Annotated in this window: 53 protein-coding genes and 1 pseudogene (1 of these 54 running past the window's edge); 17 read left to right on the forward strand and 37 right to left on the reverse strand. The window is 65.8% G+C overall.

The window, feature by feature from the left end:
• Window positions 1-650: IS66 family transposase (tnpC, locus tag ACGLHR_RS07960; protein WP_400093091.1), on the forward strand; the 650-nt coding region annotated here is incomplete at its 5' end.
• Window positions 651-734: 84 nt separating this feature from the next.
• On the opposite strand, the gene ACGLHR_RS07965 is transcribed toward tnpC, so the two are convergent.
• The 8 genes from ACGLHR_RS07965 to purB form a co-directional block, all read right to left on the reverse strand.
• Entirely contained in the window at window positions 735-1742 is a 1008-nt protein-coding gene (locus ACGLHR_RS07965; protein ID WP_400093092.1) for a response regulator, read from the reverse strand.
• A complete protein-coding gene (locus ACGLHR_RS07970) occupies window positions 1739-2872 on the reverse strand; it encodes an ATP-binding protein (protein WP_400093093.1) in 1134 nt (377 codons plus the stop codon). The genes ACGLHR_RS07965 and ACGLHR_RS07970 overlap by 4 nt, the downstream gene beginning before the upstream one ends.
• A gap of 7 nt (window positions 2873-2879) precedes the next feature.
• Window positions 2880-4211 (reverse strand): sensor histidine kinase, encoded by a 1332-nt coding sequence (locus ACGLHR_RS07975; protein ID WP_400093095.1) that lies wholly within the window; start codon window positions 4209-4211, stop codon window positions 2880-2882.
• Window positions 4212-4233: 22 nt separating this feature from the next.
• Window positions 4234-5625, reverse strand: a complete 1392-nt coding sequence (locus ACGLHR_RS07980) for a class I SAM-dependent methyltransferase (RefSeq protein ID WP_400093096.1) — start codon at window positions 5623-5625, stop codon at window positions 4234-4236.
• A gap of 502 nt (window positions 5626-6127) precedes the next feature.
• Window positions 6128-6709, reverse strand: coding sequence for a YceI family protein (locus ACGLHR_RS07985; protein ID WP_400093098.1), 582 nt, complete (start codon window positions 6707-6709; stop codon window positions 6128-6130).
• Between the two features lie 67 nt (window positions 6710-6776).
• Window positions 6777-7349, reverse strand: coding sequence for a YceI family protein (locus tag ACGLHR_RS07990; RefSeq protein WP_267604380.1), 573 nt, complete (start codon window positions 7347-7349; stop codon window positions 6777-6779).
• 59 nt (window positions 7350-7408) lie between these two features.
• Entirely contained in the window at window positions 7409-7999 is a 591-nt protein-coding gene (locus tag ACGLHR_RS07995) for a cytochrome b (RefSeq protein ID WP_400093100.1), read from the reverse strand.
• Between the two features lie 256 nt (window positions 8000-8255).
• Window positions 8256-9632 carry an adenylosuccinate lyase gene (purB, locus tag ACGLHR_RS08000; protein WP_400093102.1) on the reverse strand — a complete coding sequence of 459 codons (1377 nt, stop codon included), beginning with the start codon at window positions 9630-9632 and terminating at the stop codon, window positions 8256-8258.
• 450 nt (window positions 9633-10082) lie between these two features.
• Between purB and ACGLHR_RS08005 the strand changes: the two genes are divergently transcribed.
• Window positions 10083-10697 carry a glutathione S-transferase family protein gene (locus ACGLHR_RS08005; protein WP_400093104.1) on the forward strand — a complete coding sequence of 205 codons (615 nt, stop codon included), beginning with the start codon at window positions 10083-10085 and terminating at the stop codon, window positions 10695-10697.
• Between the two features lie 95 nt (window positions 10698-10792).
• On the opposite strand, the gene mnmA is transcribed toward ACGLHR_RS08005, so the two are convergent.
• The 5 genes from mnmA to ACGLHR_RS08030 all read right to left on the reverse strand — a co-directional run bounded on the left by mnmA (window position 10793) and on the right by ACGLHR_RS08030 (window position 14713).
• Window positions 10793-11893, reverse strand: a complete 1101-nt coding sequence (gene mnmA, locus ACGLHR_RS08010; RefSeq protein ID WP_400093105.1) for a tRNA 2-thiouridine(34) synthase MnmA — start codon at window positions 11891-11893, stop codon at window positions 10793-10795.
• On the reverse strand, window positions 11890-12393 hold the full coding sequence (locus ACGLHR_RS08015) for an NUDIX hydrolase (protein ID WP_400093107.1): 504 nt from the start codon (window positions 12391-12393) through the stop codon (window positions 11890-11892). The genes mnmA and ACGLHR_RS08015 overlap by 4 nt, the downstream gene beginning before the upstream one ends.
• 78 nt (window positions 12394-12471) lie before the next feature.
• Window positions 12472-13401: a 4-hydroxy-tetrahydrodipicolinate synthase gene (dapA, locus tag ACGLHR_RS08020; RefSeq protein ID WP_400093108.1), complete on the reverse strand. Its 930-nt coding sequence runs from the start codon at window positions 13399-13401 to the stop codon at window positions 12472-12474.
• Window positions 13388-13786, reverse strand: coding sequence for a hypothetical protein (locus ACGLHR_RS08025; protein ID WP_400093110.1), 399 nt, complete (start codon window positions 13784-13786; stop codon window positions 13388-13390). The genes dapA and ACGLHR_RS08025 overlap by 14 nt, the downstream gene beginning before the upstream one ends.
• Window positions 13787-13912: 126 nt before the next feature.
• The gene (locus ACGLHR_RS08030; protein WP_400093112.1) at window positions 13913-14713 is read right to left on the reverse strand and encodes a TorF family putative porin; all 801 of its coding nucleotides are present in this window, start codon (window positions 14711-14713) and stop codon (window positions 13913-13915) included.
• A 539-nt stretch (window positions 14714-15252) separates the two neighbouring features.
• On the opposite strand from ACGLHR_RS08030, the gene ACGLHR_RS08035 reads away from it, so the two are divergent.
• The 5 genes from ACGLHR_RS08035 (at window position 15253) to ACGLHR_RS08055 (ending at window position 20237) form a co-directional block, all read left to right on the forward strand.
• On the forward strand, window positions 15253-16374 hold the full coding sequence (locus ACGLHR_RS08035; protein ID WP_400093114.1) for a Re/Si-specific NAD(P)(+) transhydrogenase subunit alpha: 1122 nt from the start codon (window positions 15253-15255) through the stop codon (window positions 16372-16374).
• Window positions 16375-16580: 206 nt separating this feature from the next.
• Complete coding sequence (gene panD, locus ACGLHR_RS08040) at window positions 16581-16943, forward strand: aspartate 1-decarboxylase (protein ID WP_006157598.1); 363 nt, start codon at window positions 16581-16583, stop codon at window positions 16941-16943.
• A 164-nt stretch (window positions 16944-17107) separates the two neighbouring features.
• A complete protein-coding gene (locus ACGLHR_RS08045) occupies window positions 17108-17440 on the forward strand; it encodes an NAD(P) transhydrogenase subunit alpha (protein WP_267604392.1) in 333 nt (110 codons plus the stop codon).
• A gap of 2 nt (window positions 17441-17442) precedes the next feature.
• Window positions 17443-18897, forward strand: a complete 1455-nt coding sequence (locus tag ACGLHR_RS08050; protein WP_318230868.1) for an NAD(P)(+) transhydrogenase (Re/Si-specific) subunit beta — start codon at window positions 17443-17445, stop codon at window positions 18895-18897.
• A gap of 293 nt (window positions 18898-19190) precedes the next feature.
• Window positions 19191-20237: a two-component system response regulator gene (locus ACGLHR_RS08055; RefSeq protein ID WP_267604393.1), complete on the forward strand. Its 1047-nt coding sequence runs from the start codon at window positions 19191-19193 to the stop codon at window positions 20235-20237.
• 51 nt (window positions 20238-20288) lie between these two features.
• Here ACGLHR_RS08055 and ACGLHR_RS08060 read toward each other — a convergent pair whose 3' ends face one another.
• The 9 genes from ACGLHR_RS08060 to ACGLHR_RS08100 form a co-directional block, all read right to left on the reverse strand.
• Window positions 20289-21563, reverse strand: a complete 1275-nt coding sequence (locus ACGLHR_RS08060; protein WP_400093115.1) for a class I SAM-dependent RNA methyltransferase — start codon at window positions 21561-21563, stop codon at window positions 20289-20291.
• Between the two features lie 81 nt (window positions 21564-21644).
• Window positions 21645-22250 (reverse strand): 2-hydroxychromene-2-carboxylate isomerase, encoded by a 606-nt coding sequence (locus ACGLHR_RS08065; protein WP_318230912.1) that lies wholly within the window; start codon window positions 22248-22250, stop codon window positions 21645-21647.
• 142 nt (window positions 22251-22392) lie between these two features.
• Entirely contained in the window at window positions 22393-22815 is a 423-nt protein-coding gene (locus ACGLHR_RS08070; RefSeq protein WP_267604397.1) for a CopD family protein, read from the reverse strand.
• 88 nt (window positions 22816-22903) lie between these two features.
• Window positions 22904-24184, reverse strand: a complete 1281-nt coding sequence (locus tag ACGLHR_RS08075; protein WP_400093116.1) for a glutamate-5-semialdehyde dehydrogenase — start codon at window positions 24182-24184, stop codon at window positions 22904-22906.
• 111 nt (window positions 24185-24295) lie between these two features.
• Window positions 24296-25336: a DNA polymerase III subunit delta gene (gene holA, locus ACGLHR_RS08080; protein WP_267604399.1), complete on the reverse strand. Its 1041-nt coding sequence runs from the start codon at window positions 25334-25336 to the stop codon at window positions 24296-24298.
• Window positions 25337-25400: 64 nt separating this feature from the next.
• Window positions 25401-25922 (reverse strand): LPS assembly lipoprotein LptE, encoded by a 522-nt coding sequence (gene lptE / locus ACGLHR_RS08085; protein ID WP_052494686.1) that lies wholly within the window; start codon window positions 25920-25922, stop codon window positions 25401-25403.
• 49 nt (window positions 25923-25971) lie between these two features.
• Window positions 25972-28596, reverse strand: coding sequence for a leucine--tRNA ligase (gene leuS, locus ACGLHR_RS08090; RefSeq protein ID WP_400093118.1), 2625 nt, complete (start codon window positions 28594-28596; stop codon window positions 25972-25974).
• Window positions 28597-28742: 146 nt separating this feature from the next.
• Window positions 28743-29540, reverse strand: coding sequence for a 4-hydroxy-tetrahydrodipicolinate reductase (gene dapB / locus ACGLHR_RS08095; RefSeq protein ID WP_400093119.1), 798 nt, complete (start codon window positions 29538-29540; stop codon window positions 28743-28745).
• A 63-nt stretch (window positions 29541-29603) separates the two neighbouring features.
• Window positions 29604-30179 carry an outer membrane protein assembly factor BamE gene (locus ACGLHR_RS08100; protein WP_400093120.1) on the reverse strand — a complete coding sequence of 192 codons (576 nt, stop codon included), beginning with the start codon at window positions 30177-30179 and terminating at the stop codon, window positions 29604-29606.
• A 199-nt stretch (window positions 30180-30378) separates the two neighbouring features.
• Here ACGLHR_RS08100 and fur point away from each other — a divergent pair, with 199 nt between their 5' ends.
• Window positions 30379-30810 carry a ferric iron uptake transcriptional regulator gene (gene fur, locus ACGLHR_RS08105; protein ID WP_267604405.1) on the forward strand — a complete coding sequence of 144 codons (432 nt, stop codon included), beginning with the start codon at window positions 30379-30381 and terminating at the stop codon, window positions 30808-30810.
• A gap of 70 nt (window positions 30811-30880) precedes the next feature.
• Here fur and ACGLHR_RS08110 read toward each other — a convergent pair whose 3' ends face one another.
• The 3 genes from ACGLHR_RS08110 to tkt form a co-directional block, all read right to left on the reverse strand.
• Window positions 30881-31870: a LysR family transcriptional regulator gene (locus ACGLHR_RS08110; protein ID WP_267604407.1), complete on the reverse strand. Its 990-nt coding sequence runs from the start codon at window positions 31868-31870 to the stop codon at window positions 30881-30883.
• A gap of 282 nt (window positions 31871-32152) precedes the next feature.
• Window positions 32153-33151: a type I glyceraldehyde-3-phosphate dehydrogenase gene (gap, locus tag ACGLHR_RS08115; protein ID WP_174422980.1), complete on the reverse strand. Its 999-nt coding sequence runs from the start codon at window positions 33149-33151 to the stop codon at window positions 32153-32155.
• A gap of 97 nt (window positions 33152-33248) precedes the next feature.
• Complete coding sequence (gene tkt / locus ACGLHR_RS08120; protein WP_400093121.1) at window positions 33249-35285, reverse strand: transketolase; 2037 nt, start codon at window positions 35283-35285, stop codon at window positions 33249-33251.
• A 130-nt stretch (window positions 35286-35415) separates the two neighbouring features.
• On the opposite strand from tkt, the gene ACGLHR_RS08125 reads away from it, so the two are divergent.
• The 4 genes from ACGLHR_RS08125 to ACGLHR_RS08140 all read left to right on the forward strand — a co-directional run bounded on the left by ACGLHR_RS08125 (window position 35416) and on the right by ACGLHR_RS08140 (window position 38175).
• Window positions 35416-36252, forward strand: a complete 837-nt coding sequence (locus ACGLHR_RS08125) for a spermidine synthase (protein ID WP_400093122.1) — start codon at window positions 35416-35418, stop codon at window positions 36250-36252.
• A 72-nt stretch (window positions 36253-36324) separates the two neighbouring features.
• The gene (locus tag ACGLHR_RS08130) at window positions 36325-36765 is read left to right on the forward strand and encodes a glyoxalase/bleomycin resistance/extradiol dioxygenase family protein (RefSeq protein WP_267604410.1); all 441 of its coding nucleotides are present in this window, start codon (window positions 36325-36327) and stop codon (window positions 36763-36765) included.
• Window positions 36765-37520 (forward strand): 16S rRNA (uracil(1498)-N(3))-methyltransferase, encoded by a 756-nt coding sequence (locus ACGLHR_RS08135; protein WP_400093123.1) that lies wholly within the window; start codon window positions 36765-36767, stop codon window positions 37518-37520. The genes ACGLHR_RS08130 and ACGLHR_RS08135 overlap by 1 nt, the downstream gene beginning before the upstream one ends.
• 52 nt (window positions 37521-37572) lie before the next feature.
• Window positions 37573-38175: a YidB family protein gene (locus ACGLHR_RS08140; protein WP_318230856.1), complete on the forward strand. Its 603-nt coding sequence runs from the start codon at window positions 37573-37575 to the stop codon at window positions 38173-38175.
• 83 nt (window positions 38176-38258) lie between these two features.
• On the opposite strand, the gene ACGLHR_RS08145 is transcribed toward ACGLHR_RS08140, so the two are convergent.
• The 3 genes from ACGLHR_RS08145 to ACGLHR_RS08155 all read right to left on the reverse strand — a co-directional run bounded on the left by ACGLHR_RS08145 (window position 38259) and on the right by ACGLHR_RS08155 (window position 41943).
• Entirely contained in the window at window positions 38259-38858 is a 600-nt protein-coding gene (locus tag ACGLHR_RS08145) for a barstar family protein (protein WP_267604414.1), read from the reverse strand.
• Window positions 38855-39211 carry a ribonuclease gene (locus ACGLHR_RS08150; protein WP_400093196.1) on the reverse strand — a complete coding sequence of 119 codons (357 nt, stop codon included), beginning with the start codon at window positions 39209-39211 and terminating at the stop codon, window positions 38855-38857. The genes ACGLHR_RS08145 and ACGLHR_RS08150 overlap by 4 nt, the downstream gene beginning before the upstream one ends.
• 407 nt (window positions 39212-39618) lie before the next feature.
• Window positions 39619-41943 carry an NADP-dependent malic enzyme gene (locus tag ACGLHR_RS08155; protein WP_267604415.1) on the reverse strand — a complete coding sequence of 775 codons (2325 nt, stop codon included), beginning with the start codon at window positions 41941-41943 and terminating at the stop codon, window positions 39619-39621.
• A gap of 273 nt (window positions 41944-42216) precedes the next feature.
• Between ACGLHR_RS08155 and thiL the strand changes: the two genes are divergently transcribed.
• The 3 genes from thiL to ACGLHR_RS08170 all read left to right on the forward strand — a co-directional run bounded on the left by thiL (window position 42217) and on the right by ACGLHR_RS08170 (window position 44406).
• Complete coding sequence (gene thiL / locus ACGLHR_RS08160; protein WP_400093125.1) at window positions 42217-43197, forward strand: thiamine-phosphate kinase; 981 nt, start codon at window positions 42217-42219, stop codon at window positions 43195-43197.
• A gap of 106 nt (window positions 43198-43303) precedes the next feature.
• Complete coding sequence (locus tag ACGLHR_RS08165; RefSeq protein ID WP_400093126.1) at window positions 43304-43870, forward strand: phosphatidylglycerophosphatase A; 567 nt, start codon at window positions 43304-43306, stop codon at window positions 43868-43870.
• A 38-nt stretch (window positions 43871-43908) separates the two neighbouring features.
• Window positions 43909-44406: a CinA family protein gene (locus tag ACGLHR_RS08170; protein WP_400093127.1), complete on the forward strand. Its 498-nt coding sequence runs from the start codon at window positions 43909-43911 to the stop codon at window positions 44404-44406.
• A gap of 48 nt (window positions 44407-44454) precedes the next feature.
• On the opposite strand, the gene pyrF is transcribed toward ACGLHR_RS08170, so the two are convergent.
• Window positions 44455-45273, reverse strand: coding sequence for an orotidine-5'-phosphate decarboxylase (gene pyrF, locus ACGLHR_RS08175; RefSeq protein WP_267604420.1), 819 nt, complete (start codon window positions 45271-45273; stop codon window positions 44455-44457).
• A 172-nt stretch (window positions 45274-45445) separates the two neighbouring features.
• Here pyrF and ACGLHR_RS08180 point away from each other — a divergent pair, with 172 nt between their 5' ends.
• Both ACGLHR_RS08180 and corA read left to right on the forward strand, forming a co-directional pair.
• On the forward strand, window positions 45446-46348 hold the full coding sequence (locus ACGLHR_RS08180) for a DMT family transporter (RefSeq protein ID WP_400093129.1): 903 nt from the start codon (window positions 45446-45448) through the stop codon (window positions 46346-46348).
• Between the two features lie 500 nt (window positions 46349-46848).
• Window positions 46849-47811: a magnesium/cobalt transporter CorA gene (gene corA / locus ACGLHR_RS08185; protein WP_006162450.1), complete on the forward strand. Its 963-nt coding sequence runs from the start codon at window positions 46849-46851 to the stop codon at window positions 47809-47811.
• Between the two features lie 27 nt (window positions 47812-47838).
• On the opposite strand, the gene mtgA is transcribed toward corA, so the two are convergent.
• The 8 genes and pseudogenes from mtgA to mpl all read right to left on the reverse strand — a co-directional run.
• On the reverse strand, window positions 47839-48540 hold the full coding sequence (gene mtgA / locus ACGLHR_RS08190; protein WP_400093198.1) for a monofunctional biosynthetic peptidoglycan transglycosylase: 702 nt from the start codon (window positions 48538-48540) through the stop codon (window positions 47839-47841).
• Between the two features lie 92 nt (window positions 48541-48632).
• Window positions 48633-49508 (reverse strand): shikimate dehydrogenase, encoded by an 876-nt coding sequence (gene aroE, locus ACGLHR_RS08195; RefSeq protein ID WP_400093131.1) that lies wholly within the window; start codon window positions 49506-49508, stop codon window positions 48633-48635.
• Between the two features lie 17 nt (window positions 49509-49525).
• The gene (locus ACGLHR_RS08200; protein WP_400093200.1) at window positions 49526-50395 is read right to left on the reverse strand and encodes an energy transducer TonB; all 870 of its coding nucleotides are present in this window, start codon (window positions 50393-50395) and stop codon (window positions 49526-49528) included.
• Between the two features lie 161 nt (window positions 50396-50556).
• The gene (locus ACGLHR_RS08205) at window positions 50557-52725 is read right to left on the reverse strand and encodes a ribonuclease catalytic domain-containing protein (RefSeq protein WP_400093133.1); all 2169 of its coding nucleotides are present in this window, start codon (window positions 52723-52725) and stop codon (window positions 50557-50559) included.
• 182 nt (window positions 52726-52907) lie between these two features.
• Window positions 52908-53003: pseudogene (locus tag ACGLHR_RS08210) on the reverse strand (3-oxoacyl-ACP reductase); the annotation flags it as partial.
• A 70-nt stretch (window positions 53004-53073) separates the two neighbouring features.
• Window positions 53074-53715 (reverse strand): chorismate--pyruvate lyase family protein, encoded by a 642-nt coding sequence (locus tag ACGLHR_RS08215; RefSeq protein WP_400093135.1) that lies wholly within the window; start codon window positions 53713-53715, stop codon window positions 53074-53076.
• A gap of 7 nt (window positions 53716-53722) precedes the next feature.
• Window positions 53723-54352: a YqiA/YcfP family alpha/beta fold hydrolase gene (locus ACGLHR_RS08220; protein ID WP_400093136.1), complete on the reverse strand. Its 630-nt coding sequence runs from the start codon at window positions 54350-54352 to the stop codon at window positions 53723-53725.
• Window positions 54353-54364: 12 nt separating this feature from the next.
• Window positions 54365-55181, reverse strand: partial view of a UDP-N-acetylmuramate:L-alanyl-gamma-D-glutamyl-meso-diaminopimelate ligase gene (gene mpl / locus ACGLHR_RS08225; RefSeq protein ID WP_400093137.1) — the 3' portion only. The gene runs 587 nt beyond the window's last position; 817 of the gene's 1404 nt are visible here — the last part of the coding sequence; the start codon falls outside the window, past its right edge; it ends in the stop codon at window positions 54365-54367.

Here is a 55181-nt window from a genome sequence, read left to right on the forward strand (position 1 = left end):
AGCGGGCCCGAGAAGCCAGCACGGGCGCGCAACTCGCGACGCTACTCCAGATAAAATCCGACTCCGGATACTGCGCCTTATCCAGAGCTCTGGATAAGGCGCATGCCCGGCGCAAGTTCTACGACCTGCACGCCAACCATAAAAGCGAGGTGGCGGGTCAGGCGCTGGCGTACATCGGCATGCTCTACGACGTTGAGCGCGAGGTGGCGACACTCAGCCCAGAGGAGCGGCGGTGCGTGCGGCAGGAGAAGGCGCGTGCCGTGGCCGATGCATTGCATGCCTGGATGATCGGCCAACGGCAAAAAGTGCCAGACGGCTCGGCCATCGCCAAAGCACTGGACTACAGCCTCAAACGCTGGGAGGCGCTTATGCGCTACCTAGACGATGGCAATGCGCCGATCGATAACAACTGGGTGGAAAACCAGATCCGACCCTGGGCGATCGGGCGCTCGAACTGGCTGTTCGCGGGCTCATTACGAGCAGGACAACGGGCGGCCGCGGTCATGAGCTTGGTGCGCTCGGCACAGTTGAACGGACTGGATCCGTATGCGTATGCGTACCTAACGGACGTGCTGACCAGACTGCCGACCCAGCGCGCTAGCGCCATCGGTGAACTGCTGCCGCACCGTTGGACACCTGCCGTCTCCTGAAACCATACACCGTCAAGACGGCTTCGCCAGCCGCTTACCCCTTTTTTTTATGCCGTTGCTACTCGGAACTGGCTCGGGACTCGCTCAGAACTGCTCGATCCACACCGCCAGGCGATCCGCGGCAAATTCCGCGGTGCGATCGGTGGGGCGGTAGACGATGGAGTCGCCCTCGCGCACGGCCTTGAGCGCGCCGCCGTTTTCATCCAGCCACAGCAGCCCGGCCAGCCAGGTGGCATGTTGCGCGGACACATCCTTGTCCACGGGTTCGCCCAGGTACTCGGCAAGCGCGGCGCCCTGGATCCACACCAGGGCATCGCCATCGCGGCGCACGTTGGCCGCGCCTTCCGTTGCGGCGAGCGTCTCGGCCAGTGCCGCCACCGCATCGCCAGCGCCACGGCCGGCGAGCTGCGTGCGCAGCGCGGCGAGCTTTGCCGCCACCGCGTGGCCAAAGGTGCCGCTGCGGCGGCTTTCCGCCGCCACCAGGTCGGCATAGTCCATCAGCAGCCAGTCCGGCTCTGGATTCTGCACGCCGACCAGCGCGGCCGAGGCCAGGTAGGTATCCACCGGCTGGAAGCGCTCCGGGCCGATCAGGCTGGCCGACAGCGTGCGGATCAGGCCGATGCGCGCGGCAATGGTCTGGCGCTGCAGCACGCTCAGCTTCTCGCGCAGCAACTGGTCGCGCTCCTTGCGCAGGCCGGCCATCTCGAGCGCCTGCTTGAGCTCCATGCGCAGCGAAGTGATGTCCCACGGCTTCTTGATGTAGCGATGGATCTGGCCCTCGTTGACGGCCGCGACGGTATGCTCGATCTCCGAGTAGGCGGTGGTCAGGATCCGCACGATATGCGGATAGCGCTCGCGCGCGTAGCGCAGCAGCTCATTGCCGTACTCGCCCGGCATCCGCTGGTCGGAGACCAGGACCGCAAGGCTGTCCGCGTGCGCATCCAGCAGCGCCTTGCCCTCTTCGACCGAGCCACCGGTCACGACCGGCGCCAGGGCTCCGATGGCACGCTGGAAATACTTGACGGCCGTCGCCTCGTCATCGACGAACAGAATCGCCGGTGATGGTGCCTGCGTGGCATTCGGTTCGTTCATCGATCACTCCTATGCATTCGACTCTTGGTATTGGGGAAATCCAGCGTCACTGTGGTACCCGCACCAGACGTAGACTCGATCCGGATGCCGCCACCGAAAGACTGCATGACGCGGTTGCAAAAAATCATGCCCAGTCCGTTGCCGCCGGTACTCGCGTGGGTGGTGACCGGATCCACCAGAAGGCGCCCCATCACCTCTGCTGGTATGCCCGGCCCGTTGTCGCAGATGCGGATCGCGGCATCGGGCTCGGCCGCCACCACGAAGCGCAGCGAAGGCGAGTCGACGCCATCGAGCGCCCGCAGCGCATTGGACAACAACGACGACAGCACCAGCGCCACGCAATTGGGCAGCGTGCGCACGGCAAAGTCGTCATGCATTTCTATCTTCACCCACTCGCGCTGCGGCCCGGCGAACGGGTAGGTATCGAGCAGCGCGGCAATCAGGCCGCCGGCGGTCACTTCCCGGCTGGCGCCCGCTTGCGTGCTCGGCCGGCTGCCGCTGCTGCGCACCGATTGCAGGAACGACGAAATCACGGCCAGGCAATACTGCGCGTTGTCATGCATCGACGTGGCCGCCTGGCCGATCTCGCTCTGGCGCTGCGGATTGTATTCCGCCGCGATACGGCTTTCGATACCCCGCGCAAAATTTGCAATCGCCGCCAGCGGCGTGTTCAGTTCATGCGCCAGGAAGGCCAGCGTCTCGTCGATCGCCATCAGGCGCTGATGGCGGATCGAGCGTTCGCGATAGCGCTCGGCGGCCAGCCGCAGCGCTTCGCGCACCTGGCCCAGCTCGATGGGCTTCTCCAGTATGCGGAACACTTCGCCGGTGTTGACCGTCTGCAACAGCATGTCCTTGTCCGCGTAGGCTGTCACCAGGATGCGCACGATTTGCGGGTACTCGAGCGCCACCTGGCGCAGCAGGTCGCCGCCATCGCGGCCCGGCATGCGGAAATCCGTCACCAGCACGGCGATGCGCGCGTTCTCCCGGCGCAGGATGCGGACCGCTTCGTCGGCGCCGCTGGCGACCAGCACTTCGTACTCCGTGCCGACCGCGCGGGCGAAGTACTTGCATGCCATTTCCTCGTCATCGACGTAGAGCACGGTAAGCCGTGGTTGGCGGGCGTCGCTCATGGCATTCTCAGTCGGCTCGGGGCAGATCGAAGCTGAACGAGGCCCACTTGCCCAGTTCGCTCTCCGCAAACAGCGCGCCGCCGTGACGCTCGATCACCGCGTAGCTGATCGACAGGCCAAGGCCCAGGCCCTGGCCGACTTCACGCGTGGTGAAGAACGGCTCGAACACGCGCGCCAGGTGCTCTTGCGCAATGCCCGGCCCGTTGTCCTTGACGGTCACATGCAAGCGGCGCTCAACCCACTTCACGGTGGTATGGATGGCCGGGCCCTGCGTGCCGGCCTTGCGCATGGCCAGCGCGGCATTGGAGAACAGGTTGATCAGTACGCCGATCACCGCGGCTTCGTCGCCCAGCACCAGCGTATCGGTCGGCAGCTCGCGCGTGACGGCCACCCCGCGCAGCTCATGCGCGGTCAGCCGGATCGAGGAATCCAGCGCCTTCTCGAACAGGAATGGCGTGCCCTCCGCTTCAGCGCCGGGCTTGCGATAGGCGAAGGTCTTCAGGTCCGACACGATATGCTGGATGCGCTGCATCCCCTGCTTGGCGTCGACCAGGCACTCCTGCAGCATTGGTTCGTTCTTGGCCACCGGCTCTTCCAGCGCGACTTCGATCGCCATCAGGCAGAAGTTGACCGGGTTGTTGACCTCGTGCAGCAGGCCCGCTGCCAGCGTGCCGATGGCGGCCATCTTCTCCTGCTGCAGCATCTGGCCCTTGATGTCGACCAGCTTGCGGTTGATCACTTCGAGCTCGCCGTTCTTCTCCGCCACTTCGGCCTTCAGCCGGAACAGCATGAAGCGCGCCCGCTCATTGAAGAAGGTATAGACCGCGCTGGCCGCCGCGGCAAACAGCAGGAACAGTGAATTGACGATAAAGGTGCCGGCCGGCTCGATGCCACCGGAATGCAGCACGCAGGCGAGCAGGTAGAACAGGTAGGACAGCACCCCGAAGACCAGGTTCTGCCACAGGCCGAACGGCAGCGCGATGCCCGACGCGAAGATGGCGAGATTCAGCCCGACGTAATACGGCGACTCCACGCCATCGGTATGCCAGATCATCCACGAGATCATGATCTGCGGCAGCAGCAGCCAGGACAACGTCAGCCACGGCGCAAAGCGGCGCCCTGCCGTGCTGTACAACAGCATCACGATGCCGGCGATCAGCAGCGACACCAGCACGCGCGCCACGGCGAACGGCGCCTGCAGCTGCGGATACTGACCATAGTCCAGCCCCACGCCGAGCAGCACCAGCACGATGGCGGTATAGGCGCCGCCACGGCTGAAGGCCAGGCGGAAATCCGCCAGCTCGGTCTGGTATCCCGCGTAAAGTTGATTGGTGCTCATGGCTGGGCCGGCTACTGGCGTTTCAGAGGATGATCGCTTCCGCGAACACATTCACCCCAGTCTGGTCGACATAGAGCTTGTGATCGCGGGATCGTTCGGGCAGCAGCATACTCATCCTGGCCTCGTCGCGATAGATCAGGTACCACTCCAGCAGGTGTTCCATGCCGAATTTCTCCGGATTGGCCGAATGGACGTTGGTTACCAGCAACTGGCCGCCCGGGCGCGTACGCGCGGCAAAATAGCTCAGCAGGCGGGAACACACCTTATCGGACAGGTAGTCGAACAACCCCGCGCAATACACCGCATCGAACTCGCGCAGCCCGGCGTCGTCCGGCGCGATCTTGCGCTTGAGCAGCTCATGTACCGATTGATGCACCATTTCCACCGACACCTTGTGCCCCGCCGAGGCGGCTGAGCTCTCGATGGAGGACTTGGTGTAGGCCAGCGTCTCCTCGCTGAAGTCGACCAGCTGGAACGACAGGAACTCGGGCTGCGGATACTCGCGCACGAAGCGCTGGATCTCGAAGGCCGGGCCGCAGCCGACATTGAGTATGCGAAACGGCCTGCCCGCCGCGCGAGCGGCATCGGCCTGGCGCGACAGGAAATCGACCAGCAGGTCGATCCGGTTGCGGTGGGCAGTCGCCACGGCCGCCTTGAGGAAGGCCGTATTGACGATCTGGAAGTAGGTGGTCGGGCCCTGCTGCGGATCGCTCAGGATCTGGTTGACCATCTCATAGTCGCCCGCATAGCCCAGCGGCTTGGTGAAGGTGCGGTAGACAAAGGGGGCGCGCAGCAGCAGCGGATGCAGGGCCGACTGCGCGTAGGTGCGGTGCACGGGCGCAATCTCCGCTTCCACCTGCCCGGCCTCGCCTTCGAGCCGGTCGAGGTAGGTCTTGACCTTGAGCATGATCGGCGTGGCGAGCTCGTAGAACACATCCTCGCGCAGCCGCCCGTCGGTCTTGGGCAGGTTCTCGGTCAGGTCGACCTGCTCTACCCAGCGCGAGACTTCCGAGAGAAACGCGCGCATTTCGTTGACCACGATCTGGTAATCGCGCCGGATATTGAAGCGCGCATCCCAGTCGTTGATGAACAGTTCCGCCTCGCGCCCGACCGACTTGGGCTCGTTGGGCAGATCGCTCAGCTCGCGCCATTCGTCGATCAGCGTGAGCGATACCACCGCGGTGAGGCCGGTATTCACCAGGCTCATCACCACCGCCTTGCCCAGGTAGGCGTTCTTGCTCCCCATGCGCACACTCAGCTCGCTCAGCACCTCGCTGACCTGAACGATCGAGTATGGATTGTAGATTTCCATCACCAGAGCTTTTCTCTGGAGATTGATAATTGTGCCCCGCACCTGCTCGCCCTGCGAGTTGCGGAAACTAACCACCGGATCGATTTGCGTTTGGGAGTACACGGTATTGCGCCAGAGAAAACCGAGAAACGCTGCCGGCCGCCCAGTTCAACAATGCAACATTGACTGGCCGGGTACAGCTCGTAGGGCGATGGATCGCTGCGCTAGGCCAGTATCAGGGGGTACTGCTGGGATACATGTCGGTAATCGGTTGCGGGCATGGGCGTCCTGATGATGGCAGGCACGCGCGCGGCTACACCCTGGTAACTGTGACTAAGACTGAGACTGAGACTGAGACTGAGTGAGACTGTACTGAGTAGGACTGTAACCGAATCTTAGCGGATCATTGTACTGTGGGAGCCAAGTGCGGACAACACAACCTGCGCCAACCCGCCCGCCAAGCCGGAAACGACCGGAAACAGCAGTAAACAAAAAAGGCCGGGATTGCTCCCGGCCTTTTTTGTTTACTGCTTGCATGCGCAACGCTGCGGGACAAGCCCCGAGGACTCGCGATGCCTGTGTCGTCCGTCTTGGTCGGCCCCTGGCCGGCCCCGCTAGTCGACGCTTAGTCGGCCTTTACGCCTTCGACCTGGATCGCCAGCTTGACCTCGGGCTTGAAGCCCATTTTCACGCCGTAGTCGATACCGAAATCGGCACGGCTGAAGGTGCCCACCGCGTCAGCGCCACAGGCTTCGCGCTTGAGCATCGGATGCTGGATGCACTTGAACTCGCGGATCTGCAGCTTGACCGGCTTGGACACGCCGTGCAGGGTCAGCACGCCATCGACTTCGGTCGGCACATCGCCGTTGAACTTGGAGAACTTGCCCTTGTAGGTGGCTTCCGGGAAAGCCTCGACGTTGAACATGTCGGGGCCCTTCACGTGCTGGTTCAGCTTGCTGTTGCCAAAGTCGACCGAGGCGGGATCGATCTTGATGTCCACCGAGCCGGTCTTCGCAACACGATCCAGCGTCACCACGCCGCTCGACTTCTCGAACTTGCCGCGCCAGGTCGACAGGCCACCCAGGTGGTCGGCTTCGAAGCTTGGGTACGTGTGGGTGGGGTCGAGGTTGTAGGTGACCGTATTGGCGGATGCCACGCCGACGGCGGACAGGGCCGCGACAGCGGCGAGGATGGTGCGCAATTTCATGAGAGCTCCCGGCAAAAAGTTGGGGATGAACAGCAAAGGAATGGCAGGGAAGACAGGCGCTGCGCGCTTACTTCTTAGCCAAGGTCACGATACGGAATTTGATCTGGACATCGTCGGCCACCACGGAAGTGTCCTTCCATTCGCCGTCGCCGATGTTGTACACGGTGCGCTTGATCGGCAGCACGCCTTCAAACACCTGGCCGCCCGCGTCCTGGCGATAGCTTGCCGGAATCACGACGTCCTGGGTCTTGCCCTTGATGGTGAGCTTGCCCGCCACCTCGTACTTGCCGGCGGCGCCGGGCTTGATGCTGGTCGACTGGAACACCGCCTTGGGGTACTTGGCCGCATCGAACCAGTCGCGCCCCTTGACCTCCTTGGTGGTCTCGGCGTCGCCGATCTCGAAGCTGGACACGTCGATCTCGACCTTGGCCGAGGACGCTGCCAGCTTGGCGGGATCGAACGCGACCGTGGCATCGAACCTCTTGAACTTACCCTCCATCGGCACGCCGATCTGGCGTGCCGTCGCGGTGACCGAGCTCTTGGCTGCGTCGACCTGGGCCCAGGCGTAGTTGGCTGCGATGCCGGCAGTGGCCAGCGTGGCTGCCATCAGGAGCGCGCTCGGGCGGGGAATGCGTTTCATTAAAAACTCCTGTCGCTAAGAGGGCCTCGCGGCCCTCGGTCAATGTTCGGTTTGTCGGCTTACTTGAGGAACGGCAGCATGCGCGCCAGCGTGCCGTCGCGCTCGATGAACTGGTGCTTGATGGCAGCGGCCGCATGGACTACGACGATCACGGCCATCAGGTAGTTCAGCCAGATGTGGACCAGCTTGAGGATTTCCTTGAGCTCATCGTTCTTCTCGATCAGCGCGGGCAGCTGCCAGATGCCGAGGTAGACCACGGGAACCCCGGAAGCCGAGCTGTACAGGTAGCCCGTAATGGGCACCACCACAATCAGCGCGTAGAGCAGCAGGTGAGCCGCGTGCGCGGCCTTGGCCTGCCAGGCCGGGGTGCCCGCGGCGGGTGCCGGCACGCGGTGGGTGGCGCGCCACAGCACGCGCAGCACGGCGAAGGCAAAAACGGTTACGCCAATCCACTTGTGCCAGGAAAACAGCTTGAGCTTGAGCATCGACAAGCCTGGGATGCTGGTCATGTACAAGCCCAGCCCGAAGGCGGCGAAGATCAGCAGCGCGATGATCCAGTGCAGGCCGATCGCGGTGGCCCCATAGGCGGACGCCGACAGCGGCGCTGGGGCGGCTGCGGCGCGGGCGCTGGCTTTGGCTTGGGAATGCATGGATAAGGACCCCTGCCCTCGCGGGCGTTTCACAAACTTTTACTGAAAGGCAATAACTGCTGCTCTTTGAATTCTCGCATTATTGTGCGGCTGGCAGGTTGTGTCACTGTCTGAAATTCATGGAATCATTCAAACCATTTGAAGTGACATTTCGCCGCAGCCGGTAGGCCGCGCCAGCGCTAGCCGCCCATCAACAAAAAAAAGCCATCCTGGGGATGGCTTTTCTGGCAACGCGCCGGCCCGCAGGCCGGGAGAATCACACGCGTTCGGCGAGGCTGACGGCGCGGCCGATATAGGTGGCCGGGGTCATTTCCAGCAGCAGCTGCTTGGCGTCGTCGGGAATCGCCAGGCCGCCGATGAAGCTTTGCAGCGCCTCGCGCGAGATGCCCTTGCCGCGCGTCAGCTCCTTGAGCTGCTCGTAGGGATTGGGCACGCCAAAGCGGCGCATCACGGTCTGGACCGGCTCGGCCAGCACTTCCCAGCAGTTGTCGAGGTCTTCGTCCAGGCGCTCCGGGTTGGTTTCCAGCTTGCCCAGGCCGCGCAGGCAGGCCTCATAGGCCAGCAGGCTGTAGCCGAAGGCCACGCCCATGTTGCGCAGCACGGTGGAATCAGTCAGGTCGCGCTGCCAGCGCGACAGCGGCAGCTTCTCCGACAGGTGGCGCAGCACCGCGTTGGCCAGGCCCAGGTTGCCTTCCGAGTTCTCGAAATCGATCGGGTTGACCTTGTGCGGCATGGTCGACGAGCCGATTTCGCCGGCCTTGGTGCGCTGCTTGAAGTAGCCCAGCGAGATATAGCCCCAGATGTCGCGGTTCAGGTCGAGCAGGATGGTGTTGGCGCGGGCGATGGCGTCGAACAGCTCGGCCATGTAGTCGTGCGGCTCGATCTGGATGGTGTAGGGGTTGAAGGTCAGGCCCAGGCGCGTTTCGATCACCTGCCTGGAGAACGCTTCCCAGTCGAAGCTGGGATATGCCGACAGGTGGGCGTTGTAGTTGCCGACCGCGCCATTCATCTTGCCCAGCAGTTCCACGCGCTGGATGCGCTCGATGGCGCGCGCCAGGCGTGCCGCCACGTTGGCCATTTCCTTGCCCAGCGTGGTCGGGCTGGCCGGCTGGCCATGGGTGCGCGAGAGCATCGGCTGGCGGGCATTGGCGTGCGCCAGCTCCACCAGGCGCGCATGCACGCGCTGCAGCGTCGGCAGGATCACGCCTTCGCGGGCGCCCTTGAGCATCATGCCGTGCGAGGTGTTGTTGATGTCTTCCGAGGTGCAGGCGAAATGGATGAACTCGCTCGCGGCTTCCAGCTCGGCGTTGCCCTTGACCTGTTCCTTGAGCCAGTACTCCACGGCCTTCACGTCATGGTTGGTGACCGCCTCGATCTCCTTGATGCGCGATGCGTGGGCTTCGGTGAAGTTGTCCACCAGCGCCAGCAGGGCCGCTTCCGAGGCCGGCGAGAACTTCGGCATGTCGGGCAGGCCGGCTTGCGACAGCGCGGTCAGCCAGTGCACTTCCACCTTGACGCGGTTGCGCATGAAGGCAGCTTCCGAGAGCCACTCGCGCAGCGCATCGGCCTTGGAGGCGTAGCGGCCATCGATGGGAGACAGGGCGGTGAGCGGAGAGAGCGAGGAGGAAGACATGCTGGGAGACCGGAGGGATAGAGGGGTGGTTACGCAAGCGTGGCCGGGCGGGCAAATTGCGCGGGCACAATGGCCGGGCTAGGCCCTCGCGGGCCGAAGTGGCCGGTGACAAGGCCAAAACCGCTCTAAAGAGGGGAAATGGCAAAAAAACAGGTCCAATTCGCCTCAGAAAGAGACCAATTCGGCGCAAAAACCGACTGACGGCACGACGGAAAGCGGGCATTTTACCATCGCGCCCCGCCTTCTGTGGACGCGTTCGCGGCGCCGGCCGCCGCGCGCGTATCGGCATCACGACACGGGAGGCTGGCGCGGCCCACGCCCGGGCACATCCCGGGCGGGGCACGGGTATACTCGCGCTCGCCGATCCGCTAGCCTGTTATGAAGTGCATCGGGCATGCCGGCCGCGCGAGGCGCGGCCGATGCACTTCATAACAAGCTCGAGGGGAGTCCATGAAGCTGTATGCATCGCAAACCAGCCCTTACGCGCGCAAAGTGCGCGTAGTGATGGCGGAAAAGAAGATCGATTACCAGATGGTCGAGGTTGACGTGTGGTCGCCGGACACCACCATCTCCCAGTTCAACCCGCTGGGCAAGGTACCGTGCCTGGTCATGGAAGACGGCGGCGCGATTTTCGATTCGCGCGTGATCGTCGAGTACGTCGACACGCTGACGCCGGTCAGCCGGATGATCCCGCAGGCCGGGCGCGAACGCGTCGAGGTCCGTTGCTGGGAAGCGCTGGCCGACGGCCTGCTTGACGCCGCCCTGCTGGCGCGCCTGGAACACACGCAGCGCGAGCCGGAACAGCGCAGCGAGCGTTGGGTCAAGCGCCAGCTCGGCAAGATCGACGCGGCCGTGGCCGCCATCGCCGACGGCCTGGCCGACCGGCCCTGGTGCTCGGGCAACCATTACTCGCTGGCCGACGTGGCCGTGGGCTGCGCGTTGTCGTACCTCGACTTCCGCTTCCCGGACATCGCCTGGCGTGAGCGCCACCCGCGCCTCGCGGTGTACCAGGACAAGCTGGCCAAGCGCCAGTCGTTTATCGACACGGAACCGCCGCGCGCCTGAGCCTTACCTGCACCTCTTTCTGCGCCTCTTCCTGCGCGAAGATGAAAAACCGGCCATCGAGCCGGTTTTTTTCATGCCATCGCACTATCCGCGCATCACCGGATGATGCCGCCACCCAGGCAGACATCGCCGTCGTACAGCACCGCGGACTGGCCCGGCGTGACGGCCCACTGCGCCTGCGCGAAGGTCAGCTGCAGGGCATCGTCGCCCGCTGCCGTCACCGCGCAGGGCGCATCGCTCTGGCGGTAGCGCGTCTTGGCCGACAGCGTGGTGCCCACCGCCGGCCCGGTGCCCGCCACCCACGACAGGTCGGCAGCGTCGAGCGTGGACGTCAGCAGCCACGGATGCTCATGGCCCTGCACCACATACAGCGTGTTGCTGGCCATGTCCTTGCGCGCCACATACCAGGCGTCGCCATTGCCCGCGCGGCTGCCGCCCAGGCCGATACCCTTGCGTTGCCCCAGCGTGTAGAACGCCAGGCCGATGTGCTGGCCGACTTCCTTGCCGTCCGGCGTCTTCATCGGTCCCGGCTTGGTCGGCAGGTAGCGGTTGAGGAAATCGCGGAAGGGCCGCTCGCCGATAAAGCAGATGCCGGTGGAATCCTTCTTCTTGGCATTGGGCAGGCCAATCTCGGCAGCGATCTCTCGCACGCGCGTCTTGGGCATCTCGCCCAGCGGGAACAGCGTGCGCGACAACTGCGCCTGGTTCAGGCGGTGCAGGAAATAGCTCTGGTCCTTGGTATGGTCGAACGCCTTGAGCAGCTCGAAGCGGCCGGTGCCGGCGCCCGCGTGCGCCCCCGCTTCGCGCACGCGCGCGTAGTGGCCGGTGGCGATGGTGTCCGCGCCCAGCGACATGGCGTGGTCCAGGAAGGCCTTGAACTTGATCTCGGCATTGCACAGCACGTCGGGGTTGGGCGTGCGGCCCGCCGAGTATTCGCGCAGGAAGTCCGCAAAGACGCGGTCCTTGTACTCGGCGGCGAAATTGACCGCTTCCACGTCGACGCCGATCAGGTCGGCCACCGAGACCACGTCCAGCCAGTCCTGCCGGGTCGAACAGTACTCGCTGTCGTCGTCGTCTTCCCAGTTCTTCATGAACAGGCCGATCACCTCAAAGCCTTGATGCTTGAGCAGCCAAGCAGTCACCGACGAATCCACGCCGCCCGACATGCCCACCACCACGCGCTTGCCCTGGCTCATGACAGCGCTCCGCCGCCTACCACGGAGGGATGGGTGTAGAGGGCATCGAGCGCAAAGCGCTTGCCCGCCAGGTAGTCCTCGATGCAGGCCAGCAGCAGGGGCGTGCGATGGCGCTCGGGGCAGGCGCGGATTTCGTCAGCGCTCATCCACACGGTGCGCACGATGCCCACATCGAGCTGGCGCCCGGCATCGAGCGAGCCCAGCTCGCCGGTAAAGGCAAAGCGCACGTAAGTGATGTCGCCGCCCGGCCGCGTCGCGGTGCCGGCCGAGTGCGAGCGGGCGGTATAGCAGCCCAGCAGCGCGCGCGGCTCGAACGTGTGCGCGGTTTCTTCCATCGTTTCGCGGATGACGGCGTGGATCAGGCTCTCGCCCGGGTCGAGATGGCCGGCAGGCTGGTTCAGCCGCAGGCCGTCGGGGGTTTCTTCTTCCACCAGCAGGAAGCGGCCGCCGTGTTCGATAACCGCGGCGACAGTGACGCTGGCCTTCCAGTCGTGTGACATGATGCACAAATTTTAGGCAATCCGGCATTCTACCGGTTGCCGCCCTTTCGCGCATCCGACGCCCCGCGCGCGCCGACGCTAGGCCGGCAGCAAAGTGCTCTCCACGTCCTCCACCGCCGGCAACGAAGCGATCACCTGATCCAGCCGTTCGCGCAGCGCGCGGCTGGCCGGCGCCAGTGGCCGCCTGACCTCGGAACCCGCCAGCCCGCACAATGCCAGCGCGGTCTTGACCGGGGCCGGATTGGGCTCGGAGAACAGCAGCGAGATGAGCGGCGCCAGGCTCGCAAACAGCGCACGCGCGGCGGCAACACGGCCCTGCGCCACCAGTTGCAGCAGCCGCACGAACAGATCCGGGCGGATATGGGCGCAAGCCGGCACCACGCCGTCGCCACCCGCCAGCAGGTGATCCAGCATGGCCGCGTCCTCGCCGCAGAAGACCGCGAGCCGATCATTGCCGGCGAGCTCGCGCAGCCCGGCCGCGTCGCACTCCTTGACCGCGACGATGCGCGGATGGGCCGCCAGCTGCTGCACCAAGGCGGGTGACATATTGCAGCCGGTGCGCTTGGGCACGTTGTAGAGCATCAGCGGGCGCCAGGTGGCATCCGCCACGCGCTCGACATGCCAGGCAATGCCCTCGTCGCCGGGGCGCAGGTAATACGGCGGCGGCACAAGGTAGCCCGCCAGGTCGAAGCGGTCCAGCTGGCGCACCTGCTCGCAGACCACGCGGGTATCCACGCCGCCGACGCCGGCCAGCACCGGCAGCGCGCCGTCCACCGCCTCCAGCACCGCGGCGGTGAACATCAGCCGCTCATCCGGCGTGAGCAGCCCGCCCTCCCCGGTCGTGCCCAGGATGACCAGCCCATCCACGCCGCTGGCCACATAGTGCGCGGCCAGGCGCTGCGCGCAGGCCAGGTCCGGCTCGCCGCCCTGCATCGGCGTCACCAGCGGCAGCCACAACGTCGCACGGCCGCCTTCGCGCAAGCCCGCCATCGTATTAGTGCGCGGCATGGTCTTGTCCGAGCATGGTGGTGACGCCGAACTCGGCGGCCGGCAAGGCCATCATGATGGCGTGCATGGCAGCGTCGCGGCCGCCGCGCTCGACTTCCACATGCAACGTGGTCTCGCCATGGCGGTGGTCCACCTCGACCACGTAGATGCGCGCCAGTTGCCCGATCGCGCGGTGCAGCGACTGGCGCAGCGCAAAGACCTGGCCCGACGCCACCTCCAGGCGCAGGCGGATCCAGCTGTGCGCGGTGTCCGCGCCAGGCGCGGGCACTGTGGCCTGCGCGGCTTCGATGCCGGAAGCATCAAGGCGCGCGGTGCGGGATTCGGTGCGGGAAAGACGGCGGCGCGGCACGGAGGCAAAGGCCACGGCAAGGCTCGACTGTCGCATTTGAGCGGGACCCGCGCTGGGCGGGTCGTCTGTTGGAGATGCAACCATGCTATGCATGGCCGCCTCAAGTTGATGCAGTTATCAAAGCCGCCGCCATCAAAATGTCATCAAGATGGCGGGGCGTGCTCAGAACGTCTTGGTGAGCGACGCGAAGGCGGCGGCCTTGCCGATATAACGGCCGGGCACATTGGTGTAGACCGACTTGTTGGCGTTGGTGTCGATGTAGGCGATCGCCAGCGCAAAGCCCTTGCCCAGGTCCTTGGTCAGCCCCAGCTTCCAATCCGTGTACGAGGCGTCCATGACATTCCTCACCTTCTGGTAGCCCACGTGCGCATTGAGCGTCAGGTCCCAGATATTGAGCGGCACATTGGCCGACAGGTCCACGTAGTAGCTGTTCTTGCTGTCGTTGAAGCCGAACAGGTTGGTCACTGCGTGCGAGTACTTCAGGAACACCGGGCCATAGCCGATTCCGCCATACAGCTCCGTCGTGTACGGGCGTGTGTAGCCTGCCGGATAGTCGCCGGGGTAGTAGTACTCCAGCACGCCCACGTCATAGTTCCATTCGAGCCCGCCCAGCGTGAGGGTGTTCTTGAAGCCGCCGTAGAAATCCATCTCGATCGGCGCCGACACCTTCGCATTGCTGTCGCCAAGCCAGCTGATGCTGGAGTTCCAGTTGCCCACGTAGAGGCCGCTCGCATGCGTGTAGTCGAACCCGCCCTGGATCGCCGGGCGGCGGTTGGACTGCATCAGGCCCCGGTAGCGATATTCGCTGGCCAGCGTGACGTTGGCCATGAAGGTGTGCGGCGACGCGTCGGCTGCGGCGGCATCGGGCGCGCCCTGCGCGAAGGCGGCGGGCGCGGCGAGAAGCGTGGCGCAAGACAAGGTAGCGAGGCAGGCGTGCGAAACGTTGAAGCGAAGGGCAGTCATGGATAACTTGCCAATGGGGAAAGGCATCGATCGGTGGGCAGCCACCTATCAGGCGATGGCGCAAGCCGCGGCGAGCGTCAGGACGACAGTGGCCGCGGCGCGACCGGAACAGTACAGGCACGCGCCTAAAATCGGTGTCAAGAAAACAGCGGCCTGCCAAGGGATGGCGTAAAAATCGTCAACGGGACGTCCTGGCACGTCGTGGCACGGCCTGGCATGCACCGGCAAGTCTTGCGAGGGGCGATGCGGTTGCGCAAAAGCCGACCGGCCGGTCCCCACATATCGTCAGATTCCTGTAAGCTGCGAAAAAATTGTGCGCTGCGTTTGGCCTGGCCGAGCGCATGGCAGACACAAGGGGCAGACACCAAAGGGCCAAAGACGTCCGCCCGCTTAGCAGATCAGCGGCATTGTCAGAATGAACCGAAGCGGTTCTGGCAGGCGCGTTGCCATGTCGTACCAGTCGTACGACAAGCTCGCGCCCCAACGCCAGAATCATTTTGACAGCGCCTCAAAGACGCCAGCAAAAGGAGAAATTGACGATGCACATCGGCATCCCGCAGGAGATGCGGGCAGGTGAGACTCGTGTCGCCGCCACCCCGGAGACGGTCAAGAAGTACGTGACCCAGGGCCATCAGGTCATCGTCCAGTCGGGAGCCGGCGTACGCGCCAGCGTGCCGGACTCGGCGTATGAGGCCGTCGGCGCCACCATTGGCACCGCGGCACAAGCCTTCGGCGCGCAGTTGGTGCTCAAGGTCCGCGCCCCCATTGATGCCGAGCTCGCGCTGATGAAGCCGGGCGCCGTGCTGGTCGGCATGCTCAATCCCTTCGACGCAGAAAACAACGCCCGCATGGCCAGCGCCACGCTGACGGCCTTCGCGCTGGAAGCCGCGCCGCGCACCACGCGCGCGCAGAGCATGGATGTGCTGTCCTCGCAGGCCAATATCGCCGGCTACAAGGCTGTGCTGATCGCCGCCCACCATTACCAGCGTTTCATGCCCATGCTGATGACCGCCGCCGGCACCGTCAAGGCGGCCCGCGTGCTGATCCTCGGCGCCGGCGTGGCGGGCCTGCAGGCCATCGCCACCGCCAAGCGGCTGGGCGCGGTCATCGAAGCCTCCGACGTGCGCCCCGCCGTCAAGGAACAGATCGAATCCCTGGGCGCCAAATTCCTCGAAGTGCCGTTCGTCACCGACGAAGAGCGCGAGATCGCGCAAGGCGTGGGCGGCTATGCCCGCCCGATGCCGCCCGACTGGATGCGGCGCCAGGCGGAGCTCGTGCACGAGCGCGCCAAGGCCGCCGACATCGTCATCACCACGGCGCTGATCCCGGGCCGCCAGGCGCCGGTGCTGCTCAAGGAAGAGACCGTGCAGGCCATGAAGCCCGGCTCGGTGGTGGTCGACCTGGCCGCGGCGCAGGGTGGCAACTGCCCGCTCACGGTAGCTGACGAAGTGGTGGAACGCCACGGCGTCACGCTGATCGGGCACACCAACCTGGCCAGCATGGTGGGGGCGGACGCATCGGCCCTCTATGCGCGCAATGTGCTCGACTTCCTCAAGCTCGTCATCGACAAGGACGGCCAGTTCACCTTGAACCTGGAGGACGACATCGTCGCAGCCTGCCTGATGTGCAAGGATGGCCAGGTGGTCCGCGGCGCCTCCTGAAGCGGCTCTGGGCCCATCGCGGCCCGGCCGTTTTAGAATGGCGCCAGGCGGTTCCGGCCAGGCACGCGGTCTAGCGCCGCTGCCGGCATTCGCCGGCACGGCCGGCCAACGCCCAGGCACCGGAATCATTCCAGGTGGCCCATCGGGACGCAAGCCCAAGGGCCCGCATACAAGCTCATCCAGCATCAACCAAGGACGTATCACCCATGCAACGCATCATGCTCCGCGCCAAGCTCCATCGTGTCACCGTGACGCAGGCGGACCTCAACTACGAGGGCTCATGCGGCATCGACGAGAATCTGCTCGAAGCAGCCGACATGAAGGAGTTCGAGAAAATCGAGCTGTACAACGTCAACAATGGCGAGCGTTTCTCCACCTACATCATCAAGGGCGTGCGCGGCAGCGGCGAGATCTCGCTCAACGGGGCAGCCGCACGGCGCGCGCACCTGGGTGACCATCTCATCATCTGCACCTACGCGCCGATGAGCGACGAGGAGATCGCCACCTATAAGCCGAAGATCATCCTGGTGGACGACAACAACGCCATCAAGGAAATCAAGAAGGTGTAAGCGGATCCAGCCACCCGCGCCGGCAGCCAGCGCCGGCGCGGGTGGCACAGAGACAGCAAGCAGCAGGCGGCATCGATGCAATAGGCGCCCGCACGCGCCTGGCCAGGCAAAAGAACACGGGACAACCGCGCAGCGAAGGCATTCAAGCAACGGAGGAGAAGTCGATGGAACTGGTGAACCACACGGTGATCAACCTGATCATCTTCGTGCTAGCGATCTACGTGGGTTACCACGTGGTCTGGACGGTGACGCCCGCGCTGCACACCCCGCTGATGGCAGTGACCAATGCGATCTCGGCCATCATCATCGTCGGCGCCATGCTGGCTGCCGGCCTGACCGAGGGCACCGTGGGCCGCACCATGGGCACGCTGGCAGTCGCGCTCGCCGCGGTCAACGTGTTCGGTGGCTTCCTGGTGACGCAGCGCATGCTGGAGATGTTCAAGAAGAAGGAACCCAAGGCCAAGGCCGGCAAGGGTCATGAGGAGGGCGCCAAGTGAGCATGAACCTCGTCACCCTGCTCTACCTGCTCGCCTCGGTGTGTTTCATCCAGGCGTTGAAGGGCCTGTCCCATCCTAGCTCCGCGCGGCGCGGCAATGCCTTCGGCATGATCGGCATGGCCATCGCCGCAGTGACCACGCTGGTGCTGATCGCCAAGCTCAAGAATGAGTTCCTGGCCATCGGCGCGGGCCAGTCGTCAGTCGCCGAAGGCATGGCGCTGATCTTTGGCGCGCTGGTGGTCGGCGGCGGCATCGGCGCCTTTGTGGCGCGGCGGGTCGAGATGACCAAGATGCCCGAACTGGTGGCCGCCATGCACTCACTGATCGGTATGGCAGCGGTCTGCATCGCGGTGGCCGTGGTGGCCGAGCCGTCGGCGTTCAGCATCACGCCGCCGGGCTCGCACGATATCCCGTTTGGCAATCGCATCGAGCTGTTCATCGGCTGCTTTGTGGGTGCCATCACCTTCTCCGGTTCGGTGATCGCTTTCGGCAAGCTGTCGGGCAAGTACAAGTTCCGCCTGTTCCAGGGCGCCCCGGTGTCGTTCGCCGGGCAGCACCTGCTGAACCTGCTGCTGGCGGTGGCCATGATCGGCTTCGGCATCATCTTCTGCCTGTCGCAGGACTGGATTCCGTTCCTGCTGATGCTGGCGATCGCCTTCGTGCTGGGCGTGCTGATCATCATCCCGATCGGCGGCGCGGACATGCCGGTGGTGGTATCGATGCTCAATTCATACTCGGGCTGGGCGGCGGCGGGCATCGGCTTCTCGCTCAACAACCCGATGCTGATCATTGCCGGCTCGCTGGTGGGATCCTCCGGTGCCATCCTCTCGTACATCATGTGCCGCGCGATGAACCGCTCGTTCTTCAACGTGCTGCTTGGCGGCTTTGGCGGCGCGCCCGCGGCGGCCGCTGCCGGCGGCCAGGCGCAGCGCAACGTGAAGTCCGGCTCGGCCGACGACGCGGCCTTCCTGATGGGCAATGCCGAGACCGTGATCATCGTGCCGGGCTACGGCCTGGCGGTGGCGCGCGCGCAGCATGCGCTCAAGGAACTCACCGAGAAGCTGGTCGAGAAGGGGGTGACGGTGAAGTACGCCATCCACCCGGTGGCGGGCCGCATGCCGGGCCATATGAACGTGCTGCTGGCCGAGGCCGAGGTGCCTTACGACCAGGTCTTCGAGATGGAGGACATCAACAGCGAGTTCGGCCAGGCGGATGTGGTGCTGGTGCTGGGCGCCAACGACGTGGTGAACCCGGCCGCCAAGACCGATCCCAACTCGCCGATTGCCGGCATGCCGATCCTGGAAGCCTACAAGGCCAAGACCATCATCGTGAACAAGCGTTCGATGGCTGCCGGCTACGCGGGCCTGGACAACGAGCTGTTCTACATGGACAAGACCATGATGGTGTTCGGCGACGCCAAGAAGGTGGTGGAAGACATGGGCAAGGCGGTCGAGTAAGCACGCCGGAAGACCGGATACGGGCAGCCGCCCGTATCCACCGCCACGAAAAGCGCGACACTGTCGCGCTTTTTTCCATCCCGCCGCGGTCCGGTTGCGCAGGAGCGCGAGCGCGCTATACTGGTTTCCGGTCACCGGCCATGGCACGCGCCGGTCATCCAAAAAGGGCCAGGTGTAGTCCAGCGCGGTGGGCCGCTCCGAACCGATCCGTCCGCTGGCCTTGCCGCGCCGGATCCCCAGCCGCGCCAAACCACCCGCCCGAAGTGTCTGCCGACACCGGAGCCGAACGCAACATGACATTCAACCCCCAGGACAGGAATCTGTCGGTCTTCCATCACCCGATCCTCACGGTGCTCGTCGACGACAGTAAATCGTTCATCGACAGCCTGGCGTTCCAGATGGATCCGTCGCGGCCGGTGGTGACCTTCACCGATCCCCGCGAAGCCCTGCAATGGATCCGCGAGACCTACACCACACGCTCGACCGGCTTCCTGCCCGTGCGGGTCACGCACGACGACCTGACCTTCCTGACCGAGCGGCGCACCGTGCAGCTCGATATCGACCGCATCTACCGGCAAATCCACGATTACAACCGCTTTGTGCAGCCTGGCGTGATCGTGGTGGATTATTCGATGCCGCAGATGAACGGGCTCGAATTCTGCCAGGCCTTGCAGGACCTGCCGTGCAAGACCATCCTGCTGACCGGCACCGCCGACGAAGGCATTGCCGTGCAGGGCTTCAACCACGGGCTGATCGACCGCTACGTGAAGAAGCACGACAGCAATATGGTGGAGCGGCTGGACCAGGAGATCGACGCGCTCCAGCAGCAGTATTTCGCCACCCTGTCGCGCACGCTGCGCGACCTGCTGACGCGCCACTCGTTTTCCTTCCTGTCGGATCCGGCGATCTGCGAGCGGGTGCGCCAGGTCACCGCGCGCTACGGCTTTGTCGAGTACTACCTCTACCCCAACCCGGCCGGCATCCTGATGCTGACGGCGCAGGGCCAGGCCACGCTGATGGTGATCGAGACGCGCGCCGGCCTGATCAACCAGGTGGAATCCGCGGAGGCTTACGATGCGCCGGCGGCCCTGATCGAGGGACTGCGCGAGGGCCGCATCGTGCCTTTCTTCTGGCCGGGCAACGGCATGTACACGCCGGCCTGCATCGACTGGGAGCAATATTGCCTACCGGCCGAGCGCTGCGAAGGGCGTGAGGATTATTTCTACGCGCTGTTCGACCTGCCGCGCCATTTGCTGCAGGAGCCGGTGGTCAGCTTCCAGGGCTTCCTGGACGATTTTGCCCGTCACCCCGAGCGGGTCACCGGGCGCGCGCCGCGCTAAGCCGGGTAGCACGACGAGACAGGAGAGGCCAACTCCCCTGTCCTGGCCGCATCAGGCCGAAGGCTGCGCCGGGGCGCTGCGGTTGCCGCCTCGCACCATGTCGAAGCGGAACAGCCGGCACTCGATGTTGCCGTTGTACAGCGGCGTGCGGCGCGACTCCTTGAGCCGCAGGCGGCGCGGCAGCGTCAGGTCGCCCGTGAACACCCATGCCTGCCAGCCAGCGAAATGCTGCTTGAGCGTGGTGGCAAAGGCGCTGGCGAACTGATTGGCGGCTTCGTCGTCGATCTCGTCGACCGGCGCTTCGTCCATCGGCCGGCGGCGTTCTCCCCGCACGGCAATCCGCTCGCCATACGGCGGGTTCATCAGCATCAGGCCGGGCGCCGCGAACGGCGGCTGCGCAAAGCGCGCATCCACCTGCTTCAGGCGCACTTCGCCCGGCAAGCCCGCGCGTTCCCAGTTGGCTTGCGACATCGACAGCAGGTCGGTGGAAATATCGCTGCCTGCAAGCTCCAGGGGCTCGGACGCAACGCGTTTGCGCGCTGCCTCCTCATCGTCCCGCGCAGCCGCCTTCAGCGCATTCCACGTTTTGTTGTCGGCGCCCTTGAGGCGCTCGAAGCCAAAGCTGCGGTTCGCGCCAGGAGCGAGGCCGAGGGCCACCTGGGCCGCTTCCACCAGGAAGGTGCCGCTGCCGCACATCGGATCGTAGAACGGGCGTTCGGTCTGGCCTGGCACCCAGCCGGCGAGGCGCAAGATGCCGGCGGCCAGGTTTTCCTTCAGCGGCGCCTCGCCCTTCTCCAGGCGCCAGCCCCGCTTGAACAGCGGCTCGCCCGAGGTGTCGAGGTAGAGCGTGCAATCGTGTTCGGTCAGGTGGGCATAAATCCGCACATCCGGATTCACGGTATCGACGCTGGGGCGCTCGCCCAGGCGCTCGCGCATGGCGTCGCACACGCCATCCTTGATGCGCAGCGCGATGAAATTCAGGCTCTGCAACGGCGAGCGATGCGACGTGACGTCCACCCGGAGCGTATCGTCCGTCGAGAACCACTGATCCCAGCGCTGGGCGCGCACGAGGTCATAGATGTCGTCTTCGCGCCGGTAGCCGCGGTTGGCGACCCGCATCAGCACCCGGCTGGCAATGCGCGAGTGCAGGTTGACCGCATAGGCCGCGGCCATCTCGCCCGAGAAAGTGACGCCACCGGGCATTTCGCGATGGACCTGGATGGGGGCGAGCCTGGCCAGGCCGGGCCGGGCTGCGATCTCGTGCAACTCTTCGGCAAGTGCGCTCTCGAGGCCGCGCGGGCAGGAGGCAAAAAAGGCTTGGGACATGGCTTGGGAATTCCTGCAAACAAAAACGTCCGCCGTAGCGGACGGGGTCAGATAGCGCGCAGTGTACCGCGCTCCGGGGCTTCAGCCCGCCGCGAGCGCGCGATCGAGGAAGTCCAGGCGGTCCTGGCCCCAGAAAGGCTGGCCGTCATAGACGTACCACGGCGCGCCGAACGCGCCGATGGAAACCGCGTCCTGCGTGTGCTGCGTATAGGCTGCCTGCACGGCCTGCGCGTCGCTCGCCTTGAGCAGCGCCGTGCCTTCCAGGCCGATGCTGTCGGCCAGCTGCGCCAGCGTGGCGGCGTCGGCGATATTGCGTTGCTCGGCCCACAGGGCACGGCCAATGACGCCGATCAGCTCCATCGCGCGGGCAGTGCCGTGGGCCAGCTGCACGGCGATGACCAGCTTGCTGGCGGCGTCACCGGAGACCGGGAAAAAGGTTGGCTGCGGGTTCAGCGGCAGGCCGAGGAATTCGCTCCAGCGGGCCAGCTCGACCAGCCGGTAGGCCTGGCGCTGCGGCGGACGCTGCGCCAGCGGCAAGCCGCCCGAAACGGAGAACACGCGGCCCAGGTCGCAGGGCTTGATATTGACCTGCACGCCATGCTTGGCCGCAATCGCGGTGAAGCGTTCGTGGCCAAGGTAGACGAAAGGCGATTGCGGGGTGAGGTAGTAGTCGACCTGCTTGCTCATCATGTCCTCTGGACGGGGTGGGGCGAGACAACCGCGCGGGCAATGCGGTAATGCTGCGTGAAACGAATTAAATACGATACGAGAAAAAACCGAAACCCGGCGGCCCGCGAAGGCGACGCGCGCGGGAGCCGGCCAGCGCTCGTCAGAACGGCTTGACCACCACCAGGATCACCACCGCCAGCAACACCAGCACCGGCAACTCGTTGAACCAGCGATAGAACGTATGCGACCGCGCATTGCGCCCGCCTTCGAACTTTTTCAGCAGCACGCCGCAGCCGTGGTGATAGCCGATCAGCACCACGACCAGCGCCAGCTTGGCATGCATCCAGCCCTGCCCCGGACCGCGCCCGATGCCGTAGCCGATATACAGCCACAGCCCGAACACCAGCGCCGGCACCGCCAGCATGGTCATGAAGCGGTAGAGCTTGCGCGCCATCAGCAACAGTCGCTGCACGCTGGCCGGCTCGCGCTCCATGGCGAGGTTGACGAAGATGCGAGGCAGGTAGAACAGGCCAGCGAACCAGGAGACAACGAAGACGATGTGCAGCGCTTTAACCCAGAGCATCTGGCCTTTTTCTAGTTGGGTTCCCGTGGGAACAGTGGGGACAGCGGGGACAGCGGGGATCCGGGACGAGATGCGCAACGCATCCCGTTCAGGTACGGATCTCGCCGTGGCCGAACACCACGTACTTCAGCGAGGTCAGGCCCTCCAGCCCCACCGGGCCGCGCGCGTGCAGCTTGTCGTTGGAGATGCCGATCTCGGCGCCCAGGCCATACTCGAAGCCATCGGCGAAGCGCGTCGACGCATTGATCATCACGCTGGCCGAGTCCACCTCGCGCAGGAAGCGCATGCCGGTGGTGTAGTTCTCGGTGATGATGGAATCGGTATGCGCCGAGCCGTAGGTGTTGACGTGCTCGATGGCCTCGTCCAGCCCGGCCACCGTGCGGATCGCCAGCACCGGCGCCAGGTACTCGAGCCGCCAGTCTTCCTCGGTGGCGTCGACCAGGCCGGTGAAGCCGGCCGCTTCCAGCGTGGCGCGGGTGGCGGCGCAGACACGCAACTCCACGCCCTTTTCCTGGTAGATGCGGCACAGCGGCGGCAGCGCCGCGGCGGCGACATCGCGCGCGACCAGCAACGTCTCCATGGTGTTGCAGGGCGCGTAGCGCTGGGTCTTGGCGTTGTCGGCAACGCGCACCGCCTTGTCCAGGTCGGCGTCGGTATCGATATAGACGTGGCAGATGCCGTCCAGGTGCTTGATCATGGGCACCCGCGCTTCTTCCATCAGGCGCGCGATCAGGCTCTTGCCGCCGCGCGGCACGATCACGTCGACGTATTCGGTCATGGTGATGAGGCGGCCGACCGCGGCGCGGTCGGTGGTCGAGATCACCTGCACCGCTTCGGGCGGCAGGCCGGCGGCGGCCAGGCCCTCGGCCACCAGGGCGGCCAGCGCGGTGTTAGAGTCGATCGCCTCGGAGCCGCCGCGCAAGATGGTGGCGTTGCCCGACTTCAGGCACAGCGCGGCTGCATCGATGGTCACGTTGGGGCGCGACTCGTAGATGATGCCGATGACGCCCAGCGGCACCCGCATCTGGCCCACCTGGATGCCGGTGGGACGGAATTTCATGTTGCTGATCTCGCCGATCGGGTCCGCCAGCGCGGCGATCTGCTCCAGGCCGGCGGCCATGGTGTCGATGGCCTTGTCCGAAAGCGTCAGGCGGTCGATGAAGGCAGCATCCTGGCCGTTGGCGCGGGCACGTTCCACATCGCCGGCGTTCACGGTCTTCAGGTGCGCGGCGTCGCGGCGGATGGCGGCGGCGATGGTCAGCAGCGCGCGATTCTTGTCGGCGGTGGAGGCGCGCGCCATGGCGCGGGAGGCGGCGCGGGCCTGCTGGCCGACGCGGTCCATGTACTGCTTGAGATCGAGCTCGTTCATATTCCTGGCCAGGGGACCCGGCCCTCAATGCTTGGTTTTTTGTCGGCTACGGCTGGCAATGCTGGCAGTGCAGGCAACTGGCGATCCGTCGCCGTTGACTGCGCCGCGGGCTTACCGGGCGATGGTCAGCGCCAGCTGCAGCAGGCCATCCCAGGGTTCGGCCGGCATGCCCTCGGCGCGCAGGCCCTTGACCTGCCGGTCCAGCTTGGCGGCCATGCCCAGCGCGGCTTCCAGCTGCGCCAGCGAGAGGCGCTGCGCGGCCTGCGGCACCAGCTTTTCGCGCGGGCCCCAGATACGCAGTTCGCGCGTCAGGACGCCAATCTGCTTGCCTGCCGCCAGCCCTTGCCGGACCTTGGATAATACGCGAATTTCCTCGGTCAGCGCCCACAGCACCAGCACCGTGGCCTCACCCTCCCCGCGCAGCCCCTCGAGCATGCGCACCAGGCGCGGCACGTCGCCGCTCAGCATGGCTTCGGAGAGCTTGAAGACGTCGTAGCGGGCCACGTTGAGCACCGCATCGTGCACCTGCTCGAAGCTCAGCGGGCCCGCGGGATACAGCAGCCCGAGCTTCTGGATTTCCTGGTGGGCGGCCAGCAGGTTGCCTTCGACCTTGTCGGCGATGAACTGCAGCGCGCGCCGGCCCGGTTCGCCGGGCTCGACCCGCTGCTGCTGCAGCGCCAGCCGCTCGCCGACCCAGGCGGGCAGCCGGGTGCGGTCAACCGAATCGACCTTGATCGACACGCCGGCGGCGTCCAGCGCCTGGAACCAGGCCGACTTGGCCGTGGCGAAGTCCAGCCGCGGCAGCGTGATGAACATGACCACGTCCGGCGAAGGCTGGGCAGCCACCGCGCGCAGCGCCTCGCCGCCGTCCTTGCCGGGCTTGCCGGAGGGAATCCGCAACTCGACGATCTTGCGGTCGCCGAACAACGACATCGATTGCTGCGCCTGCACCACATGGCCCCAGTTGAAGCCGCGCTCGGACGACAGCACCTCGCGCTCCGTGAAGCCAGACTCGCGCGCGGCCTGGCGCAGGCGGTCGACCGCCTCGAGCACCAGCAGGTGCTCGTCGCCATGCACCACGTAGAGCGGTGCCAGGCCGCGTCCCTTGGCCTGGCGCAGGTGCGCTTCGAGTCCGTCGAGCTTGAGCTGCATGCCGTGCGCTTCTTTCCTCTGTCCTTACCGTGTTGGGCTTTCCGGGCGGCGCTTGTTGCGCGGCTCAGATGGCCTTGACCGCGCTCAGCCGGCGAATCAGCTGCTGCACGATGTCACGCTGCATATCGCGATAGAGCTGCTGCTCTTCGTAATCCTTGGCCAGCGTGTTGGCTTCGTTGTAGGTCAGGTCGCGCGTGAGCACCAGCTGCGACGGCGCGATCAGTTCCTGGCCGCCGGCATCGCGCAGGCGGAAGGTGAAGCGCTGCGTCAGGCGGTATTCCCGCACCACGCCGGTGGTGGTGATCGACAGCACCGTCTTGGTACGCGTGTCCTGCAGCACATCGAGCAGGGCATCCGCTTCTTTCGGGTCGGTCACGATCTGCGTGTCCGAGCCGTTGCGGATGGCGCGGCGCAAATCGGAGCCCATCAGCGTATTGGGCGGAATGCTCACATACAGCCGCTTGAACGCGAAGTCCGCGTTGCCGCGCATGTGAAACCCGCAGCCGCCCAGCAGGCCGGCCAGCAGCAGCGTGGCCAGGACCTTGCGGCGGCCCTGCAGCGGTCGATCCAGCTTCTGTCCATCCATATGGGCAGCTCCCTTGTTGGCTTCTCTCGGCGCTGGTTAGAGCACCACGTTAAAGAACCACGTTAACGAGGCGGCCCGGGACCACCACGATCTTCTTCGGCGCGGCGCCGTCGGCAAACTTGGCAACGATCTCGCTGGCAGCAGCCATGGCCTCGATGGCCGCGCGCTCGGCATCGGCCGGCACCTTCAGGCTGCCGCGTACCTTGCCATTGATCTGCAGCACGAGGTCCAGCTCGCTTTGCACCAGCGCGGATTCGTCCACCTGCGGCCAGGCTGCGTCGAGCAGGTCGCCGTACTGCGTGGCGTAGCCCAGTTCCTGCCACAGCCCGTGGGTGACGTGCGGCACCACCGGGTACAGCACGCGCAGCAGGATGCCCAGGCACTCGCGGCGCGCGGCGGGCGTGGCCTCCTTGGCGTCCTCCAGCGCGTTGAGCATCTTCATGGTGGCGGACACCACCGTGTTGTACTGGATGCGCTGGTAGTCGTAGTTGGCCTGCTTGAGCACGCTGTGGATCTCGCGGCGCAGCGCTGCATCGGCGTCGCCGGACGGCGCACCATTGCCGCCCGCGGCGATCGCCTCGGCGTTGGCATAACCGTAGTTCCACACCCGGCGCAGGAAGCGCGAGGCGCCCTCCACGCCCGAGCCGCTCCACTCGAGCTGCTGCTCGGGCGGGGCGGCGAACATGACGAACAGGCGCGCGGTATCGGCGCCGTACTGGTCGATCAGGGCCTGCGGGTCGATGCCGTTATTCTTGGACTTCGACATCTTCTCCACGCCGCCGATCACCACCGGCTGGCCATCGGCCTTGAGCACGGCGCCCAGCGGGCGGCCGCGCTCATCGGTGCTGACATCGACTTCGGCCGGGTTGTACCAGGTCTTCTTGCCGGCCGCGTCCTCGCGGTAGTAGGTGTCGTTGAGCACCATGCCCTGCGTGAGCAGGTTCGAGAACGGCTCGTTGAACGTGACCAGGCCCATGTCGCGCATGACCTTGGTCCAGAAGCGGGCGTACAGCAGGTGAAGGATCGCGTGCTCGATGCCGCCGATGTACTGGTCCATCGGCATCCAGTAGTCGTTGCGGCCGTCGACCATGGTGGCCGCATCCGGGCAGGTATAGCGCATGTAATACCAGCACGAATCGATGAAGGTATCCATGGTGTCGGTCTCGCGGCGCGCCGGCTTACCGCACGACGGGCAGGTGCACGCGAGGAAACGCGGATCCTTGGCCAGCGGGTTGCCGGTGCCGTCCGGCACCAGGTCTTCCGGCAGCACCACAGGCAGGTCCTGCTCCGGCACCGGCACCACGCCGCAGTCGTCGCAATGGATCAGCGGGATCGGCGTGCCCCAGTAGCGCTGGCGCGAGATGCCCCAGTCGCGCAGGCGCCAGGTGATCTTCTTTTCGCCCAGGCCCTTGGCGCCCAGATCGGCTGCGATGGCTTCCACCGCGGCCTTGTAGTCCAGGCCGTCGTATTTGCCACTATGGATGCAGGTGCCGTGTTCCTTGTCGCCGTACCATTCCTGCCAGGCTTCGGTGGAGAACGGCTGGCCCTTGACGTCGACCACTTGCTTGATCGGCAGGCCGTACTTGTTGGCAAAGGCAAAGTCGCGCTCGTCGTGCGCGGGCACGCCCATCACGGCGCCGTCGCCGTAGCTCATCAGCACGTAGTTGCCGACCCACACCTCGACCTGCTCGCCGGTGAGCGGGTGCACCACCTTCAAGCCGGTGGGCATGCCCTTCTTTTCCATGGTCGCCATATCGGCTTCCGCCACCGAGCCATGCTTGCACTCGTCGATAAAGGCGGCCAGCTCAGGATTGGTGGCGGCGGCATGGGTGGCCAGCGGGTGCTCGGCGGCGACCGCGCAGAAGGTCACGCCCATGATGGTGTCGGCGCGCGTGGTGAACACGTACAGCTTGCCGTCGCCGATCAGCTTGCCGTCGTCGCCCGCGATGGCATGTGGGAAGGCGAAGCGCACGCCCACGCTCTTGCCGATCCAGTTCTGCTGCATGATCTTGACGCGCTCGGGCCAGCCCAGGTCGTCCAGATCGCCGAGCAGTTCCTCGGCATAGTCGGTGATGCGCAGGTAGTACATCGGGATCTCGCGCTTTTCAACCAGCGCGCCCGAGCGCCAGCCGCGCCCGTCGATGACCTGCTCGTTGGCCAGCACGGTCTGGTCGACCGGGTCCCAGTTCACCGTACCGGTCTTGCGGTAGGCGATGCCTTTTTCCAGCATCTTGAGGAACAGCCACTGGTTCCAGCGGTAGTAGTCCGGGCTGCAGGTCGCGACTTCGCGCGACCAGTCGATGGCCAGGCCCATCGACTGCATCTGCCGCTTCATGTAGGCGATGTTGTCGTAGGTCCAGGCCGCCGGCGCCACGCCATTGTTGAGCGCGGCGTTTTCCGCCGGCATGCCGAACGCATCCCAGCCCATCGGCATCAGCACGTTGTGCCCGTTCATGCGCAGGTGGCGCGCCATCACGTCGTTGATGGTGTAGTTGCGCACGTGGCCCATATGCAGCTTGCCCGACGGGTAAGGCAGCATCGAGCAGGCATAGAACTTGGGCTTCTCGCTGCCGTCGGCCAGCTTCGCCTCTTCCGACACACGGTAGGCATCGATGGCTTGCCAGTGTTGCTGGGCGGCTTGTTCAACGGCGGAGGGAAGGTATTTGTCTTGCATGTTCAGGACAACGGCGCGGTGCGTTGGCGTGCGAAAAGCGTGGAAAAGATAAGCGGCGGGCAAGCCTTGCGGCGCCCGCCTGCACTGGAGCGGCGAAAGTGCCGATTATAACCGTCGGCACTTGCGGCGCAGGGCCTGCCGGGGCCTTACTTCAGGCCGAGTACGTCCTGCATGTCGAACAGGCCGGTGGGCTTGTCGGCCAGGAAGCGCGCCGCGCGTAGCGCGCCCTCGGCATACGACTGGCGGCTGGACGACTTGTGCGTGATCTCGATGCGCTCGCCGATGCCGGCGAACATCACGGTGTGGTCGCCCACGATATCGCCGCCGCGCACGGTGGCAAAGCCAATGGAGTTGGGGTCGCGCGGCCCGGTGTGGCCTTCGCGGGAGAACACGCCGCAGGTCTTCAGATCGCGGCCCAGCGCCTTGGCCACCACCTCGCCCATCGCCAGCGCGGTGCCCGACGGGGCATCCACCTTATGGCGGTGGTGCGCCTCGATGACTTCGATGTCGTAGCCGGAAGAAAGCAGCTTGGCGGCGACTTCCAGCAGCTTGAACGTGGCGTTGACGCCCACGCTCATATTGGCCGAGAACACCACGCCGATGTGCTTGGCAGCTTCGGCGATGGCGGCACGGCCGGCGTCGTCGAATCCGGTGGTGCCGGTGACCACCTTGACGCCCAGGCGCCTGGCCGCTGCCAGGTGCACGAGCGTGCCCTCGGGCCGGGTGAAGTCGATCAGGCAGTCCGCACCGGCAAGGGCAGCCTCGATATCCGAGGTGACCGCCACGCCGGTGGTACGGCCCAGCAGCAGCCCGGCATCCTGGCCCAAGGCCGGGGCGCCCGGCACATCCAGCGCGCCCGACAGGGTGAAGCCTTCGGTGGAGAGTACGTGTTCGATCAACATGCGGCCCATGCGGCCGGAGGCACCTGCGATGGCGATATTCATGGCGTGTCAGCAGTCAAAAAACAAGCCGGCCGCGTGACGCGGCCGGCATTCGGGCCCGATGGCTCAGTTGGTCGGGCTGGCGGCTGCCGGCGCGGCAGCAGCAGGCGCTGCGGCGGGGGCCGCATCCGGGGTTGCTGCCGGGGTCGCCGCCACTTCCGAAGCCGCGGCAACGGTTTCGGCCGGCGCCTTAGGCGTCGGTGCCTTGCCCGCCTGCATGGCCTTCATGCCGTCGATTTCGGCAATCAGCTCGTATTCGGACGGCAACTCGTCGCCGCCGAACTTGGTCAGCTTGTCGCCATCGAAGAAGACGGTATAGCGGCGCTGCTGCACCACCGGCGTATTGCCCCGGCGGAACGAGAACACGTAGTCCCAGCGGTTGCCGTGGAACACATCGGCCAGCAGCGGCGTGCCGAGCAGGAACTTGACCTGCTCGCGCGTCATGCCTTCACGCAGCTGGGCGGCGGCTTCACGCGAGACAAAGTTGCCTTGCACGATGTTGATACGGTACGGCGTGATCGCGTTGGCGACCTTGCGCGACGTATTGTCATAGGTGGAGCACGCTGCCGTTAGCAGGGTAGCTGCAGCCAGCACAGTAGTAACCAGCGTCGGACGCATGGCGGACGAACGAAATGAACGCATGTATCTCGCTTCTAGAAGGGAGAGAAAAGTGCCGATTCAGGCCCTCACGGTGTTGGCCATGAGGCGGCAGCGGCGATGGATCATCGCGAGCGCAGCCTAGGGCAGGTGACCGAGCCCCAGGCAACCGCCGGGGCGACTTTTGCCGCCAAAACCCTTATGATTCAATTATCCAGACATTGTACTCTAGGGAGTCACGCCCATGCCGAGTCCGGCGGACCTCAAAAATATCGGTCTTAAAGCGACCGTACCGCGTCTGAAGATCCTCGAGATCTTCCAGACCAGCGAGCAGCGCCACCTGAGCGCGGAAGACGTTTACCGCATCCTGCTCAACGAACAAATGGATATCGGCCTCGCAACCGTCTATCGCGTGCTGACCCAGTTCGAGCAGGCTGGACTGCTGTCGCGCAACAACTTCGAATCCGGCAAAGCCATTTTCGAGCTGAATGAAGGCAAGCACCACGACCACCTGGTCTGCATCGATTGCGGCCGCGTGGAGGAATTCTACGACTCCGAAATCGAGCGCCGCCAGCAAAGCATCGCGACCGAGCGCGGCTTCGCGCTGCACGAACACGCATTGTCGCTCTATGGCAGCTGCACCAAGCACGAGTGCCCCCACCGGGCCAAGCGCTAAGCCAGCCGCGATTTCCCCGCGAGCATAAAAAAACCGGCGCCAGCGCCGGTTTTTTTATTGCAAGCCTGCCTCACGATTCCAGCTGATCGTGCTCGGCAACGATGTGCAGGCCACGCGCAACCGCCGGCACGCCGACGAATTCGCCCACGACCTGGCGGAACAGCCCGCGTGCCCACACCAGCATTGGATGGGTATTGCGGCTGCGGTGCCAGAACATGTTCAGGCCCAGCGTGGTATTGAGTTCCGCCGGCAAGGGGAAGGCCTTGAGGCCGTAGGTCTCGCAAGCCATGTCCTTGGTCAGCGCATTGACCGTGAAGATCATGTCGGTCTGCGCGGCCAGTTCCGACTGCGCGCGCCAGGAATGCACCGTCAACGTCGCATTGCGCTTGAGGCCGCGCTGCTGCAAGGCATAGTCCAGCGGGATCAGCGACGGTGCCGGACGGCCGTTGCCGCCCGAATGCGCCATGAAGATGTGGCCGCAGTCGAGATACTGTTCCAGCGTGCAAGTGCCCTTGAGCACCGGATGGTTTTTCCGCGCGCAAACCCAGAGGTTGAGCGAGGTAACCATCTCTTCCACGATTTCGGGATGCCGGGTCGGGAACGGCGAGAACGCCAGGTCCAGTTCGTTGCCACGCATGGCGGCAACATCCGACTCCCAGGAATGGGATTCGACCAGCTTGATATGCAACTCCGGCGCCAGTTGCTTGATGCGCAGGATGAAGCGGTTGAAGACCGTATCGCCCAACTCGGCGGCAAAGCCGATGTTGAGGGTGCCGGTAGCGACGGCGGGGTCGAAATTATCGGCGTCGCCCTCGTTGATCGAGGACCACAGGTCCAGCATGTCGCGAATCTTCGGCCCCAGTTCCAGGGCCCGCGGCGTCGGCGTCAGGCCGTGCGGCACGCGGATGAAAAGGGGATCGTCGAAAATCTCGCGCAGGCGACCCAGCGAATGCGAAACCGCGGGTGCGGTCATATGCATTTTTTCCGCGACATAGGTCGCGTTTCGCTTGCTGAGCAGCTCGGTAAAAATCACGAGCAGCTTGGTATCCACATTCACCATGATCTCACCCAGGTTGGATTGGGAATTGGGAATGACCGTATCGTCACTTGCATTGGCTGCGCATCTGTATATCCAGCACTTTCACAGTGTAAGAGCAAAGTCGGGAACGGAACAGGAATTCCGCGCCCGCCCCTAGCACCGTGCCGGTCTTTGTCCTTGCGCCGGGATCCTGGCGGAAGGCTTGCCTAGGCTGCCGATAGCTGGAGTTGCAGGCAGACGACAAAGCGGCATTCCAGGGAATGCCGCTTTGTTCCGTGCGCAAACCAACCTATCCAGGCAAGCTTACTTGGCGACGACGCGAGCCATTTCCAGCACCTTGTTGGAATAGCCCCACTCGTTGTCGTACCAGCTCACGATCTTGACGAAGGTCGAGTCCAGCGCGATGCCGGCTTCGGCGTCGAAGATCGAGGTGCGTGCATCGCCGCGGAAATCCGTGGCAACCACCTTGTCTTCGGTGTAACCCAGCACGCCCTTGAGCGCGCCCTGGCTCTGTGCCTTCATTTCGGCGCAGATCTCGGCGTAGGTAGCACCCTTTTCCAGCTCGACGGTCAGGTCGACCACCGACACGTCGGAGGTCGGCACGCGGAACGACATGCCGGTCAGCTTCTTGTTCAGCTCAGGAATCACCACGCCCACGGCCTTAGCAGCGCCAGTGCTCGACGGAATGATGTTTTCCAGGATGCCGCGGCCACCGCGCCAGTCCTTGTTGGACGGGCCGTCGACGGTCTTTTGCGTGGCGGTGGTGGCGTGCACGGTGGTCATCAGGCCACGCTTGATGCCCCACTTGTCGTTGAGCACCTTGGCGACCGGCGCCAGGCAGTTGGTGGTGCAGCTGGCGTTGGAGATGATCGCTTCGCCCTTGTACGTGCCGTGGTTCACGCCGTACACGAACATCGGGGTGTCGTCCTTGGACGGGGCCGACATGATCACCTTCCTGGCGCCCGCGTCGATGTGCTTCTGCGCGCCTTCCTTGGTCAGGAAGATGCCGGTGGACTCGATCACCACGTCGGCGCCGATCTCGCCCCACTTCAGCTCGGACGGATCCTTGACGGCGGTCAGGCGGATCTTCTTGCCGTTGACGATCAGGGTGTTGCCGTCGACCGACACCTCGCCGTCGAAGCGGCCGTGCACCGAGTCGTACTTCAGCATGTAGGCCAGGTAGTCGGGCTCGAGCAGGTCGTTGATGCCGACCACTTCGATTTCCTTGAAGTTGGCGGCGGCTGCGCGGAACACCATGCGCCCGATGCGGCCGAAGCCGTTGATGCCGATCTTGATGGTCATGTTTATCTCCTGAGTAGGCTAACGATCGATGGATGCGGGAAAGCGTCTGCCGGCCCGCGCGGCCGAGTCGACCGCTGCGCGGGCCCGGGAATGCCTGTTACTGGCCGATTGTGTCGCGCACGGTGCGCACGACGTTCTCGACCGTGAAGCCGAAGTGCTTGAACAATACGCCAGCGGGAGCCGATTCGCCGAAGGTGTCGATGCCCACCACGGCCTGGACCTGGTACTTCCACCAGAAATCCGTCACACCGGCTTCCACCGCCACGCGCGGCACGCCGGCCGGCAGCACCGATGCCTTGTAGGCGGCGTCCTGCTTGTCGAATACCGTGGTTGCCGGCACCGAGACCACCCGCACGTGCACGCCGTCGGCAGCCAGTTGATCAGCGGCGCCCACGGCCAGGCCGACTTCCGAGCCGGTGGCGATGATCACGGCGTCCGGGCGGCCGGTCTTGGCGTTGGTGCCGTCGCGCAGCACGTAGCCGCCGCGCGCGATATTGGCGCGGGTGGTGTCGTCACGCTTCTGGAACGGCAGGTTCTGGCGGCTGAAGATCAGGCAGCTCGGGCCGTTCTCGCGGCGCACGGACTGGGCCCAGGCCACCGCGGTTTCGGTAGTGTCGGCGGTACGCCACACATCCATGTTGGGGATCAGGCGCAGGCTGGCGACGTGCTCGATCGACTGGTGGGTCGGGCCGTCCTCGCCCAGGCCGATGGAGTCGTGGGTGAACACGAACAGCGTGCGGATCTTCATCAGCGCCGCCATGCGCAGGGCATTGCGGCTGTAGTCGGAGAAGGTCAGGAACGTGCCGCCATAAGGGATGTAGCCACCATGCAGCGTGATGCCGTTCATGATGGCGCTCATGCCGAACTCGCGCACGCCGTAGTTGATGTGGGTGCCCCAGGCATCGCCGCGCACGGCCTTGCTGCCCGACCAGTTGGTCAGGTTGGAGCCGGTCAGGTCGGCCGAGCCGCCCAGGAATTCCGGCAGCACCGGCGCGAGCGCCTCGATGGTGTTCTGGCTGGCCTTGCGGGTGGCGATGGTTTCCGCCTTTTCCTCGCACTTGGCCAGGAACGCGTCCACGGCAGCGTCGAACGCGCCGGGCAGCTCGCCGCGCATGCGGCGCTGGAATTCGCCGGCTTCGTACGGGAAGCGCTCGGCATAAGCCTCGAACAGGGCGTTCCAGGCCTTTTCCAGCGAACCGCCGCGGGCCTTGGCATCCCATGCCGTATAGACTTCGGCCGGCAGCTCGAACGGGGCGTGGGCCCAGCCCAGCGCCTCGCGCGTGGCCAGGATTTCGGCACCACCAAGCGGCGCGCCATGCACATCGTGGCCGCCTTCCTTGTTGGGCGCGCCCTTGCCGATCAGGGTACGGCAGCAGATCAGGGTCGGGCGGTCGCTGTACTTGGCTTCGGCGATGGCGGCGTCGACGGCGGCGGCGTCATGGCCGTCCACCGCGCGGATGACATTCCAGCCGTAGGCTTCGAAACGCTTCGGGGTGTCGTCGGCGAACCAGTGCACCACGTCGCCATCGATCGAGATGCCGTTGTCGTCCCACAGCGCGACCAGCTTGTTCAGCTTCAGCGTGCCGGCCAGCGAGCAGGCCTCGTGGCTGATGCCTTCCATCAGGCAGCCGTCGCCCAGGAACACATAGGTGTGGTGGTTGACGATGTCGAAGCCGGGGCGGTTGAATTCCTCGCCCAGCAGGCGCTCGGCCAGCGCCATGCCGACCGCGTTGGTCAGGCCCTGGCCCAACGGGCCGGTGGTGGTTTCCACGCCCGGGGTGATGCCGTATTCCGGGTGGCCAGCCGTCTTGCTGTGCATCTGGCGGAAGTTCTTCAGCTCGGCCAGGGGCAGGTCGTAGCCGGTCAGGTGCAGCAGCGCGTAAAGCAGCATCGAGCCGTGGCCGTTGGACAGCACGAAGCGGTCGCGGTCAGCCCACTCGGGGTTGCTCGGGTTATGCTTCAGATGACGGCCCCACAGCGCAACCGCGATATCCGCCATGCCCATCGGCATGCCGGGGTGGCCTGAATTGGCCTGCTGGACGGCGTCCATGGCCAGGACGCGGATGGCGTTGGCCATGAGTTGGATGGGCTGCGAAGCGTGCGGACTGGCGGCGGGATGAGCGAGGTGAGACATGCGGCGGGAACCTGGCGGCGGGAAAAGCGGAATTTTACCAGATCAAAGGGGGGAGTTCGGCCACCCGGCGGCCCCGCCTGGCGGCCATCTGCAATGGACTGAATGGCTTTCCCCCGGCGTTGGCACCACCTTGGGCCAGATTCGGCTGCTCGCGGCAGTGCGCTCGCCGTACCAGCAAATCGAGATTGGCGAGCATCCCCGCTTTGGCCGGATCTTCCGCCTCGATGGCCGCGTCATGAGCGCGGAAGCGGACGCCTTCATCCAGCACGAGCTGATGGTGCACCCCATGGCCGTGGCCCATGGTGCGGCGCGCTGCGCGCTGGTGGTGGGTGGCGGCGACGGCGGCTCGGCGCATGAATTGCTGCGCCTGCCCTTCATGCGCGAGGTGGTGGTGGCCGAACTCGACCCCGATGTCGTGACGCTGGCCCGGGCCTGGCTCGATGGCATCCACCAGGGTGCCTTCGACGATCCGCGCGTGCACCTCGCCATCGGCGACGCGCTCGGCTTGATGGAAGCCTTTGGGCGCGCGGGGCGGCAGTTCGACCTGATCGTATTCGATTTGACCGAGGCCGACGACGGCAGCCCGGCGGCGGCGCTCTTCTCCGCCCACGGCCTGCAAACCGCCCGGCGCTGCCTGGCGCCCGGCGGCGCGCTGTCCGTGCACCTTGGCCCGCCGGAGCACCACCCCGATTCAGTGCGCGTGCTCGCCGCGCGCTTGCAGCAGTGCTTTGCGCATGTCCAGCCCATCACCGCTTTCATCCCCGTCTATGGCGCGCAATGGGCCATCGCGCTGGCCAGCGACAGCCTCGATGTGCGCGGCGCCGACTCCGCGCAACTCGACGAGCGGCTGCGCGCCTGGAAGCTCGATCGCAAGCTGCGCTGCTACCACGCAGCGCTCCATCCTGCCTTGTTCGCCCTGCCCCTGCACCTGCAGGCGCTTTTCGACAGCGCCGGCGCACCCGCGTAAGATGCTCATTCGCACCGCGAGTCTTGCCGCCACGGCAAGCCCCGCGCGGCTTCCCGTAACCAGGAGACGATCATGACAAGACCGGCCAACACCCCCTGGCTCACCCCCTACCTGACGGTGGGCAACGGGCGCAGCGCGCTCGACTTCTACCACCGCGCCTTCGGTTTCAGCGCGGGGAACGTGGTCGACGAAAACGGTGTGCCGACCCACGCCGAGATGCACTACCAGGGCGAGCTCGTCGTGATGTTCGCGCCCGAAGGCGCCTGGGGCAGCACCGCGCGCGCGCCCCGCTCGCTCGGCGTCGAATGCCCGCAGACGTTCTACGTCTACTGCGACGACGTCGATGCCATGCACGCGCGCGCCGTCGCCGCCGGCGCGATCAGCCTGATGGCGCCCGCCGACCAGTTCTGGGGCGACCGCTACTGCATGGTCGAAGATCCCGACGGTTACCGCTGGGGCTTTGGCAAGCCGCTGGCCAAAGCTGCCGGCAAGAACGAGGACGGATCCGCCTGATGCCGCCTCGCTTTTTTATCGATGCCGCGTTGGCCGCCGAGACCGACATGCCACTGCCCGAGGCTGTGGTGCGCCATGTCCAGGTGCTGCGGCTCAACCCGGGCGACGACATCACCCTGTTCGACGGACGCGGCGGCAGCCATGCGGCTACCCTGGTCGATATCGGCAAGCGCCATGCGCTGGCGCGGATCGGCAGCCACGATCCGTTCGAGGCCGAGCCGCCGTTCCGCGTCACGCTGGCGCAGGGGCTGGCGGGCGGCGACAAGATGGACTGGCTGATCGAGAAATCCGTCGAGCTTGGCGTCGCCGCCATCCAGCCCCTGCAGGCGGCCCGCTCGGTGGTCCGGCTCTCGGCGGAGCGGGCGCAAAAGCGCCACACGCACTGGCAGGCGCTGGTCGAGGCCGCATGCGAGCAATGTGGGCGCAATCGCTTGCCGGAGGTCGCGCCGGTCGCTAACTTGGAATCGTGGCTGGGCCTGCAGGCGAAGCCGGCAGCGGCCCAAGGGGCACGGCTGCTGGTATCGCCGCGGGCCCCGCAGTCGCTGGTATCGTTTGCCACCGAGCAGCGCAATGCGCTGCTGGACAGCGGCGTCACGCTGCTGATCGGGCCCGAAGGCGGGCTGGCGCCGGACGAGGAAGCAGCGGCGCTGCGCGCCGGATTCACGGGCGTGTCACTCGGGCCGCGCATCTTGCGTACAGAGACAGCCGGGCTTGCTTGCCTGGCCACGCTCAACGCGGTACTGGGCGGATTTTGACGGCACCCGGGCCATCCCGGCCCGGCGCCACTTTCACCGGAAGGAGTCGATCATGGGACTACTCGATAGCGTGCTGGGCGGAGTGTTCGGGCAACGCGGCAGCGGCGAAGCGGGCGCTGGCGGCCTGAACCCGAAGATGATGATGGCGCTAGGCCTGCTGGCCATGCTGGCCATGCGCCACAAAGGCGCCGAAGGCAGCCCCGGGGCGGAGCATGATCCGGCCGATCCGGCCGCCAGCGCAGGTGGCCTCGGCGGGCTTGGCGGACTGCTCGGCGGGCTGATGGGCGGCGGCGCGGCCGGTGGCGCACCAGGCGGCCTGGATCTGGGCGGATTGCTCGGCGGGCTGCTGGGTGGCCAGGGCCAGGCCGGCGCCGCACCCGCGCTGGGCGCGGCGGCAGGCGGCATCGGGGCCTTGCAGCAGGTCCTGGCCCAGGCCGGCCTGGGCGAGCAGGTCAACTCGTGGATCGGCACCGGCGCCAACCAGGCGGTCTCGCCGTCCGCGCTGGCCAGCGCACTCGGCGGCACCGGCGCGCTGGAGAGCCTGGCCGAAAAGACGGGCCTGTCCCAAGAGGATGTCGCAGCCCATCTCAGCGAAGGACTGCCGGAGCTGATCGACAAGCTGACGCCGCAAGGCGAGATACCGCCGGCGGCGTAACCCCGCGCCCTGCCGGCAAAGCAAAAGGCCCGCTGCTAGCGGGCCTTTTCAATCTTGCTGTCTTCGCTGCGGGCGGCTGGCGCTCAGGCGAAGGAGTAGAACACGCGGAACTGCACCTTGCGCTCGGCCCAGAACTCGGCCGCATCGCGGAACACATCGAGCAAGACCTCGCGCCCTTCCTTGTCGAACTTCTGCGCAATCGGCAGGCCTTCGAGCACGATCACGAAACCGGGCTGCGCGCCCGCCTTGTGAATCAGGTCGGTCAGGCAATCGGCCAGCGCATCGAAATTCTTGCCGAAATGCTTGGGAAAGAGGAAGTTGGTGGCGATGGTTTCCAGCACTTCCGCCTTGCTCTGGCAGTGCGCACAGTTCGCGTACAGGAAATGCTGGCCCAGCTCCGCCGCGGCCTGGGCTAGTTCGGGCACGCGAAACGCGCGGATCGACTGGACGATGTTTGGACGCACCGTCTTGAACAGGTTCATGGCTCCCTCTTGGCTGCCGTCAGTGCCGGCTGCGGGAACGGGTGCGAGCGGCGTTTGTTGCGAGAGCTCGTTGCGGGGCATCGTCAACACGTTGTCGTAAAGATTCTGGGCCTGGGTCTGGGCCCGCTGCCAGCCATCTCCGGCGCCGCGCTCTTCGCGGGCGGCAAGGGCGTCGCCCAATCCGAAAATGTCAGTCATCATTTGGCTATCCGTTTGAAACTGTTGTAGTGGTCGTCCGTGTAGTAACAGTCGTTGGTGGCGCGTTGATCACCGCCACATACGATCCGTCGTGCTCCTCGATTTCGGCTGTTTGTCTTCACCGTGTATTCGCGGTAATAATTGCGCGACCTTTGCGGCAAGGCGCTCTCGTAGTTGCCGAACCTCGAGCCATCCTTGGCGTAGGGAAACGGGCCACCCGCTTCGATCCGCTCCAACGTGGACTGTGCCTCGTTGGGCAACTGTTGTACCGCGATGGTTCCCGTGCCGTCATCGGTCGCCTGGCGTGCCAGCACCGGCTGCGCCAGCGCGCACGACAATGCCACGCCTGCCAACACCCGGCTTGCTGCTCGCGCCAGACCGGCGACTGAAATCCATTGTGATGCGCGCTGCGTCAAAGGAATCTGGGAACCCACGTTGCTTGTCTTGATTTGAGGACACCAACAAAATGATCCCGGCGCCGCTGCGCGGTTGCCGCGCCACCTAAACTGCCTATTTTGCTTGCGCCCCGGACGGCCTGCGCGTAAATCGACAGCTTCGTCGCGCGTGTAACGAGCGCGTACTTCAAAGGCATAAGGTTACGCCCATGCTAATAAATAATCAATCCCCGCCCCCTGGCAGAGTGGAAAACCTCAATTGTTTCAACATGTTAAACAAATGTGTGCACACACTGACGCGGTGCCGGCGGCAGTAAAAAGGCGATAAAAAAGCCGGGCAAGCCCGGCTTTTGAAGACTGACGGCGGTTTAGCGCTTGGCTGCCGCGTCCACCACTACCAGCGACGTCATATTGACGATACGCCGCACCGTGGCCGAAGGCGTCAGGATGTGGACAGGCGCCTTGACGCCAAGCAGGATCGGCCCGATCGCCACATTGTTGCCCGCCGCGACCTTGAGCAGGTTGTAGGCGATGTTGGCGGCGTCGATGTTCGGGCACACCAGCAGGTTGGCCTCGCCCTTGAGGGTGCCGTCCGGCACCAGCGTGTCACGCAGCTTCGGGTCCAGCGCGCAATCGCCGTGCATCTCGCCATCCACCTCGAGATCCGGGGCACGCTCGCGCAGGATCGCCAGCGTTTCACGCATCTTCTGCGCCGACGGCGCTTCGGAGGTGCCGAAGTTCGAGTGCGACACCAGCGCCACCTTGGGGACGATGCCGAAGCGCTTGAGCTCTTCCGCGGCCATCAGGGTGATCGCGGCCAGTTGGCCGGCGGTCGGGTCGATGTTGACGTGGGTGTCGACCAGGAAGATCTGGCGGCCCGGCAGGACCAGCCCGTTCATCGCGGCGTACACCTCGTTGGAGCCACCCAGCACCTGGTCGATGTAGCGCAGGTGGGCGGCGGTGGTGCTGACCGTGCCGCAGACCATGCCGTCGGCCTCGCCCTGCTTGACCAGCATGGCGCCGATCAAGGTGGTGCGGCGGCGCATTTCCAGCTTGGCGTACTGCTGCGTGACGCCCTGGCGGGCCATCATCTTGAAGTACGCCTCGGAGTAGTCGCGGAAGCGTGCGTCGTGTTCCGGGTTGACCACGGTGAAGTCGATGCCGCCGCGCAGGCGCAGGCCAAAGCGCTCGATGCGGTGGGCGATGACGGCCGGGCGGCCGACCAGGATCGGGTTGGCCAGCTTTTCGTCGACGATCACCTGCACCGCGCGCAGCACGCGCTCTTCCTCGCCCTCGGCGAAGACGATGCGCTTCTTCTCCATGTCGACCTGGCGGGCAGCCGCGTAGATCGGCTTCATCAGGGTGCCGGAGTGGTACACGAACTGCTGCAGCTGCAGACGGTACGCGTCCATGTCCTTGATCGGGCGCGCAGCCACGCCGGACTTCATGGCGGCCTCGGCCACCGCCGGCGCGATCTTGACGATCAGGCGCGGGTCGAAGGGCTTGGGAATCAGGTACTCAGGGCCGAAGGACAGGTCCTGGATGCCATAGGCGGTGGCAACGATGTCGCTCTGTTCCTGGCGCGCCAGTTCCGCGATCGCATGCGCCGCGGCGACTTCCATCTCACGCGTGATGGTGGTCGCGCCGCAGTCCAGCGCGCCGCGGAAGATGAACGGGAAGCACAGGACGTTGTTGACCTGGTTCGGGTAGTCGGTACGGCCGGTGGCGATCACCGCGTCCGGGCGCACTTCCTTGGCCAGCTCCGGCAGGATTTCCGGGTTGGGGTTGGCCAGGGCCAGCACCAGCGGCTTGTCGGCCATGCGCTGGACCATGTCCTGCTTGAGCACGCCAGCGGCGGACAGGCCCAGGAAAATATCGGCGCCGTCGATCACTTCGGCCAGCTTGCGCTTGTCGGTCTTTTGCGAGAAACGCGCCTTTTCCGGGTCCATCAGCTCGGTGCGGCCTTCGTAGACCACGCCAGCCAGGTCGGTCACCCAGATGTTCTCGAGCTTCATGCCCAGGTCCAGCAGCAGGTCCAGGCAGGCCAGCGCCGCGGCGCCGGCGCCGGAAGCCACCAGCTTGACCTTGCTGATATCTTTGCCGACCACGGTCAGGCCATTGACCACGGCCGCGCCGACCACGATGGCGGTGCCATGCTGGTCATCGTGGAAGACGGGAATCTTCATGCGCTCGCGCAGCTTGCGCTCGACGTAGAAGCACTCCGGCGCCTTGATGTCTTCCAGGTTGATGCCGCCGAAGGTGGGCTCGAGCGCGGCGATGATCTGCACCAGCTTCTCGGGGTCCTTCTCATCGAGCTCGATGTCGAACACGTCGATGCCGGCGAACTTCTTGAACAGGCCGGCCTTGCCTTCCATCACCGGCTTGGAAGCCGCCGGGCCGATATCGCCCAGGCCCAGCACGGCGGTGCCATTGGTGATCACGCCAACCAGGTTGCCGCGTGCGGTGTAGCGAAAGGAGTTGGCCGGATCGGCCACGATTTCCTCGCACGCGGCGGCAACGCCCGGCGAGTAGGCCAGGGCCAGGTCGCGCTGGTTGGACAGCGGCTTGGTCGGCGTGACGGAGATCTTGCCCGGGGTCGGAAACTCGTGATATTCCAGGGCAGCTTTGCGCAGCGCCTCACGCTGCTGCTGCTTCAGGTCGTCTTGGGGCGTGGGCTGCTGGGGACTGGTCATCGGCGCATCTTCCGGTCGGTGGAGCCGTTAATCACGTATGGGACACGAAATGGCGGGTCGGCTCCACGTACCCGCGGTCTCTTCCTTTGGAACCTCGCATTTTATATTGTGAAATATTATTTCACAATAAGCGTTTTGCGCGAGGCACCTTTGCGTTTCGGTACAATATGCCGCATGCCGCCTGCGCTGAACAGCAGGGCGAAACCCGCAGCGGCCGCGACCCGGCGAGGTTTCCCTGGCCCTTCGCAGACTCTCCGCCGCCCCGACCCCTTCATGCCCGATTCCTCCAGCGCCCAGCTCTCCGAGTTCGACCTGATCCGCCGTTTCTTTACCCGGCCCGCACGCACGGCGGTATTGGGCGTGGGTGACGATTGCGCGCTGATTGAAGGGCGTCCCGGCCACCACCTTGCCATCAGCACCGACATGCTGGTCAGCGGGCGGCATTTCTTTCCGGACGTGGCGCCGCGCTCACTTGGCCACAAGGCGCTGGCGGTCAATCTGTCCGACCTGGCGGCCATGGGCGCCGAGCCCCGCGCCTTCACGCTGGCGCTGGCGCTGCCCGACGCGCAAGCGGCCTGGCTGTCCGAACTGGCTGCTGGCATGCTGGAACTGGCTGACGCGCACGGCTGCGAGCTGATCGGCGGCGACACCACGCGCGGCCCGCTCACGCTGAGCCTGACGGTGTTCGGCGACGTACCCGTGCATAAGGCGCTGCGACGCGATGCCGCACGCCCCGGCGACGATATCTGGATTTCCGGCACGCTCGGCGACGCCCGCCTGGCGCTGGGCGACTTCCGTGGCGAATGGCTGCTGCCCGAGCCGGACTTCAGCCAGGTGCGCCCGCGCATGGAGACGCCCACGCCGCGCATCGCGCTGGGTATGGCGCTTCGTGGCGTGGCGCATGCGGCACTCGACATATCCGATGGCCTGGTCGGCGACCTCGGCCATATCCTGGAGCGCTCCCAGGTCGGCGCCCTGCTCGATGTCGACGCCCTGCCGCGCTCGACGGTGCTGGCCAGCCAGCCGCAGGCGCGCCAGCTGGAATGCACGCTGGCCGGCGGCGACGACTACGAACTCTGCTTTACCGCCCCCGTGGGCGAGCGCGACCATATTGCCGCCATCGGCGCGCGGCTCGGGCTGGCGGTGACGCGTGTCGGCGCCATCACGCCCGAGGCCGGCCTGCGACTGGTTGACCGCGACGGCAACCCGAGCGCTTACAACGGCACCAGCTTCGACCACTTCGCTTCCCCCTGACAAGCGTGCGTGCGCCGTGTCATCATGCAGCCATGCGGGGCGCCAGACCCTGTCCGGACACGCTGTCCGGGATAATCTCCATCCGAACCAGACGAGCCAACCCCTGATGTCCGCCAATCCGCCCGGGCCTACCGCGCACGATCCCGCCCTGACCCTGGAAGCCGGCCAGGCCGCCAAGGTCACGCGCCCCACGGCGCGTTTCATGCTCTCGCACCCCGCTCACCTGGTCGCACTGGGCTTCGGCTCGGGACTGTCGCCAGTCGGGCCGGGCACGGTCGGCACGCTGTATGCATGGGTGTCCTACCTGGTGATCTCAATGTGGGTGCAGCCGGAAACCTGGCTGTGGCTGATCGTCGGCGGCTTTGTGCTGGGGCTCTGGGCGTGCGCGCGCACCGCGCGCGACATGGGCGTGTTTGATCACGGCAGCATGGTCTGGGACGAGATCGTCGCGTTCTGGCTGGTCATGGCCTTCGTCATGCCAACCGGGTTCTGGGGCCAGCTTGCGGCATTCCTGTGGTTCCGCCTGTTCGACATCGTCAAGCCGGCGCCCATCGGGCATCTCGACCGTAAGCTCAAGGGGCCCGGCCTGCGCGGCAGCTTCGGCGTGATGTTCGACGACATCATGGCCGCCTTCTACACGCTGCTGGTGTTCGCCCTGTGGCGTTCGCTGTGATCCGCCGCTCCCCCAACCCTAACTACTGAACCGCCATCATGCTCGTCAGCCGCTTGCTCGACCAACTCGCCGTCCAGGTCGGAATTTCCCTGAGCGAGAAGTCGCTGTTGCTCGCCACGGCGGAGTCCTGCACGGGCGGCCTGGTGGCCGCGGCCATTACGGATGTGTCGGGCTCGTCAGGGTGGTTCGAGCGGGGCTTCGTCACATACTCGAACGAGGCCAAGTCGACCATGCTGGGTGTGCCGGCCAAGCTGATCCGCGACCATGGCGCGGTCAGCGAGGAAGTGGCGCGCGCCATGGCCGAAGGGGCTCTGCTCAACAGCCGCGCCCAGGTGGCGCTATCGATCACCGGCGTGGCCGGCCCGACCGGCGGCACGCCGGAAAAGCCCGTGGGCATGGTGTGCTTCGGCTGGAGCAACCGCATCACCACCAAGATGGAAACGCAGCGTTTTCGCGGCGACCGGCAGCAGATCCGCCGCCAGGCCGCGGAATACGCCATCCGCGGCCTGCTCGAGCTGGTCCGCAACGAGGCCTGAAACCTCAGTCACGCGTGGCGGCGGCAAGGCCGCCGCCAATGCGGCGGCTCAGCCCTGCCGGAAGCGGTTGATGGTTTCACGCGTCTGCAGCGCGACGTTGCGCGCAGCGGCCGCGAAATCCTTCTCGCGGCTGGCATAGAGGATGGCGCGCGACGAATTGATCATCATGCCGGCGCCAGCGCCGGTGCGCCCGGCGCGCACGGTGGCCTCGATGTCGCCGCCCTGAGCGCCGATGCCGGGGATCAGCAGCGGCATGTCGCCCACGATCTCACGCACCTTGGCAATCTCAGCGGGGAAGGTCGCCCCCACCACCAGCGCCATCTGCCCATTGGTATTCCAGCGTGTGGCGGCCGCCTCGGCCACCACCTGGTACACGGGCTTGCCGTCCACCGGCAGGAATTGCACGTCGGAGCCGCCGGGATTGGACGTGCGGCACAGCACGATCACGCCGCGATCCGGATAGGCCAGGTACGGCTCGAGCGAATCCAGGCCCATATAGGGATTGACCGTGACCGCATCGGCCCGGTAACGCTCGAAGGCCTCGATGGCGTATTGCTGCGCGGTCGAGCCGATGTCGCCGCGCTTGGCGTCCAGGATCACGGGAATCCCGGGATGGGCGTCATGGATATAGGCGATCAGCTGCTCGAGCTGGTCTTCGGCGCGCTGCGCCGCAAAATAGGCGATCTGCGGCTTGAAGGCGCAGACCACGTCGGCGGTGGCGTCGACGATCTCGCGGCAAAAGGAGAAGATCGCGCCGCCCGTGCCCGTCATGGACAGGGGCAGCTTGCCCGGGTCGGGATCCAGCCCGACGCAAAGGAGGGAATCGTTGCGCTGCCAGGCTGCAGCCAGCTGCTCGGTGAAGGTCATGGGATGCTCGCTAATCTGGGTCGGCCGCGTCGGCTGTGCGCCGGGCTTGTCAAGCCGGGTCGGCGCTCCCCCGCGGCAACAGTCGTTCCTGCGATTTTACCCGCTGCGTGCTATCTTCTGCCGTTCTTCCTCGATACAAAGAGCGGCGTCGCACACAGCCGCCGCCCCGCCAATGCATCTCAATCGCCGCAGCCTGGTGCTGCTCGTCATCCTCACCCTTGCCTGGGGCATCAACTGGCCCATCATGAAACTCGGCGTGGCGCACTTCCCGGCCATGGGGTTTCGCCTGCTCTGCATGGCCGGCGGCGTGCTGGCGCTGGGCCTGGCCTTGCGCCTGCGCGGCGAATCGCTGCGCATGCCGCCCGGGCAGTGGCCGACCGTGATCAAGCTGGCGATTCCCAATATGGTGATCTGGCACCTGCTGGCCATCTGCGCCGTCAAGATGCTGTCATCCGGGCGCGCCGCCATCCTCGGCTACACCATGCCGATCTGGGCCGTGGTCTGGGGCCTGGCGCTGTTTCGCGAGCGCATCGGCGCGGCGGCCTGGATCGGCATTGCCTGCGCGCTGGCCGGCACGGTCCTGCTGCTGTCCGGCGAGATCGCGGCGCTGGCCGGCAGCCCCGGCGGCACGCTGCTGATGCTGGCCGCGGCGGCGGGCTGGGGCTTCGGCACGCAGATGGTGAAGCGCAGCAAGACCGAGCTGCCGGTCGGTGTGCTGACCTTCTGGATGCTGGTGGTCACCCTGCCCTTCCTGCTGCTCGGCACGCTGCTCCTCGAGCAGGGCTGGCGCCTGCCGAACGCCGTGGAATGGGGCGCGATCGCCTATAACGCGGTAGTGGTGTTTGCCTTTTGCCACCTTGTGTGGTTCATGCTGGCGCGCAGGCTGCCGCCGGTGGTGTCGGGCCTGTCGATGATGTTCATTCCAGTGGTCGGGGTGTTTTCCGGCATGTGGATGCTGGGCGAGCAGCCGCACTGGCAGGACTACACCGCCATCGTGCTGATGTTCGCCGCGCTGGCCTCGGTGCTGCTCGCGCCGCTGCTTCGGCGCTGGCGCGAAGGGCCGCGCACGGCATGACGGGAGCCCCGCGCGCCGGCGCCTGCCTTCACCCAGATTTCACTTAACAAGCCCCCCTCGTTGGGCTACACTCGCGGCCATCATAATCCCGGAGAAACTACGTGGGCAGTAGCATCGGGTGTTCGTGTTGCCGCAGCCAGATTGCGATCGCACCGAATGCCATGTCACTGCGGGCTGCGTAACGACGACCGCCGGAGCCGGCTAATCCCGCTCCACCGCCTCGTCGGACTCGCCCGCAGCACATACTGCGGGTGAGTGTTCTTCCGTGCCCCTGACGGCCGCCGCCGCGCGCGCCGCTTCGTCCCGGACTAGTCCCTCCCCCGGCTTGCCAGCCATGAACGGCAAACGCCATCGCCTTGCGCGCACTTCAAGCGCACAGCGCGATCACGCTTGCCAGCGGCCCTACGCTTCGCCGTTTTCGCGCGAAGCATGGGTTCGCCCCAAGGCCGGCGAGCCAAGCCTGCGCGTTTCTTCGCCAAACGCAACAAGGAAGCCCTGGGATGATCAACCTGTTCGTCCTGCAGAAAGGCCGGCTCGCACAGGAGCAGGTCGACGATCGCAATGAACTTCTGCAGCACAAGCCGATCTGGATCGATGTCATCAGCCCCGATGACGAGGAACTCGCCTGGATCAAGGAAGCCTACGGCGTAGCCCTGCCGGAGCTGGAGGACCTGGGCGACCTGGAAGCCTCGGCCCGCTACTTCGAGGGCGAGGACGAGAACATCCATATCCGCACCGACTTCCTGCTCGACGAGGAAGATATCTCGCGCAACGTGCGGGTGGCGTTCGTGCTCACGCGCGACGTGCTGTTCTCCATCCACGACGAAGACCTGCCGGTGTTCCGGCTGGTGCGGTTGCGCGCGCGCATGCGCCCGGGCTCGGTGCGCAACGCCAAGGACGTGCTGATGGACCTGTACGCCACCGATGCCGAATACTCGGCGGACTCCATCGAGGAAGTCTACGAGCGGCTGGAAGAAGCCAGCAAGCGCGTACTGGCGGAGAATGTGACCGATGCCGCCGCGGCCGACGTGCTGGAAACCATCGCCCGCGAGGAAGACCTGAACGGCCGCATCCGCCGCAACGTGATGGACACGCGCCGCGCGGTCTCCTTCCTGATGCGCAGCCAGTTGCTGTCTGCCGAGCAGCAGGACGAAGCCCGCCAGATCCTGCGCGATATCGACTCCATCGAGAACCACACCGCGTTCCTGTTCGACAAGATCAACTTCCTGATGGATGCCACGGTCGGTTTCATCAACATCAACCAGAACAAGATCATCAAGCTGTTCTCGGTGGTGTCGGTGGCGCTGATGCCGCCTACGCTGATCGCCAGCATCTACGGCATGAACTTCAAGTTCATGCCGGAGCTGGACTGGGCCGCAGGCTACCCGTGGGCCATCGCGCTGATGGCCGTGTCGGCGGCGATCCCGCTGGTGTACTTCAAGAGGAAGGGCTGGCTGAGCTGATTGAGTTTGTGCGGCGCCGCCCCGGACTCAGTCCGGCAGCGTGGCCGCGCCCATGCGGCGCGCGATGATGTTGGCCTTGACCTTGAAGTTCACGCGCACATTGGCGCAGTACTCCTTCTTGTCGAAGCACTTCGGCGCCGGCAGCGCGGCGGCCAGGCGCGCTGCCTGGCCCACGCTCAGCTTGGCGGCGCCGGTCTTGAAGTAATGCTGGGCCGCGGCCTCCACGCCGAACACGCCCTCGCCCCACTCCACCGAATTCAGATAGATCTCGTAGATACGCTGCTTGTCGAGCCAGAACTCGAGCATCCAGGTGATGGCCAGCTCCTGGCCTTTGCGCAGGTAGTGCTGCTCGGACGAGAGGAAGAGGTTCTTGGCCAGTTGCTGCGTGATGGTGGATCCGCCACGCACGATGTGCCCGCGCTTCTTGTTGCGCTCCCACGCATCGAGCATGGCGTCGAGCTCGTAGCCGGGATGGTTGACGAAGTCGGCGTCCTCGCTGGCGATCACCGCTCGCTTGAGGTTGCGGGAGATGTCGTCATAGCCCACCCAGCGGCGGTCCACCTGGCAGCTCCAGAACTTGAAGCCACACAGGCGCCACTGCTCGGCCCGCAGGAACGCCGTGGATGACGGGTTCACGGTTTGCCAGGCAGCGATCTGCAGGAAGAAATACACCTGCATGGCCAGCACGCCCGCGATCAGCGTGCCAAGCAGGTAGGCGAGCCAGCGCAGCGGGTTGAGGCCGCCGCCCCTGCCGCCTTGAGCAGCCCCGGGACGGGCGGTGCGCTTGCGCTCAGCCATGTTCGAGCCTGCCGGGCGCCGCGTTAGCGCGCGGCTTCGGCCTGCAGCGCAGCGCGCAGCGTTGCCAGCACGGGCGCGGTGGCGGGCCGCACGCCACGCCAGTTGTAGAAGGCCTCGGCAGCCTGCTCGACCAGCATGCCCAGCCCGTCGCTGGTGCGCGCGCCGCATTGGGCGGCGAACTTCAGGAATACGGTGGGCTGGGCGCCGTACATCATGTCGTAGGCCAGCACGTCCTTGCCCAGCAGTTCCGCCGGCACCGGCGGCAGTTCGCCCTGCAGGCTGCTGCTGGTGGCGTTGATGACCACATCGCAGGCGTCTTCATCCGTCAAACCCGCCAGCGCGTCGAAGCCGCCGCCCCACAATTCCACGCCATACTCGTCGGCCTGCTGGGCCACGTTTTCCAGGATATCGCTGGCGCGCTGGGGCGTGCGGTTGGCCACCACGATGCGATCCGGGCGGCACGCGATCAGCGGCAGCATGGCGCCCATGGCGGCGCCGCCCGCGCCCAGCAGCAGGATGCGCTTGCCTTCGAGCAAGGTATCGAGGTTGACTTCGATGTCGCGCGTGAGGCCGACACCGTCGGTGTTGTCGCCGTGGATCACGCCGTCCTCGATCCACATGGTGTTGACCGCGCCCGCGCTCTCGGCGCGCGGCGTCAGGCGCTCTGCCAGGTCGTAGGCTTCGAGCTTGAACGGCACGGTCACGTTCAGGCCGTGGCCGCCGCCGTCGAAGAAGGCGCGCACGGTGGCAACGAACCCATCGAGCGGCGCCAGCAGGCGCTCGTACACGACAGCCTCGCCGGTCTGCTGCGCGAACGCGGCATGGATGGCGGGCGAGCGGCTGTGCGCGATGGGGTTTCCGATCACGACGTAACGGTCGGCGGGAGTCTGGGATTGCATAGTGTCAGGTGATGATGTCATCGGGACTGCAGGCGAGTTTCCAGCCCATTGCGCGAAAACTTGAATGTGGAGATCACTTCGAGAATATCCTGGCGCGCCTGCATCTGCGCCGTGAACCCGCCGAACGGCGCCGCCGCCCGCACGATGGCGACCGCCTGGCGGTCCAGCGCGGGATCGCCCGAGCTCTTTACCACGTCGATGGCATCGATGTTGTAGCCATCGCGGTTGTAGCCAAGCCGGCCCTGCCGGTTGACGTTGATCACCAGAATCAGCTGCCCGTAGAGCGGCTTGCCATTGCGCTGGGGGAAATCGGTTGTGCCGCGCGCTTCGATCTTCTGGCGCAGGCGGTCGTAGTACTGCGCGTATTCCACTTCCTGCGCGCTGGTGGCGGTGAGCTGGTAGCGCTTGGGCCGCTTGGCATATTGCTCGAGGTTGCGGCCGATCTCGGCTTCGAGCTTGGCCATCTCGTCAAGCGAGGTGCGTTCGTCCTGGCCACGCAGCGGGTTTTCCACGCGCTGCTGGCCGGGCTTGAGCGGTTGGCTGTGCACCGGCGGCGCGGCTTCGCGCGACTGCGTCATCAGCCGCTGCTGTTCCTGCTCCATCTGCTCCACGCGGCGCTGCATCTGGCGCACCAGGTCGCCGTCCTTGGTGACGGTCTGGGCCGGCAGCGGCGTGGTCGCGCGCTGCTGGTCGTGCTCGCCGCCGCCGTCGAGGTTGGCCTGGGCCAGCACGGTTGGGTTCTGCGGGCGCTGCGCCGACTTGGAATTGACCAGCACCACGTCGAGCGCGGCATCGGTACGCTTGATCTCGAACGCCTCCGGCGCCACGACGCGCACGGTCAGCAGCAAGGCATGGGCCAGCAACGAGACGACCAGCGCCTTGGCCATCGTGCTGCTGGCGTTCCACCACTGGCGGGGAGAAAAAGCGGCTTTCACGATGGGCGGGACGTTGGCTGGGAAGCGTCGATCGGGCGAGACTGGGGCCGGGGTCCGTGGGACCCCGGGTCAGACTGCGATTGTAAGGGAGCGCCTCGTTTTTTCCGAGGAACTCAGCCCGCGCCGCTGGCGCCGGTGTCGCTTGTGTCCGACGAAGCGCCTTCGCTTGTGGCATCTGCGGCACTCGCGGCTTCGTCATCGCCGGTTTCCCCGGCCGCGGCGTCCGCCTCACCTTCAGCCTCACCTTCAGCTGCCCCCTCGAGCACCCCCTCGGCAGCGGCTTCGGCGGCCTCCTCGGCCGCGGCTTCAGCGGCGGCTTGCGCCGACACTTCGCTGGCTTCGTCGTCCCGTTCCATCTCTTCCTGCGGCAGTTCGCCTTCGCCGGCAAACACTTCCAGGACCCGGCAGGACACTTCCAGCGAGATCTCGTCGATGGCGCCGATCTCCAGCAGCACCTGGGTGCCGCGCGAAGCCTGCATCAGCTCGGGCACGCGCGTGACCAGCGGGATCTCGGCAAAGCGCACGGCGCCTTCCTTGAGCACCGAACCCATCAGGCGCTCGCGCTTTTCCTGCTGCAGCCAGCGCAGGCACCAGTAGCGTTCCATGGTCGACTGGTGGTCGGCATAGGCGGCGTAGGTGCCTTCGAAATCCGCCACGGCAGCCAGCAGGTCCGAGTCCTTGGGCTTGAACGGCGCCACCAGCTTGGCCGTGATGCCGTGCTGGGCAACAGCCAGGATCTGCCACTGGTTGACCAGGTCGACGTAGCGCCGCAGCGGCGAGGTGCTCCACGCATATTGCGCCACGCCCAGCCCCTCGTGGGGCGCCGGGTAGGTCTGCATGCGGGTGCGGTTCATGCCCCAGGCCTTCTGCGTGCGATAGATGCCCGGCACGCCGTTGTCGGCCAGCAGCTTGCCCCAGGTGCTGTTGGCCAGGATCATCAGCTCGGCCACGATCTTGTCGAGCGGGGAGCCGCGGCGGCGCTGCTCGATGCGCACGCGTTCGCCGCCCTCTTCCAGCAGGTCGATGTAGAAGCTGTAGTCGGCACGGTTGTGCGACTCGGGACGCAGCCCGCTGGCAAGACGCGCCTTCTGGCGTTCGTCGTGCAGCCAGCCGGAGAAATGGAACAGCTGGGTCAGCGCGTCGCGGAACGGGTAGTCGCCGGTGCCGGCGGCCAGCGCGGCCTCGGTCACCACATCCTCAAGCAGGTTGTGGCGCAGGTTGGCCGCGATCTTGACCAGCTCGGCGCGGGTCTCGCTGCTGACGATCATCTGCAGGGCCGGGTCGTAGACCACGTACAGCGACAGGGCCGGGCACTCGCGGCCTTCCTGCAGCGTGTAGCGCTCCACCACGGAATCCGGCAGCATGGTGATCTTGTCGCCAGGGAAGTAAACCGTCGACAGGCGATGGCGCGCAACCGTGTCGAGCGGCTCGCCACGGCGGATGCCCAGCCCGGGCGCCGCGATATGGATGCCGACGCGGATCTTGCCGCCGTCCAGCGGCGTGACCGACAGCGCATCGTCGATCTCGGTGGTGGTGACGTCATCGATGGAGAACGCCTCCACATCCGCGCGCGGCAGCTCGCCGGCGGGTTCCGGCACGGCCACGTCGGGAAAGCCCGTGCCCTTGGGGAAGCATTCGGAGAGGAACTTGGCCTCGTGCAGCGCGCGCGGGCTGGCAATGCCGCCCACCGCCACCATGAGCCGCATCGGCGACATGCCGAGCGCCGTGCAGGCGGCGTCCATCGCCTTGTATTCGAGGCTGTTCTTGTCAGGCTTGAACAGTAGTTGCAGTGCCTTGCCGCGGAACGCCTCGGGCAAGGTCAGGGCCTTGAGCTGGTTTTCGTACTCGGCCTGCACCAGGGCTTGCTGCTTCTTGCGCTCGAGCGCGGCCAGCGCAGCCTTGAGCTGGTCTTCCGGCGCGCGCTGGTAGCGCCCGCGGCCCTTGCGGCGGAAATACACCGGATTGCCGTGCAGCGTCTGCGCCAGCGCGGCTTGCTGCACCACGCTCGCACCCGCGCCGTAGTACTCGGCCGCCAGGTCGACAAAGCCGAATTCTTCTTCCGACGCGCATTCCCACAGGAATTCCAGGTCGACCTCGCCGACCAGGTCGGCGGTCTGGCGCAACAGCTCGATCGCCGACGGCTGCGCAAACTGCAGTAGAACGTCGCGCGACTTGACCTTGGTGCGCTTGCCCGCGGGCAGCTCCACCTGGTACGACTCGCCCTGCTGGGTCAGCACGGTGCCGGCGCGAATCTCGCCGCCTTCTTCGAACAGCAACTGCATGGATCGATACTTTCAGAAATGCCGGGAACCGCTCTTGGTAAATAAGCGCCCTGGCGCTTTGTGACGCCTGCGGGAACGGCCCGGTGAGAGAAATGGTGCAAGGCCGCCTTCAGGCGAGACGGCAACCGGACCTGAGATGATACCGCACCGCGCCGGCTGCAAGCTCTGCGCGGGCCGGCCTGTTACAGCGACATGCCGCCGCTGGCCTCGATCGCCACGCCATTGATGTAGCTGGCATCGTCGCTGGCCAGGAAGGTGTGGATGCTGGCGATCTCGGCAGCAGCGCCGGTGATGATGGCAACACGTCCCTGCAATTTCATGATGGTCGTCTCTTCTTCTTGGTCGCGATTATCGATGTGGGGAAATTTCTTGCTTTGGATGGCTACCTGTCGGCTTCTGCCAGGAACCGCCCATTCCTGGAGCAGGTCGCGCCAGCAAGTCTGGCAGGAATACCTCGGTCACCAGCATGACGCCGTCGCCCCGCCGGAAGAGCGAGCGCCGCGCAGGCAACACCGCGCACGGCGCGAGCTCCCGCATGGCCGGCACGGCTAGTTCCAGCCGGCGCCGCAGCGGGTGGTGCGCCAGCAAGCGCGCAAACGTGAATGGCTCACGCCGCACGCGGGGATCGACGAACAGCGCGCCGCCCAGCGGGCGCTCGCCCAGGCCGCGCAGGAACGGCCAGTCGCGCCGGGCATGGTCGGGCTTCACCACGGTATGGGCAAAGATGGCCGGCGCCCCGTCACAAATCAGCAGCACCTCGCGCGCCAGCGCGCGGCGGCGGGCAGGCAGCCCCAGCGCCTGCCATTCATCGGCAAGGGCGAGCTCCATGCGCTGTGCCAGGCGACGCACCCGGAAAGCGCCTGACGCCGCCACCAGCCGGGCGGTGAGCGAGCCATCGCCGATCACCCAGCGGCGCAGGTTGGCGCTGATGGCGGGATCTTCGGGTAAGTGGGAGTGCCAACCGCTGCGGCGCACATGCGCCCCGTTCATGCCGCGCTCATGCCTGCGGCTCCGGGTCGATGGGGCTGACCTGGCTGACCTGGCCATCGGGACCATAGCCGCAGAAAGCGAGGACTTCATCGACGTAGTCGGCAAATTCGCTGATGCCGTGGTCGCTGCCCTCGATGACACGGGTGTGCGCCCCGGGGAATGCGGCCAGCATCTCGCGGTAGTCCAGCACCTCGTCGCCGGTCGCGGCCATCAGGAAATAGCGCTGCGGCCGGGTGATGGGCTCGACCCGCAGTGCCAGCAGTTCATCCAGGTGGTGGCGCTCCACCCGCACCGAGCCGCCGCCGTGCCAGAGCGGCTGGTCGCCAAGGTGGCGCTCCAGGTCGGTCCAGGGATGCACCGCCGGGTTCAGCAGCACCGCGCGGCAGCCGTGGCGCTCGGCCAGCCAGCGCGCATAGAAGCCGCCCAGCGAGGAGCCGATGATGGTGAGCGGCTGCGCGCCGCCAGCCTGCGAGGCCGCGATGGCCGCTTCGGCCTGGGCGATGGCCTGGGCCGGCGACACATTCAGCACGGGGCAGGCGTAATAGCGCCCCACGCCCCACTCGCGCATGCGCTCCTGGACCAGGCGGGCCTTGAAGGACTGTGGTGACGAGCGGAAACCGTGCAGGTACAGCAACATGCCAGCCCCCGCTCAGGCGCAAGCGCCAGCAGCAAAGGCGTCCAGCAGCTTCTGGTGGACGCCGCCGAAGCCGCCGTTGCTCATGACCAGCACATGGTCACCCGGGCGCGCGGCGGCTCGCACCGCGCGGACCAGTTCGGGCAGATCGCTGAAGGCGGCCGCGCGCTCGCCCAGCGGCGCCAGCGATCCGGCCAGGTCCCAGCCCAGCGCATCCTTGCCGCTGGCCGCGCCGTAGCCGAACACCAAGTCAGCCGTCTCGAGGCTGGCCGGCAGCTGCGCCTTCATCACGCCCAGCTTCATGGTGTTGGAGCGCGGCTCCAGCACCACCAGGATGCGCGCCTCGCCAACCCGCTTGCGCAGGCCGTCGAGCGTGGTCTGGATCGCCGTGGGATGGTGGGCAAAGTCGTCATAGACCGTGATGCCATTGACCACGCCACGCACTTCCATGCGGCGCTTCACGTTAGCAAAGCGCGACAAGGAGTCGATCGCCTGCGGCGCGGGCACGCCCACGTGGCGGGCAGCAGCAATCGCAGCCAGCGCGTTCATCCGGTTGTGCGTGCCTTGCAAGGCCCAGCTGAGCCGGCCTTGCAGCTTTTCGCCGAACCAGACATCGAAACTGTCCTGGGTCACGCTGTCGCCGGCCCTGGCGGCAGCGGCTTCTTTGGGCTCGGCGGCACGCCAGTCGCCGACGCCGAACTGCTCGGTCTCGCTCCAGCAGCCCCGCTCCAGCACGCGCGCCAGGCTTTCCTCAAAGCCGTTGACGATCAGCCGGCCCTGCTCCGGGACGGTGCGCACCAGATGATGGAACTGGGTCTCGATGGCAGCAAGA

It is taken from the genome of Cupriavidus sp. CuC1 (assembly GCF_044627735.1).
Classification (GTDB): Bacteria; Pseudomonadota; Gammaproteobacteria; order Burkholderiales; family Burkholderiaceae; genus Cupriavidus; species Cupriavidus ulmosensis.

Excerpts from the sequence above, each read along its gene's own strand:
- leuS (WP_400093118.1), bottom strand. The coding sequence starts at position 28,596 with ATGCAAGACAAATACCTTCCCTCCGCCGTTGAACAAGCCGCCCAGCAA.
- mnmA (WP_400093105.1), bottom strand. The coding sequence starts at position 11,893 with ATGAGCCAGGGCAAGCGCGTGGTGGTGGGCATGTCGGGCGGCGTGGAT.
- ACGLHR_RS08065 (WP_318230912.1), bottom strand. The coding sequence starts at position 22,250 with ATGAGCAAGCAGGTCGACTACTACCTCACCCCGCAATCGCCTTTCGTC.
- purB (WP_400093102.1), bottom strand. The coding sequence starts at position 9,632 with ATGTCTTCCTCCTCGCTCTCTCCGCTCACCGCCCTGTCTCCCATCGAT.
- aroE (WP_400093131.1), bottom strand. The coding sequence starts at position 49,508 with ATGCAATCCCAGACTCCCGCCGACCGTTACGTCGTGATCGGAAACCCC.
- ACGLHR_RS08035 (WP_400093114.1), top strand. The coding sequence starts at position 15,253 with ATGCACATCGGCATCCCGCAGGAGATGCGGGCAGGTGAGACTCGTGTC.
- dapA (WP_400093108.1), bottom strand. The coding sequence starts at position 13,401 with ATGCCGCGCACTAATACGATGGCGGGCTTGCGCGAAGGCGGCCGTGCG.
- ACGLHR_RS08145 (WP_267604414.1), bottom strand. The coding sequence starts at position 38,858 with ATGATGACTGACATTTTCGGATTGGGCGACGCCCTTGCCGCCCGCGAA.
- ACGLHR_RS08045 (WP_267604392.1), top strand. The coding sequence starts at position 17,108 with ATGGAACTGGTGAACCACACGGTGATCAACCTGATCATCTTCGTGCTA.
- panD (WP_006157598.1), top strand. The coding sequence starts at position 16,581 with ATGCAACGCATCATGCTCCGCGCCAAGCTCCATCGTGTCACCGTGACG.
- ACGLHR_RS07995 (WP_400093100.1), bottom strand. The coding sequence starts at position 7,999 with ATGCATTCCCAAGCCAAAGCCAGCGCCCGCGCCGCAGCCGCCCCAGCG.
- ACGLHR_RS08060 (WP_400093115.1), bottom strand. The coding sequence starts at position 21,563 with ATGTCCCAAGCCTTTTTTGCCTCCTGCCCGCGCGGCCTCGAGAGCGCA.
- ACGLHR_RS08180 (WP_400093129.1), top strand. The coding sequence starts at position 45,446 with ATGCATCTCAATCGCCGCAGCCTGGTGCTGCTCGTCATCCTCACCCTT.
- ACGLHR_RS08205 (WP_400093133.1), bottom strand. The coding sequence starts at position 52,725 with ATGCAGTTGCTGTTCGAAGAAGGCGGCGAGATTCGCGCCGGCACCGTG.
- ACGLHR_RS08100 (WP_400093120.1), bottom strand. The coding sequence starts at position 30,179 with ATGCGTTCATTTCGTTCGTCCGCCATGCGTCCGACGCTGGTTACTACT.
- lptE (WP_052494686.1), bottom strand. The coding sequence starts at position 25,922 with ATGGATGGACAGAAGCTGGATCGACCGCTGCAGGGCCGCCGCAAGGTC.
- gap (WP_174422980.1), bottom strand. The coding sequence starts at position 33,151 with ATGACCATCAAGATCGGCATCAACGGCTTCGGCCGCATCGGGCGCATG.
- dapB (WP_400093119.1), bottom strand. The coding sequence starts at position 29,540 with ATGAATATCGCCATCGCAGGTGCCTCCGGCCGCATGGGCCGCATGTTG.
- ACGLHR_RS07970 (WP_400093093.1), bottom strand. The coding sequence starts at position 2,872 with ATGAGCGACGCCCGCCAACCACGGCTTACCGTGCTCTACGTCGATGAC.
- corA (WP_006162450.1), top strand. The coding sequence starts at position 46,849 with ATGATCAACCTGTTCGTCCTGCAGAAAGGCCGGCTCGCACAGGAGCAG.
- ACGLHR_RS08005 (WP_400093104.1), top strand. The coding sequence starts at position 10,083 with ATGAAGCTGTATGCATCGCAAACCAGCCCTTACGCGCGCAAAGTGCGC.
- ACGLHR_RS07965 (WP_400093092.1), bottom strand. The coding sequence starts at position 1,742 with ATGAACGAACCGAATGCCACGCAGGCACCATCACCGGCGATTCTGTTC.
- ACGLHR_RS08215 (WP_400093135.1), bottom strand. The coding sequence starts at position 53,715 with ATGAACGGGGCGCATGTGCGCCGCAGCGGTTGGCACTCCCACTTACCC.
- ACGLHR_RS08030 (WP_400093112.1), bottom strand. The coding sequence starts at position 14,713 with ATGACTGCCCTTCGCTTCAACGTTTCGCACGCCTGCCTCGCTACCTTG.
- ACGLHR_RS07985 (WP_400093098.1), bottom strand. The coding sequence starts at position 6,709 with ATGAAATTGCGCACCATCCTCGCCGCTGTCGCGGCCCTGTCCGCCGTC.
- ACGLHR_RS07990 (WP_267604380.1), bottom strand. The coding sequence starts at position 7,349 with ATGAAACGCATTCCCCGCCCGAGCGCGCTCCTGATGGCAGCCACGCTG.
- ACGLHR_RS08075 (WP_400093116.1), bottom strand. The coding sequence starts at position 24,184 with ATGAACGAGCTCGATCTCAAGCAGTACATGGACCGCGTCGGCCAGCAG.
- ACGLHR_RS08055 (WP_267604393.1), top strand. The coding sequence starts at position 19,191 with ATGACATTCAACCCCCAGGACAGGAATCTGTCGGTCTTCCATCACCCG.
- ACGLHR_RS08130 (WP_267604410.1), top strand. The coding sequence starts at position 36,325 with ATGACAAGACCGGCCAACACCCCCTGGCTCACCCCCTACCTGACGGTG.
- ACGLHR_RS08155 (WP_267604415.1), bottom strand. The coding sequence starts at position 41,943 with ATGACCAGTCCCCAGCAGCCCACGCCCCAAGACGACCTGAAGCAGCAG.
- ACGLHR_RS08170 (WP_400093127.1), top strand. The coding sequence starts at position 43,909 with ATGCTCGTCAGCCGCTTGCTCGACCAACTCGCCGTCCAGGTCGGAATT.
- thiL (WP_400093125.1), top strand. The coding sequence starts at position 42,217 with ATGCCCGATTCCTCCAGCGCCCAGCTCTCCGAGTTCGACCTGATCCGC.
- pyrF (WP_267604420.1), bottom strand. The coding sequence starts at position 45,273 with ATGACCTTCACCGAGCAGCTGGCTGCAGCCTGGCAGCGCAACGATTCC.
- fur (WP_267604405.1), top strand. The coding sequence starts at position 30,379 with ATGCCGAGTCCGGCGGACCTCAAAAATATCGGTCTTAAAGCGACCGTA.
- ACGLHR_RS08050 (WP_318230868.1), top strand. The coding sequence starts at position 17,443 with ATGAACCTCGTCACCCTGCTCTACCTGCTCGCCTCGGTGTGTTTCATC.
- ACGLHR_RS08140 (WP_318230856.1), top strand. The coding sequence starts at position 37,573 with ATGGGACTACTCGATAGCGTGCTGGGCGGAGTGTTCGGGCAACGCGGC.
- ACGLHR_RS08025 (WP_400093110.1), bottom strand. The coding sequence starts at position 13,786 with ATGCGACAGTCGAGCCTTGCCGTGGCCTTTGCCTCCGTGCCGCGCCGC.
- ACGLHR_RS07975 (WP_400093095.1), bottom strand. The coding sequence starts at position 4,211 with ATGAGCACCAATCAACTTTACGCGGGATACCAGACCGAGCTGGCGGAT.
- ACGLHR_RS08015 (WP_400093107.1), bottom strand. The coding sequence starts at position 12,393 with ATGTCACACGACTGGAAGGCCAGCGTCACTGTCGCCGCGGTTATCGAA.
- ACGLHR_RS08110 (WP_267604407.1), bottom strand. The coding sequence starts at position 31,870 with ATGGTGAATGTGGATACCAAGCTGCTCGTGATTTTTACCGAGCTGCTC.
- tkt (WP_400093121.1), bottom strand. The coding sequence starts at position 35,285 with ATGTCTCACCTCGCTCATCCCGCCGCCAGTCCGCACGCTTCGCAGCCC.
- ACGLHR_RS08135 (WP_400093123.1), top strand. The coding sequence starts at position 36,765 with ATGCCGCCTCGCTTTTTTATCGATGCCGCGTTGGCCGCCGAGACCGAC.
- ACGLHR_RS08200 (WP_400093200.1), bottom strand. The coding sequence starts at position 50,395 with ATGGCCAAGGCGCTGGTCGTCTCGTTGCTGGCCCATGCCTTGCTGCTG.
- ACGLHR_RS08220 (WP_400093136.1), bottom strand. The coding sequence starts at position 54,352 with ATGTTGCTGTACCTGCACGGTTTCCGCTCGTCACCACAGTCCTTCAAG.
- ACGLHR_RS08070 (WP_267604397.1), bottom strand. The coding sequence starts at position 22,815 with ATGCTCTGGGTTAAAGCGCTGCACATCGTCTTCGTTGTCTCCTGGTTC.
- holA (WP_267604399.1), bottom strand. The coding sequence starts at position 25,336 with ATGCAGCTCAAGCTCGACGGACTCGAAGCGCACCTGCGCCAGGCCAAG.
- ACGLHR_RS08165 (WP_400093126.1), top strand. The coding sequence starts at position 43,304 with ATGTCCGCCAATCCGCCCGGGCCTACCGCGCACGATCCCGCCCTGACC.